The sequence below is a fragment of the Dolichospermum planctonicum genome, assembly GCF_005402965.1.
Lineage (GTDB): Bacteria > Cyanobacteriota > Cyanobacteriia > Cyanobacteriales > Nostocaceae > Dolichospermum > Dolichospermum planctonicum.
In genome coordinates this window covers 115,344-158,326 of sequence record NZ_BJCF01000005.1, presented here as the reverse complement: position 1 = coordinate 158,326, position 42,983 = coordinate 115,344, and the positions used below count along the sequence as shown (strand labels likewise).

Genomic DNA, 42,983 nt, shown 5'->3' with positions numbered 1-42,983 from the left:
TGTGTTAAGCATACCGCCAGCGTTCATCCTGAGCCAGGATCAAACTCTCCATTTTGTTTGAGTTTGTTTTCGCTCTAAAACTTATCTCAAGTTTCAGAATCCTCTATAATTATCTTAATGACGAGGACTGGTTTAATCTATTCTTTCAAAGTATTATTTTTTCTCGGTTCAGTTGCCGTGAGTTGTTTCTCTCCCCGGCACTTATTCAATATATCAATCCTGCCGGTTATTGTCAAGGGTTTTTCAAAACTTTTTTTTAATCGGGTGAATTTAATTTCTGAATGCTTGTGGGATAAGGGATTCAGGTTGTGTTGAGGTAGTCCAAGCAATGATGTTGTCTATGGAATATGAAAAACCCCAGCAGTGGTTTGTAATGAATACAGTTCAGCGAAGTAATTACTCATATGCAAAGGGATTAAACGCAGTGCTTATGATATTCGCTGATGCTCATTAATTTTCGCTACTCTGTCCTAGCAGTTGAGGTTAATTATTTATTTGGAGGGCTTGGAGGGAGAAGTTTTTTGTAAATTTAGTGAGGCTTTATAAAGTTGTTTTTGTAGGGTGGTGTTTTTTTGTTTTTCTAAAGTGATTTCATTGAATCTTTCAACGGGGATAAACTTTTTCACTATTTGTTGAGACTGGTTGCAGTAATTGACAGCAATATCTTTTGCTTTACCGGGTAGTGCATTGACGCTTGTAGGATCATTACAGATTACTTGGGGAATGTCTTTGCTACCAATGATTTTTTTGATTTCTTCAAAGGCTTGCTGACGGACTGGCTCCATTTCTAATACAGCTTTTACATAGTTAGTTAATTCTGTATCGTTGACATTGAAAGTTTGAGCGACTGCTTGGGAATTGAAGCCAAAAGTACCAGAAATCAGACTTACAGTGGTAATACTTGCCAAAATCAAAGGTTGAGAGAGAATTTGGTGTAACCGATTGGTTAAATGAAGACTGTAAATTTCGATCATAATATAGTAGATGACTAAGTGACACAGAAAGAAAATCAAGAATATGATAATGGGTTTGAATTATTTTCTGAACCAGAAGTTCCGGTCAAGATGGAATAAATACTGCAAATGACTCAAAATTTAACCCCCCTAGTAAACCTCTGTGGACAGGGAGAGATTTAAAATCTAGTTTTTCCTCCAGAAAAAGTAAAATTCTTAACCATTTTGAGTATATATGTTGATGGGAATATCAGTTACTGTGGCATATTTGACACATCTCGATAACTTTGGTTTGTAGTGTTGAAGTTTCGGATGCACCTTGTTTGAGGCTTACTTCCAATTCTAACAGCACAGGTAAGGCCAAGATGAGTTGCTTTAATGGGAGAGATTTTACTTCTTGTTGTATAAAATAGATACGTTTAGGGTTGGTAACTTCCGCAGCTAGAGCGATCGCTTGCGGGTTGCGTTCACCGGTTTCCATCATCATTTTCACCAATAACCAGGTGCGAAATTGACCAATGAGTGTGGCAACTATTCGTAGCCCAGGTTCAGCTGAATTACTGAGATCATTTAAGATTCCTAAAGCTTTTGGAGTATCTCCAGTTCTAATGGCTGTTGCCAATTGTAAGGTATTCTGAGTAGTATTTCTGACTAACTCAGATACTATATTTACATCTAAAGGTTTGCGACTACTTTGGGTATAAAGACGTAATTTTTCTAGTTCATTGTAGAGAAGACGGGTATCATTACCTACTGACTCTGCTAATAGTTCGACGACTAGAGGATTTAATTTTACTCCCACGGTTTGAGCCGCTTGTTGAACTGATTGAACTAATAATTCTGTTTTCCAAGCAGGAATGAGAGGAAATTCACAAAATGTGGCAAATTGTTTGAGGAGTTTTGTACTTTTAAGGCGTTCATCTGGTTTATTGCGACTGGTCAATAGTAAAGTGGAATCTGGGGGTATGACTTTAACAGTCCGTTGTAATTCTGCTAAGATATGATCTGGACAGTTTTGGCTTATACTTGTGTTAATCAGCCAGACAAAACGACCACCTGCACCAAATGGAGGTGTCATCACTTGATTTAAAGCTTGGACAATAGAATCTGCTTGTTCTGGGGGAAATGAAGTATAATTAAAACTTGTCCATAGAGGATCAAGAATGCGCTCGCGCAAAATTACTATGGCTTTTTCCATAGCAAAATCATCTTCACCCCAATAAACATAAATTGGCATAGCAATTCAAAATTTCAAATCAATTTAGTCAAATCGAGTAATTTTCCCTACAATCTATCAAAAGAGCGCAAGGTGATCAAGATTGGACGACAACTACCAAACCTATTTAAACCGGGTAGCACGCATGACGCTACCAGAAGCCTACAAAACCCAAGTTCAGCATATTCAGGAATCTTCTAAATTTAGGGTTCATGGTGGGGTCAGGGAAGCTGCTCCTTTTCCCGGTTATACCCTAATTACCCCACCTGCAGAGGAAGATGCAAATAACGCTGCTTTCTACAGCCAAATACAAGCTTATCAACAGCAACTACTAGACCTACCCATTAGTGGTGATTTGATTGTACCCGTTCCTGCTGCTAGTTTTCATCTGACAGTGGCGGATTTGATTTGGGACAGCGCTTTTGATCATGCTTGTCAAAAAAATCCCCAATTTGCTGAAGAGTTAAATTCTCAGTTATTTGAGAGGTTTCAACAATATCAACAGTTGATGACAAATGGATCTAATCCCATCTCTTGGCAAATGTTAGGATTAATTGTTATGCCTAGAGCTATAGGTGTGTGTTTAGTACCCAAGGATAAACGTTCTTATGAGGAAATTATTCAATTTCGGCGGATAATTTATCAAAATCGCAAATTAATGGGCTTAGGTATTGAGCAACATTATCATTTTACTGCCCATATCACCTTAGGGTATTTTGGTGAAATTTCACCGGAATTAGACCGGGTAAGACTCAGTGATACATTTTCTGATTTTAATCAGTCGTTGTCATTAAATATCCCAGATTTCCTCCTTAATAAGGTGGAATTGCGAAAATTTGACGATATGACCCACTATTATCGTCAACCAGACTGGCCGAGTTTATATTTTTAAAGCTAGGGGCGAATTATATTCGCTACTATAAAACCATAGTCCGCTGCTGCGGACTAGGATAAAATAAAAAGCCAACGTAATTTGCTCCTACACAAATAGATTACGCCGATACGGGGTCAGATAAAATTAAGTATAAAAACAAACACCAGCTAATTCGTTAAAGGTATGGATATTTGCAGCCTAGTTAACTGTCCTGTGGCTTTATTTTTGGTCGTTAAAGGTAAAATTTCTAACTTTCCTCCCATTAAATCTATTAAGGTTTGATTGAGTAAAAGTTTCATTCCTGGTGACAGAACTATATTTGTTTCAAATATCGGATTTTCCACTTCCATTAAATCCATAGATTCACTGATAATTACAGCATCACTTGGTATATCTAAGCAAATATTAACACAATTACCTGTGGACGACAAATGACTAGAAAGATTAATATTACCTGCTTCCTTATGCTCAATTGTACTCTCTATTAAATTGATTAATACTTGTTTAAGCCAGCGGGAATCTGCGAAAATGTAAATTTCTGGATCTGGTGGTGATAAAGTAAAAGGATAATTACAATTGGCTGCTAATAAATAAGTTAATTTATAAACTTCTTCTAAAAATTCAGCTAATTGAAAACTGTGAATATCTAATTTATTTCTCCCAGATTCTATTTTGGAAATATTCAGAATTTCATCAAGTAGTTTTAGTAACTTGAGAGATTTTTCATAAGCTTGGCCAATAAATTCCCGCTCTTCTTCGGGATTTTCACACAAATCTGCTAAAATTAATTGATGTAATCCCATTATACTACTCAATGGCGATCGCAATTCATGACTAATTCTGGCTAAAAACCCTGCTTTAAACTGACTCATTTCCTGGGCTTTATAGTATGCTAATTGGGTTTGCTTCAATTCTTGCAAAAGTTCCGTTTCTCGATGTTGTGAAGCATTTAAAGCACTAATGGGCGAAGATTCAGAAGATTCTAAAAGTAACTTATAAAAACATAAACCTATACCTATACCTATTCCTAAATATAACCAATTACTAAAATTCATCATCATCTAATTTAATACTACCTTGTCGTAAAATCTGCCAATTTTTCCCTGTCCATTTAGCAACGGTGGAAGGGATTCCTAAACCTTGGTATCCTATTGATTCTAAAGTCAGAATCTCTGGAAATTGAGATTCTATTTCCGCTTTTTTTTCCAAAGCAGGTTGACCTGATAAATTAGCACTAGTTGTAGCCATTGGACCTGTTTCCGTCAAAATAATTTGAGCAACTTTATTATTTGGGACTCTAATACCAATGGTAGTTAAATCAGCAGTATTCATCACTTGGGGAATTTTGTCACTAGCTGGTAAAACTAAAGTTAACGCACCTGGCCAATATTTATTGACAACTTTTTGCCAAATTTGGTATTCTATCTGACTACCTTGAACATAATCCCACAAATCTTCAGCAATGGCCGCCATCAAAATCAATGGTTTATCCAAACTGCGCTTTTTAGCAGTATAAATTAATTCTGCTTGTTGTGGTATGGTCGCTAATGCGGGGACTGTATCTGTGGGGAAACTGATTAATTTTCCAGCTTTAGCAGCTTTGATCAGGATTTCTAGGGAAACTTCTGTCATATTTATATTTGTAAGTGAAAGTATGAATTGTGTTTCGCGCAAAGTCGCAAAGTCGCAAAGTTTAAGATTTTAATTTTTCCTTTTTCTAGTCTAATTCAGTAAGACTGATTTTTAACACAGCTTTTTTGCAAGCAATGAAAATTCAATTTTTGCTCAGGTTTCTGATTTTATTGGGTTTAGTGGAGACAATAACTGCTTGTGGTTTCCTCTCTACTTATGCTAATTATCAGTCTGATTCTTTACCCGCACCAACAATGAATAGTAATAAGTCTTTAGTAAAAAAAGTAATTCTTATCGCTAGGGAAGAAAATTTACCACCTTTGGGTGTTCCTATTGACCCTCAACGGAATATTGGCTTTGCTTCGGTCTTTTTACGTTTAGAAAATCCCCAATTAACTCCTGTAACTGTTAGGGTTACTAAGGTAGAAATTCGTAATTTATCAAATGAAGAGTTACAAAGTTTTCAGCAGTCACCCCAGGAAATCCAGTTAAAACCCTTAGAAAATTCTGAGGTGGTTTTGCAGTTGACTAATAAAAGCGGTTATATAGGTAGTGATAAAGTTAAAGCGATTGTTACCTATAAAATAGCAGAAGAAACTAATATAATCGAGTCAGAACCAGTTGAAGTTAGCCGTTAAGCTGTTCTCACTCTCAATATACATACCAGCAATTTTAATCGTCGAATAACATCCTAAAACCCATTAAGCTTCTAATCCATGATTTAGAGATTTTTACGAGCTACAGCAAAACGCTCAATTCCAGCTAAATCAGCATGAATGGAAATATTGCTATAACTACCATGATTTTCTAACAATTCTGCCACGGTTTCTGCCTGTCCCGCCATCATTTCCACCAACCAAACGCCACCAGGACGCAAATAATCGGGGGAAACTGTGATTAAATGACGAATATGGTCTAAACCATCTGCACCACCGTCTAAAGCTAAATGTGGCTCGTGTTTAACTACTTCCGGTTGTAAAGTGAGGACAGTATCACTGGGAATATATGGCGGGTTTGATATCATACAACTAAATTGACCTTTGAGAAATTCCAAGGGTTGCCACCAAGAACCGTGATAAAATTGAATCCGTTCCCCAAAACCTAAATTTTTAGCATTGGTTTGGGCTACGGTTAAGGCTGCGGAACTAATATCTACGGCATGAATTGTGGCATTTGTCAATACCTCGGCTATGGAAAAAGCGATCGCTCCGCTACCAGTTCCCAAATCCGCCCAGTGTCCTGCTCTCATGTTATCATCACCAGCAGTGATCGCTAGATCAATTAACATTTCTGTTTCTGGTCTGGGAATTAAGACTCCTTGGTTAACCGTGAGTTGAAACTTGCGCCAAGATGTCATACCTGCTATATACTGGACTGGTAAACGATCATTTAATCGCTTTTGCCACAATTGCTCTAATTCTGTTAAAGACAATTGTATGGGGATTTGATCCCAATTCTTGAAATTTTCTAAACGCAGTGCCAATCTGTCTAAATTCGTAATTGTTTGTAATAGCCAGTCTACTTCCATTGGAGGTATATCCGATGCTGTAGCGGCTTGAATAGAGGCATTGCGCCACTGCCAAAGTTCTAAACCAGAAACTATTTGATTTAGCTCTAACATACTGATTATGGCGGGTAAAGGTAATTTGGCGTTTATGGTAGTATGAGTTATATTTCGCGCCAAGACGCTAAGGAGCAAAGACGCAAAGTTGGAGATCAGAGGTTTTCTGTGGGTATTCAGTGGAAAAAACCATATCTTATGATTTCTAATACACAATGGGGTAAATTAGTCAACCATTACAAATCTTTGGTTTTTTATACTCCAATTTATCAAAGACGGTTATAGTGATTCTGGGTTGGGGATTATTTTTTCTTTTGTTGGTTTGGAGGTAGAGAACGAATAAATTCTATGGACTCTCGTGAGGGAAACAAGAAAATTTTACTAGTGTTGGGATCTTTGCTTTCAGTCAGTATTTTAATCACTCCATCTAAATCTACTACTTGAATTTCTGTATTTGCTGCTTCCTGTGGTTTAGCTTTTTTGAAGGCTTCTAAAAGCGCCACTGCTTGTTCTTTATCGAAATAGAAGGGAATGTAACGTTCATTACTTTGGGAAACGGGAATTGTCAAATAGTTGTTTCCCTGCTTAAATTTCGGCACAAATAAAGGAATACCATTAAATTGCTGAACAGGTTTCCCACTGGAATTCAAAATACTTTTAGCTGAGTCAACTTGTTGTTTTGTGGGTACTAAGGTAAAAATTACCCCGGAATCTTTTTTCTTTTTATTTTCTAACACCAGGTTATAGTAACCTGCTAAAGAAACAGATCTAACCTGGATAGTGCTTGCTAACTGAGGATTTTCTTTTTTCAGCTTACCTTCGAGGAATTTTTGAGCATCTTGCTTACTAATAAAAAAGCCTATTTGGGAAATAGTTTTGGATTGATTTTTTCTGGAAATAACTACAAATTCACCTTGAGGATTAGCCAGTGTAAATACTGGTACTTCTTGTAAGGCTTTTACTACTTGCTCCTGTGGTAACGCTAATGCTTGCGAGTTATTTATTCCTGATATTCCCGCAAATATCACACTCCCCGCAATACCTAAAGTTACGCCCCAACGAACTAATGATTTCATGATTACTCCTCACTTTAATAATTTAATTAATGTCAACAAATATACAACTTATTGTCGTATTTATATACATTAATCAGTTTTAGTAATGTTTTATAAGACCCATTACCAATTACCCATTACCCATTACCCATTACCCATTACCAATTACCCATTACCAATTACCCATTACCCATTACCCATTACCTATCTTTTACACCTGACTGTACAAAAGATAACTATAAGGTTCTTCCAGGGATTGAACGGTACTGGATTTTATGTTATCTAAATAACGTACTAATAACTGGACTTGTTGAGAATTGGGACGATAGGAAAGATTACCCTGTTTTTCAAATAGAGGTGATATACCGGAAGACAGAGAAGCTATAGCGTTGTAGTCAGGATTTTGTTGGGAGTTATCAGTCAGCCAAAGGTTGTCTGTAGCAGTGGGAATTAAACCTGGGGGTAGTTCACCTTCCAGGAAAGCTAATAATCGTTGTTGACAGATACGGGTATTGATACCACGATTTTCAAATAACTGCAAGACTTCACCAAAAGATAAAGAACGTTCGGGTAATAGTTTCAGCAATTCAGAAAATAAGAAATAATCTGTGTATTGTTGCTTAGGTATGTCTAGAACTTGGGGATGTAAAGGTAACATGACTAAACCTAATGCCACCCGACTACAATTGGGAGTACCATTTTCACCAAGATATAAGTCTTGAATAATCTTAGCATTGGGCAGTTTTTGCCGCAACCAACGGTTAATAGTACCCACACCCGCTACACCACCGCCAATAATAACTTGATTAATAGCTTCGGTGGGAATACCACGGGCTACTAATAATTTATTCAATTCTCGGTTCAGACGACGGACAAAGGGGACAAAAACTTGACTTTCTAAATCTCGGCGTTGTAATGTCCAACTCTGATCAGCAAATTCTAGGGTAAAGGTTTCTTGATGCTGTAAAATCAACTTTAAGGCCAAAGCGGCGTCTAATAAAGCTTGTCCCAGAACGGAACTTTCTAGATACTGCTGGAGACGAATCCGCGTTTGTGTATCTGGTTCTCCCACTTTAGGTAATGTCAATGCTTCTAAACTTAAATTAGAAAATTGCATTTCGTCTAAACCAGGGATTGACGGTTGCCAATGCCAAGGATCAATATTAGCAGATTCATGATGGTCTTGTCCAGCTTGGCGAGGTTGACGGGATTTTGGTGGTAGTAGTAACTGACAGATAATATCTTGTTCGATGCCCTTCCCGGAATAGGCAAAACTGTGAAGCATGAAATCTTTGTGTGTTAATTCTCCCAAATTTGCAGGTATATCTACCAGCGCCATTTCTGTAGATATTGCGCCAATGTTGATGGCTAAAGTGTTACCCATCACGGGATAATCACTAATTTTTAAGGGTTGTAAACCCTGATTTTCGCTAATTTGGATAGATTGGCCATTGACACTATCTAATTCTGGTAGTAGAGTGGCGATCGCTTCCTCGACAAAAAAGATTTGTTGGGGATGGGAGACAAGTTGACTGGTAAGAATGGCTTCCCGAATATTAAAGCGATATTGTTCGCTCCAATTAGCAGGACAGGTACAAATTACACCGCTGATATTTTTAATCACTTTAGAGAAAGTTTGTGTATTCATACCCACAGCATTAGCAATTAAAGCGGGTGTGGTGCTAGTTTGACTAGACCTCAAAGTTAAGAGTAGTTTCGAGAGGGATCTAATGATCCAAATCAATGGACCTGCGGAAAATTCATTTAATTGTAACATTGGTTCCCATTTTTGGCCTGCTTGCTGGTAGGGAACTGCTATTTGTAAATAGGGCTTTAATTGTGCTGAATAAAGATGATAGGGAACTGATGATTGGGGAAAGGCTGTTTCTCCGCTTTTTTCCTGATTAGTAGCTGCATTTGTAGGTAAATAAACTTCAGCAGGTAACCGGAATGATTGCTGAAAATCAGTATTGCTATTTGGGTTTTCTGCTGACCAATAAATTGGATAAACTACTAATTTGGAGTGATTTAATAAAGCCGCAGAAATTCCGGTGGTTCCTACATCAATTCCTAAATACCAAGTAGAATTTAAAGTATCTTCTGGTAGAAGATCATTATTTCCACCATTGGTAATTGAAGGTTGAATAGCAGTGATTGGAGATTGCTGACTAGTAATTGGAGATTGGAAAAAATCTTCTTTTTTATCTTCTATGTTTGTTACAGTTATTGAACTTAAATCTACGAACTGACTAGGAATTTCATTATCTAAATTAGTTGCAGATTCCTGATCATAATCTACATAATCTAATGGTAGATCAAAATTATCTAACAAAGATAGTAAATCTCGCTCTGAAGCAGCGGAAAAATAGTTATCAAAACCCAAATCCTGATTTTCATATTCTGTACTTGGTGATAATATTACCACAGAAATATCTTTTGATGATTCCGAGAGGATTTCTTCATTACTAGTATCAATCAACAAATCAGTTAAAACTGTAATTGTATCGGCACTATTTTCTTCTAATTCAATTGTTGCTTTACCCTCTTTAGGAGTATGGGAAATTATTGTTTGGTAATTGTAGTTCTGAGCATCTTGTGATTCACCCCTAATGCTTGGAATTGAAAGCAAATCTTCTTGTGCTTCTGCTGATATAGAAGGTGTTAATAAATCATTACTAACAACTTCACTAACAACTTCAGAAGCAGTGGATAAATTGCCATCTTCTTCGAGAACAGGATCATGATAAAATGATAAATTTAGTGGTGAAGAAATTTCAGTATTAAAGAAACTTGCATAAAGATCATCTACTTGATCAGAACTTGTTAACTCTAACTCCTTTACAGATTTTGGTTGTTCCTGTAATAACTCTGTTTCCAAAGTAACTGGTGTTATTTTCCCATGGGAAGTTTCTCCAGACAAATCTTGCAATTTTTTTAATTCTTCCCAACCTGGATACTCAGCTATTTCCGGGTTCACACTAGAAACCAACGGCTCACTAATTAGGGATTGCTGTTGTAAATATTGAGTTAAATTATTCAGGAAATTTGCCATTAACTGTTCACCTTGCATCCCCTGACCGTGCATTTTTGCTAGTGCTTGGGACAGGGAATGATAATAGGTGTTAATATTGTGTTCTAAAGCCTCAAAAACAATATTTACAGTTCCATCTAAGGAAAGCAAACGTTGATCTAAATTACGTGCTAAATTCGCTAACTGTTCTACCCGTTCTGCTGATTCCAAAATAGGTTGTATAGCAGCAGTAATAGCTTCTAAATTCTGTTGATTAGGATTAATTATAGGACTAGCGTTTAATTTTAAATGCGCGTCCAAGCGACCCATGAGGACTTCTAGGAATTGAGAAATGATCTGCTCTTGGTTTGCGAACTGCTGACTGAAAGAAGGGTTTTGCAATTGCTTTTGTTCTAATTGTCTAATTTCCTGTATCAAACTGGCTCTTTCTGCTAAGAGCCTTGATAATTCCGCTTGTAAGGGCTGAAGTAAAACCGTCAGTTCTTGTTTAATTTCTACAGTTGAAATCTTACTTGCCTCTGATGCGCTTAAAGTAGACTCAAAGACGAAAGGGGGATGACTCTGTTGGTTAAATTGCGTCAACAGGGATGATAATGGTTGTGTGGGAGATGGTTGAGTTGTTTCGGCTGGGATTTCATCCTCTTGTACTTGATGCTCGCTGAGTTGAACTAAAAAGTCATGCACTCGTTGTAAAATCTCTTTTTCCCTTTGTCTTTGGTTAGATAGGAATTTAGAAAGACCTTTACCACTGTGGGACAGTAAGTGATCAATATCTGCAATTAGTTGCTGAATTTCATCAGTATGGGAAGTCACGTTAATTTACCTGAGTGAAAATTGGACGTTAATGTGTAAAGCTTGACAATTACGGAAGTTGGTTAGCTGAAAATTCCTTTATTATACATTCATTGTCAAAGCTAGTACGGGTCTGCTGATTCCTTGACAATTATGCCATAATTGCTGAATTTTTGTGATATTTAATCTAGTGAAACGCTAACAGTAAAATACCAATTCTATAGGAGGTTTGTGCGCTATATTAACATGAGGCAATTGATCAATTACCCCTAAAATCTGGATAAGTAAAAAGCCGTACATACAAGTATTCCCGACCAGCTTTGGCAAAACCATAGTTTAATTTAATTACCTCCCCATGAGTATTGTTGATTCCCTACCAGAAGAACCAGAGGCAGATCCATCTCTTGCATCTCCTACCCAAAGCCAATTACAGTATCAATCTCTCAATGTTGATAGTCCGTTAAAAATGGTAGAAACGGCTTTTTTAGCCAGTACGGCGAGTTTAATTTGGTTTATTAATTTTTACTTTCCTCTAGGTCCAGTATTGCGGGTACTTTTTCCTATACCCATCGCTTTAGTATATTTACGTTGGGGGAAACGTGCAGCTTGGATGGCCGCAGTGACTTCTGGTTTACTATTAGCTGTGTTAATGGGACCTGTTCGCAGTTTGTTATTTGTTATGCCTTTTGCCTTTATGGGTGTGCTATTAGGGGCTACTTGGCATCGTCGTGTACCGTGGATTGTTTCTATCATTTTAGGGACTTTGCTGGGGACTTTAGGCGTGTTTTTCCGACTGTGGTTTTTATCCCTGTTATCCGGTGAAGACCTGTGGGTTTATGTAATTAACCAAGTAACGGCAATTATTGATTGGATTTTTTTACACTTGGAATTATTGACAACGCCCAATTTATTGTTAATTCAATTAGGAGCGATCGCTTTAATTCTCATTAATAATTTTATTTACTTATTTATAGTTCACCTTGTCGCCTGGTTACTTTTGGACGCTATTGGTAATTCTATTCCCCGGCCACCACGTTGGATACAGGTCTTAATGGATTATGATTAATATATACACACAGGTATCTCTTGGGGAAGCATGGCTTCATCGCTATCGAGGTAAATTACCAATATTTGCTTGTATTTTAGGATTTACGGAAACTGGTTTAATTCCTGGTATTTCTGCGGCTGGTTTAACTCCAGAAGACCGCCAATATACGGCTTGCGCTGATGCAGAATTTCTCTATTACGGCCCTGAATATTACCCTAAGTATCCCCTCCCTCCCTTGACTTCGGGTGCCTCTCCTGTGCTGATTTCCCGGGCGGTGGTGGCTAATTTACACATCCCTGTTTACCTGTTTAATGCGGGATTGTTACATATTCCACCAGTACCATTAATAGATTTAGGTGGTATGGCCGCCAGGTGTTTAAGTCAGGGTGCGGCTATGGATATAGCTACGGTTAAACAATTGTTAACAGAGGGATTACGCTGGGGTTCTCAATTAAGTTATGATGCTGCTAATAGTTATTTAATTTTAAGTGAGTGCGTCGTCGGGGGAACAACAACAGCTTTAGCTATTTTAACGGGGTTGGGTATTGATGCGGTTGATAAGGTTAATAGTAGTCATGCTGTGTGTAATCATAAGCAAAAATGGGATTTAGTACAGACTGGATTAGCAAAAGTAAAAATATCTTCCTCAGTAGATCCTTTAGAACTTGTAGCAGCGGTAGGAGATCCAATGCAAGTGGTAGTAGCAGGAATGGCGATCGCTGCTAGTCGAAGTTGTGGGGTATTATTGGGTGGGGGTACGCAGATGTTGGCGGTCTATGCTTTAATTCAAGCGATCGCCCACACATACTCTTTATCCTGGAAACCCGCAGAAATTGTCATTGGTACAACCCGCTGGGTAGCGGAAGATCCTACCGGTGCAACAATTGATCTAGCCCAGAGTTTCAGTAAAAACAGCATTCCTCCCTTATTAGCAACAAAATTGAGTTTTGCTAATTCTCGATATCCCCAACTTCAAGCTTATGAAAGGGGTTTTGTGAAAGAAGGTGTTGGTGCTGGTGCGGCCTGTATTGCTGCTTCCTTAAGTCAAAATTGGCAGCAAAATCAACTGTTAGCGGCTATAGAAGCGGAAATGGAAAAACTTAGCAGCAACCAAGAAACTAAGTAAGAAACTAAGAAATCCTCTGTCTAAGTAACTGTTCTTCTAGGGCTGCAATGCGGTGATAGGCTGCGGTTAACTGGGTTGTTAACCGTTGAATTTGAATTTCTGGGGTTATTTGTCTATCTCTGGCTTGATAATTTATGTCTGGATAGATCATAGAATCTGTTAAAACATCTTTATGCTCCAATTTATGCTCCAATTCTTTGGACTTATACCCTTGAGGCTGTTTCTTTTCTAGATAATGTTCTATGGCTGGTAATTTCTCCAAAGACGAATCTGACAAGGCTTGGGATAGCCGCATATCCAGCCTGGCAATTATTTCATAGATGGCATTAACTTTCTGGGTTAAGGTGAGAATTTGTTTTTCTAGTGATTCCATTTAAGACCTACATCGAAAAATATTTGATCTATGTTATTCACTTTACTGACGATTTTAGCTATACTTATGGATCATTTAACTTTTCATGACTTTTTGGCTGATGGGAATGATTTTTAGTAACTATAGAGATAAATCAATAATATTGATAAGTTAATCTAGTGGTAATTAACAGCCTAGCATAAAATTGAGCAGTCAAAGAATCAATTAAGATAGGTAAATTTTGAAGATAAATATATTCAATCTCTCTTGTGAGAAATAAGCGATCGCATTAACAAACATTGAATGCAGCCTTAGCTATAAATTGTGTTGCTACAAGTTTAACTTGTTTAACTTGAAAATAGCGCGGTGTGGTATTAACCATACATAATGATGCAATAACAGAACTTACGCAACGAGAAGAGGTAGAAAAAAAGTCCACCTGTGTGGACTAATAAAAAATTCAATATTTTCAACCCACCTAAGTGGGTTTTGTTTGTGTAGATGCGATTTCTCACCGCCCTAATTGCTAATGATGATGGTGATGATGAGTAATAGCTGAATGTGAATTAACAGCCATTCCTTCTGTTGCCATTAACTCGGCAATATGTACATTTGCCCATTCAGCAGCCATAGCTAAAAATTGGGGATGATCATTCACACAAGCCATTTGTAAATAATCTACATCTGGATGTTGTTTTTCCAAATCATGAATAATGTGGTGAACATCTAACAAAGTTTCATGATTTTCCGTTGCAAAACCAATAGGCATAAATAGAATTACCTTTGCACCCAATTGAATCAAATTTTGAGCAGCTTGGGTAGCATTTGGTTGTGTCCATTCAATTAATGGAGTATCATGATTCAACCAGCCTACAGAAATTAACGGATAATTGTTAATTAACTTGTTTCTAACTAACTCGTACATGGCTTGACTTTCATCAATTCCCGACGTAAAGCCTTTGGCTTTGTGGGGACAACCATGATTCATCAGGATAATACCAATTTGCGAAGGTAAATAACCTGTAGCCAAATCAGTATGAATTTTTTCTTCTACCAAATGCGCCATTAAATCAATATATTTTGGCTCATTATAGAAGGAAGGAATATATCTTTGAGCTTTGATCCAATGTTCATCACCATCAGCTAATTCTACCAGGGCATTATTCACTTGTTCAATGGCAATACCGCTGGTAAAAATGGAATCAACCACCAATAATGGATAAATCAGCAGTTTGCTAAAACCTTGATTTTTAATTTCGGCTAAAACTTGATTTGGTAAAAAAGGAGCGCAAAAGTTAAAGGCTTTGAAAACTTGAACACCATTACCCCATTTATGTTGTAATTCGTGTTCAATACCTGCTCTTTGTCTTTCAAAGATGGCATTGTGTGGCGAGATAAAATCGTGGTGTGTGTGTCCCCATTCATGACGATCAAATAATGCCAAAAGCTTGGCTAAAGGGGGATAAATCCAAGTAGGAACAGGAGCGAATTTAGCAGTCAGTAAATTTAAAGCTTGTTCGTTATAATTAGCAAAATCTTCGTAGCTCTCAACTTCGCCATAGCCCATGAGTAACACGGCTACACGGTCTTTAGTGGGTAGATGCTCGTGGCTATGGGTAGCGTGCAGTTTTTCCGGGGTTGCAACCACAATGAGTTCCTCAAGATAACCAAAACAAGGAGAGAACCCTAGAAAGTCCCTAGATTATTTCTCTCACTTCGTAGCATGATATCCTATCCAGGGGGATAGGATAAATATCAACACAAAAATACACATCTGAACAATCAAACTGCTGATTTTGGTACAAACCAAGGCTAGATTTGTCCTCAATTCATATTCTACACCCTGGTACTTCAAACTCCTAAAATTAGTTGTATGATATTTTGATGTGTTCAAGGCCAGTTATATTAGTAATACGCCCCGACTATGCTGTAAGTTAGACTAGCAAGCACTAATGAGGTAATAATTACATAAATAAATTCTCCCTCTAACAGAAACGTTAATAAAGAGATAATTACACGCAAGATAGGGACAGCAATTAGTATTAACAGTCCTAGTTGAATGATTCCCTGAGAACTACCCGTAAAAGCGGCATTGACTACACCTGTTGGTGAGTGAAATTGAGATTCTGTACCTATAAATACTTGATATTCAGCAATATCCGAGCCATGATTAATTAAGTATAAAATACCCCCAGATAATACTACATAACTAGCAATTAAAACTCCGTACATGAGTAATTTGCTGAGTAAGTATTCTAACTTTTGTTCAGTTGTTGATTTTGTCAGTTTTTGATTGCTAACAATTTGATCATGATAATTTTGTACTGTGTGAGTGAGGTATTGTTCTTTTAAATGTTGAAGATCAGAATCTTCTTCCTCCGGTTTAAAAGCGAGGTTTCCAAATTCTGTTTCCATTTGTGCTGAGGAAGTCCACCGAAAACCAGAATTTAATTTATACATAATCACACACTCCCTATGAGACTGTTGTAGACCATTTTTAATGCCATTAATACCAACACAAAGCTGAAAATAATTCTCAAAATCTGGGTTTTAGCACCCATTAAGATTCTCGCACCCAAAAAAGCACCTGGTAATACTCCTAACATGACTGGCATGGATAAACCCGGATCTATATATCCATGGGTTAAATAAACACCAGAAGAAGCTGCAGCTGTGACACCAATCATAAAATTGCTTGTGGTGGTGGAAACTTTAAAAGGTAGACCCATGGCTTGGTCCATAGCCAATACTTTGAATGCTCCCGAACCAATTCCCAATAAACCGGAAAGCATTCCTGCTACTAACATAATACTGAACCCAGCAGGTAAAGCATAGACCTGATAGGGTATTACACGGTCATGACTGGGGTAAGTACCATTAAGTTGCAGATATTCTGCTAAAGGATCTGGTGCAATAATTTCTGTTTGTTCTGGTCTGGGTCGTTGAGACAGATATGCTGAATAAATTAGCACAATTGCTAAAATTAAGCATAGTATTTTTACTGGTACGTGGACTGTCAGTAAAGCACCAATAAGTGCGCCAATAGTGGTGGCTACTTCCAGGAACATTCCTAAGCGTAAATTGGCGTAGCCTTTTTTAATGTATGTAGAAGCTGAACCTAAGGATGTGGCAATTACTGATACTAATGATGCACCAACCGCATAGCGAATATCAACACCAAAGACGGAAGTTAATAATGGAACTATGACAACTCCACCACCTAAACCCGTTAATGCACCTACTAGGCCGGCGCTAAATGAACCCAGCCAAACTAGTAAAGAAAATGCTAGTATGCTCAATTTTAGGCCCTCTTTTTTCAATCTATTTTCTCAAGACTGGTATACCCATAAGACAGCTATAAATTTCGTCTTTTTATTAGGCTACAAAATTGAGAATATCATATTTTTTCAATTGACTATTTATTTAGTTTTATGAAGAATACAATCCCACATAACTGTAGTTTCTATGATCATCTCTACTATGCAATATCATCATAAAAATATGGATTAATTTATAGAGACTGACACTAGACTTTTGATAAGTTTAATGTTAAACTACGGTAAATCAATCTGGTTTTAGTATTTTATGCAAATTTGAAAAATCACACCATGGATGTTCACCAAATAGAAAAAGTGATCCTTGAATATTTTCACGTCACAACTAAAACACACTATTAAATAGGAATATGGACTACTTATTATTACCCATTTTTAGCTTTTTTATTGGCATGATTGTTGGTATAACAGGAATAGGTGGAGCGTCTTTGATCACTCCTATGTTGATTTTTTTCTTTCACGTACCGCCTTCTATTGCTATCAGTTCTGATGTTGTAGCTGCTACATTAATGAAAGTAGTAGGGAGTTGGAAACACTGGCAACAAAAAACCATTGATGTAGATTTAGTTAAATGGCTGGCAATGGGTAGCGTTTCTGGTTCATTGCTGGGTGTAGCAGTTTTATACCAACTGAGAAAGACTGGAGAACATCACATAGATAGGCTGTTGCTACGGTTATTAGGAGTAATGATTGTTATAGTCACATTGACAGCATTAATACAAATGTTTTTAGTGACTTTTTTTCCCAAAATCAATTTACCCGAACTGCCACAATTAAATGTAAACACCAATAAAGGACGTTTGATTACCGTAATTATTGGTGGAATTTTAGGTTTCTGTGTGGGTATGACCAGCGTTTCATCAGGTTCTATTTTTGCGCTGGTTTTGATGACATTTTTCCGGTTAGAAGCCCGTAAATTAGTGGGTACAGATATTACTCAAGCAGCAATTTTATTAATATTTACATCTTTGGGACATCTGACATTGGGAACTGTTGATTTAAATTTAGTAATCCCAATTTGGATAGGTTCTGTTCCCGGAGTGATTATCGGTGCGAAACTTTGTGAGATTATCCCTCTGAGTCCACTAAGATTTACTATTTATGGAATTTTAATGATGGTAAGTTGGAAATTAGTTGCACAAACATAATTACTCCTCGTCTCTCTACATTTTAATTTGTCTTTAAAGTACAAGTTGTAGGGTGCTTTGCTACTGCATAAATCCTGCAAATAAACAGATTCTTGATATCTGACGCACCTTACCAATGATAAAACTCTTGTGGTGCGGGCATCTTGCCCGCATAAAGTATACCTCACTCAATCTGAACTTGCTGTAACAGTAAGTTGGCATGAAAAAACCAACCTCTGTAAACAGATGTAAAATCGCTGAAAACCTCTTTACTCAAGCAACCGTGCTATAAAGACAATTTTTCACGCCAACTCACTTATTTGTTTGTTAGCTTTGCTAAAAAAATGATGGCAATCAAAATGCAGAAGATGACGGAGTAATTGTTAATATTAGTAATGATGAAAGTTTCAAAATTTAGTTAACCATTGATTTTTATCACCTCTTGCTAAATGTAATACATGGGACTATTTTGGCTGCGAGTCTCTGTTTCCTGGTACAAATCCTGGAGTGTATAGCCACGTAAAACCTCTATTGAGGCAGTATTAGCTTTTGCCCAGATTTCTAAAATCAAAGCTTTCTCTAGGGTGTATCTCTCAGTGCTTTCTTTTTCCTTTCGTTCCCCCTCCACCAAAGTGACAATTTCCAGTACAGTAATTTGCCACGGGTCATTCATTAACACAAAACCCCCTTTAGAGCCGCGTTGACTCTGTACGATACCCGCACGTCGCAATTGAGCGAGAATTTGTTCCAGATAGCGTTCTGGTATGGGTTGTTTGGCTGCTATCTCGTTTATGGTCAGAGGAACTTTTTTATCATGATGCTTGGCTAGTTCTAACAGTGCTAGGAGTGCGTATTCTACTTTTGCAGAAAGCTCCAGAAGAGCATAGTTTTGGCTATTCCAATCTGTATTCAGATGACTACTCAGATTACTACTGTACATTGATAGATTTATAGGGGTTTAACCGCAATTCATTGTTATTTAAGTGTCAGATGTGATGGTATCACACCTATAATAAGTAAAATATCACAACTCTATCGGAATTATGGTGATTATGGACAAAATTCTGAAAATTGGTTACAGCTATTCGATATTGCGGTTATTAACCAGTTAAATTCCTGATTTCTACACTCTGTAGGCGAATTACAGCCTCTAAATACCACTCTGAGTCGGAAACTGGGGACAAGATTAAGGTACTGAAAATAACCCTAATGAACAAATAATCCGCGCTTCCTGCTGTACATCTTCAGGATGAATAATACACAAAGAATTATTATCACGTAAAGAGACAATCATTGTCGCTAATTGTTCATCTGTAATTCCACTTTTCAACTGACGATTAATTTTAATCACTGTGGTTTCTTTTAAAGGATAAAGATAGATTTCCTCAACAGCTTTTTTCAAATTTTGCCAATCTTCTCCTGATGGAAATAACGGTGTTTCCGTTCTTTTAATATAAGCATCTAATTTATAATAGGTGCGATATCTTGCACTTTTAGGACTTCCCAATTGTCCTCCCGTTGAGTTTTGCTGTTCTAAGATTAAATCAGCCCCTTGAGAGACAATTTCATGGTGTTGGGGATGTCTTTTTAAGGGGGGTGTATCCCGGTTACATCTAGCAACTCTTAATATTCTCATTTGCGATTGAGTAACGCTTTTACCTTCCTTATTTATGCACGCTAAAGCATCTGTACCTTCAGCAGTTCGCAAATACATTAATACCCCAGGAAATAACAACCCACTTTCGCTATGAAATTTCGCTATGAAATAGGGAATTTATTCCCTGGTTTAATTCTTAGTCTTATTTTTTACAGTAGTTCCCGATATTCTGAAGTACAGTCATAAACATATTAAAATCTTGTGGTGCGGGCATCTTGCCCGCATAAATTGTACCTCACTCCAGTTAAATGTACTGTACCTTGTATCTGAGATTTTATGTGAGTTTAATTTCTGATTTCAAAACAGTTTGATCATCAGTATGTGAAATCTGAAAACTGAGTTTTTTACATACTTGCTGCATCACTGAATTATCAGCTAAGATGTCAGCATAGATACAGCAGATTTTCTCATTTTTACCAACTTCTAGTAATTTCCTGAGTAATTCCGTACCCAAACCTTGATATTGAAACTTATCACTCACCAGTATAGCAAATTCCGCGCTTTTATTTTCATGTGATTTACTTAATCTTCCTACTGCTAATATTTCCCTGTTTTTTGTTTCAGGATTTTGGTATTCTGCAACTAAGGCCATTTCTCGATCATAGTCAATAAAACACATCCTGGTTAGTCTTTCATGGGTAATGCGTTGACTCAATTTAATTAAGTGGAAATAGCGGAAATAGACACTTTCTGCTGATAGAGTTTTGTGAAATTCTACCATTAACGGTTCGTCTTCAGGACGAATAGGACGAATAATAACTGGTATACCATTTTTCAATTGCCAATTACTAATATATTGACTAGGATAGGGACGAATTGCTAATTTTGGTAATTGATTTTCTGTCAGATCAGGAGAATGTAAAACTATTCTCGCATCTAATGCAATTAATCCTCTAGGATTTTCTGGAGTTGGAGGAAAAGCTAATAATGGATTAATATCAATTTCTTTAATATCAGGTTGTTCTATAACTAATTGACTAAATTCTACCATTAATTGTTCAAGGGCAGAAATATTAATACTTTTGCGTCCTCTGACTCCTGACAATGCTTGATAAATTTTTGTTTGTTCCATCATCCGTCGTGCTAGGGTGGTATTAAGAGGAGGAAGTGCCAGGGAACTGTCCTGAAATATTTCTACTAATTGTCCTCCAGTACCAAATAATAATACTGGTCCAAATTGGGGATCTAAACTACTACCAATAATCAATTCATAACCGTCGGTTTTTACCATTGGTTGTACAGTAACACCAAGAAAATCTTCTGCTTTTCCTTTCTCTTTTACTGATGTTTCAATATGCTCATAAGCAAGTTTTACAGCTTCCCCATTTTGTAAATTTAACTGCACACCTCCCACATCAGTTTTATGGGTAATTGTTTGAGAATATAGCTTTAAAACCACCGGATAACCAATATTTTCTGCACATTTGATGGCTTGGTCTGCACTTTTAGCAATGCAACCAACAACTACAGGAATACCATAAGCGGCTAAAATTTCTTTAGATTCAAATTCTGTGAGAATTGTTCTTTTTGCTGTTCTTGCAGCTTGCATAATATTTGCAATATTAGCACAATTGCGAGTATTAACATCACAAATTAATGTTGGTAAAACCGGAGTTTCATAAATACCGCGCAGGTTATAACTCGACTTCCACATATAACTAAATACCCGCGCGGCTGCGTCAGGGTAAGCATAAGTGGGAATACCTTGACTATTCAGAATTTGTTCTCCCGCAGCCACATCATTACCACCCATCCAACTAGCTAAAATCGGCTTATTAGACAGTTGCGCGTAGGCTTTTAATTGTACTGCAATTTTGGTAGGATCTGTCATAGATTGGGGTGTTAAAATTACTAATAAACCGTCACTATTGGGATCTTTAGTGACAATTTCTAAAGCTTTTTGATAACGTTGAGGGTCAGCATCTCCTAAAATATCAATAGGATTATTATGACTCCATTGTGGTGGTAAAATTTCATTTAAAGAGGTCATTGTTTCGGGGGAAATAGTTGCTAATTCTCCACCATTTTCAATTAAAGTATCTGTTGCTAATACTCCTGGACCACCAGCATTAGTTAAAATCGTCAACCGTGAACCCTGGGGACGGGGTTGTTTTGCTAATACTTCCGACATATCAAATAAATCGGAAATACTATTGACTCGTAATACCCCACAACGACGAAAAGCTGCATCTAAAACAGCATCACTTCCTGTTAATGCACCCGTGTGAGAAGCTGCGGCTTTAGCTGCGGCTGCGGTACGACCGGCTTTAATCACAATTATCGGTTTTGTTAAAGCCACTTCTCGCGCTGCTGACAGAAAAGAACGCGCATTTCCAATAGATTCCATATAAATTACAATACTTTTTGTCTGAGGATCATCACCCAGATAATAAATTAAATCACCCCAACCAATATCTAACATTGAACCGATAGAAATAAAGGCACTAAAACCCACATTTTCTTTTAAACTCCAGTCCAGAATTGATGTACATAAAGCCCCGCTTTGGCTAATGAAACCGACATTTCCCGGACGCGCCATTTTACTGGCAAAAGTAGCATTTAACCCAGTGTTTGGATTCATTACTCCTAAACAATTAGGACCAATAATTCTAATTTTTCCTCCTTGTGCTTGTTGCAGTATTTCCTGTTCTAACACTAGACCTTTTTCCCCCGCTTCCTTAAAGCCAGCAGAAATAATAATTGCACCTTTAATTCCCGCCTCAACACAATCAGATATAATTTTGGGTACGGTTGGTGCAGGGGTAGCAATAACAGCTAAATCAATTTTTTCAGGAACATCAAATATAGTAGAATAAGCCTTAATTCCTAATACACTATGACGGTAAAGATTAATAGGGAAAACAGTCCCTCCAAAGGGATTAGTAATTAAGTTCCAAAGTAAATTTCGTCCCACACTTCCAGGTTTTTCGGTAGCACCAATTACAGCTACAGTTTGCGGTTGGAATATAGCATCTAAGGGGTTAATTCTGCTCACTTGCAAGATATCATGAGCTTTATCGCTAGTTTTTTTAGTAAATGTTTCCATTTATAACTCCGAGTGATTTGTAGTTAATTTTTATATTATATCGTTTCCCAGTCTCAAGTAAGATTTTATCCTCTACCAATAATATTAATTATTTTATTTAAAGCTATATTAATTCCTATTTCTGCTATGGGGGAAAGACAATCTCCTAATTCAAAATTAACCCCTGGTACTGTGACTAACCAAGCAGTTGGACAATAACCATAGAGGTATTTAGTCAGAGATAAAAGCGATCGCGGATCACCAATATGTCCTAACATCATATTAGATTCAGTGGGCAATATAGACTCCACTTCCACATTTTCCGATTCTGAACTCATCATAGCATCTACAAAAATTGCTAAATTGACATTTGCTAAATTTGCTGCTAATTCTGGGGTAAGTTGGTGAACTGCAAGAGATTCAACATCAGATAAATGCCAAGAATTGATAATATTGGCGACTTTTTGACCAATGGCATCATCACTGCGTAATTCATTGCCATAACCAATTATAATTGTAGTTACGCTCATTTCTCTTATTTCTTTTATAAATTTATGTAAATAGGGTATTTATTTTTCAGCTCATCAGTTATATAATACCCTCAGGTATGGTTATAAAACCTGTAAAAATTTTAAATAAATTGCGAGGCTGTTTTATGCCTGAAGTAAATTTTCAAAAGTCAATTAATAGCACTGCTGCTAAGATTGTAGAAGAATATACAGCGGGAAAAAGAGACTTTGAGAGAACAGAATTAAGCGACGCTAATTTCCAGGGTTTGGACTTAAAAGGCTCTAATTTCAGCTATGCTGATTTGAGCAAAGCTAACCTCAGCGACGCTAATTTGCGGGGATGTGATTTGAGTTTTAGCGATTTGAGTCAAGCTAATTTACAAAATACAGATTTGCGAGGAGCGATGTTGATTTCTGCCAACTTGCGTACAGCTAATTTACAGGGGACGCATTTAGAAAAAGCAGATTATAACCATAACACCCATTTTCCTCCAGATTTTGACCCTATTACAGCAGGTTTAACCATGAGTCAAACATCAGTATAAATATTGATGCGGCTATATTAGCCGCTGATTATTTATACTTGCATTAATATAACATTAATATAAATTGTCAAAAATAGGCCAGTATACTAATTCAAAACTAAAATAGCATATTTTCTCAATTTTTGCAAATTTTAATTTTATAACTCAATTTTTGACTGGAAATACTTTAGTTAAATCTAAAATTAATTCCGGGAAAGATGGCAATTTGACAGACTCATTAGGGAGGATAATTGATTTGTGACGATAGCCAAATTTACCTTGTAAATCTTGATATGGTTGACAATAGCATTCTAAATGATAGGCGATTAAGTTAAAGATCCAATAATCTGAAATACCGGCTTCTGCATATAAAGGTAACTTTACTTCTTGGTCATATTTTAAATATGAATCAGCTACTTCAATAACTAGGAAAATATCAGATGGTGTAGGATGATTTAAAAAATAATCATCAGGTGTATTTTTAACAATTACTAAATCTGGTTCTGGTTCGCTATCATTAATAATAATAGGTTCTTGTCCGCGGATAGTAGCCTTTTCTTCCAGTAACTTGAATAACTCTCTATATAAACGAGTATTACAAACAGAATGTGCTTTACCTTTTGCAGCCATTTTGATAATTTCACCTTTAATTAGTTCAACTCTGTCATCTTCTGTGAAGAAGTCAAGGTCTGCTAGACGGTGATATTCAGTTATAGTAAAGCGTTTAGCAGTAGCAAGAGTCATAAAATTTGGGTAATATGAGTTTAGCTTAAATTATATCATATAAATACAAGTTTCAAGAAGTCGGTGATCTAAATAATTAACTTAATCACGGCAAATTTGATTAACTACAGTACCATTTTTATTTACTACTTCTATTAATAAAGGCATTTGTCCCATAGCGTGAGTAGAACAACTCAAACAAGGATCAAAAGCCCTAATTCCGGCTTCGACACGGTTTAACATTCCTTCTTTTATGTTATCACCTTGGATAAAATGGCGGGCAATTTGGGCAACTGTGCGATTCATTGCTAAGTTATTTTGACCAGTAGCAATAATCAAATTTACTTTTAACATTAAACCGTTTTCATCAACTTGATAATGATGGAATAATGTCCCCCTTGGTGCTTCACTTACACCCACAGATTCCAAGCAATTAATCCCAGCTTCTGCCCGGAGACGAGTTGATAAAATATCAGGATCATCTAAGATAATTTCTATGTGTTCGATGGCTGCTAAAATTTCAATTAACCGGGCATAATGATAGAAAAATGATGATTTAACAGTGCCATTTTCATAACTACGAAATTCTTTTAATTCCGCGTCGGCTAAAGATGTACCAATATGACTACAAATATTCAATCTGGCCAGGGGTCCAACACGGTACATTCCACTATCTAAACGACAATGATCACTGCTATCGGGATAACCCAAAGGAAGATAATAAGGTGATTTTAAATAAGAGTCTGCTTGCACCGCTTCAGCAATAAATTCATGATAGTTATTGGGGTCAAGTTTATCAGCAACAATATTTCCGGCACTATCAACAAATCGGATATATCCATCATAAGTTTCCCATAAACCGTCAGCACTGACTAAACCCATAAATAAACTCGGAAAATTACCAAAAGTTTTAACTTCTTTTTGATAAATTTTCAACAACTGTTTAAACAACTCAATAGCATTAATGACCGTAGATTTTGCTTCAGGAATCCGTTGTTGAATATGGGCGCGATTTTCTTGGGTTAAAGGGTGACTTACCCCACCAGGAACAGCCCAAGAAGGATGGATTTTTTTCCCTCCTAATAATTCAATGATTTCCTGTCCAAATTGCCGTAAACGAATACCACCTCTAGCTAATTCTGGTTCAGCAGCAATTAAACCAAAAATATTCCGTTTTTCTGGTGCGCTATCCATGCCTAATAATAAGTCGGGAGCGCTGAGGTGAAAGAAGCTGAGGGCATGGGATTGGACAATTTGACCTAAATTTATCAAACGACGTAATTGAGAGGCTGTTTTAGGGATTTTTACCGCTAAGATGCCATCTCCTGTTTTAGCTGAAGCTAACAAGTGACTTACCGGACAAATACCGCAAATTCTCGCAGTAATTCCTGGCATTTCTGGGAAAGGACGACCAACACAAAACTTTTCAAAACCGCGAAATTCAGTGACATGAAATCGAGCATCATTTACCTGACCTTCATCATCTAGATAGATACTAATTTTGGCATGGCCTTCAATGCGAGTTACGGGGTCAATAATGATTTTTTTCATATTTTTTCATAATCATAATTTAGTTATTGGTGATCACAGGGAATAGGGAATTGGGTCCGCGCAGACAGACTTTGTTTAGCCGCAATTTAGAATCGCCAGGACTCTAATTCTGGATATTCATCACAATAATCTTCAAAGGCAGTTTTTAGGGGTTTTTCGGCCCGTTGGTGAGCAATTTCGGCTTGTATTTCTTCTACCACATCCCAAGCGGCTGCACATTCTGTGGAATTAACACCTTTTTCTGCACAAACAATGCGAGCTTTTTTAATTTCATCTTGTAATTCTTGTTCTAACAAAAATGAGCGTGGTTGTTCTAAACAACTACTCCGGGCTAAAATGTCAGTTAAGGAAATAATTCCTAATAGTTTACCACTAATTACAGGCGCACGTCGCAGATGATGGTTAGCAAATAATCTGGCTACATATTCTAAACCTAATTCTGGATTGACAACAATACAAGGTTTAGTCATAATTTCATAAACGCGGACTTTATTCGGGTCTTTGCTATAGGAAATCACCTTATAAACAATGTCACTTTCTGTGATAATGCCATAGGCATCTTGTTCATGACGACGATCTACAATTAATGCTCTCCAATCTCTAGAACGCATTAAATCAACTGCTTCTTTTGCTGTTGCTGAACTGCGAATCATTGCTACATCTTTAGTCATAACATCGGCTGCTGTTAACATAATTTACCTCCAAAATAATTCAAAAAAAATAATTCAAAATTAAAAATCCAAATCCAAAATTAAATTAACCAAATTTAATCATTTCTCGGCCGATAATTTCCGGCTTTTCTCCTTTTAATAAAGGTGTAATTGCGGCGCGAATACGATCTGCTGAAGGTGGACAACCGGGTAAATAAATATCAACTGTTACTACTTTATGTACGGGGACAACTTTATTTAATAAGGGGGGAACAATTCCGGGAGAATTAGGGATTTGTTGATGAATATTAGCCGCTTGAATATAAGCTAATTGTAATGCGGGTTCTGCACCACCGGCAAGATTGCGTAAAGCGGTAACATTGCCAGTAACAGCACAATCACCAAAGGAAACTATGGTTTTAGTCCGTTGTCTAATTTTGTAAATTAATTCTAAATGTTCTTCATTAGCTATAGCTCCTTCAACTAATACTAAATCTACATTTTCTGGATACTCTTTAATATCAGCAATGGGACTATAAACTATATCTACTTGTGCGGCTAAGTCTATTAACCATTCATCTAAATCTAGGAAGGACATATGACAACCGGAACACCCACCTAACCACACTGTTGCTAATTTTATTTTACTCATTTTTTTACCTTTTTAACTTTCATTGGCAATTAATGATTGTAATGATTGCCATTCTTTGACAACATGAATAGGAACTAGAATATTAATGAATTTATTACCGGGTACAGGTATGCCCAAAGTTAGAGATTCTGGAGGTAATTGGGGTAAAATTTCTGTGAAATCATATTGACCAATTGTGGGGGCTGGGGCTGTATCTAAAAACACATCATTAGCATTCCAAACTTTACCTGTATTCGTAGTAATTCTTAACGGTTGGGGGTGAATTAATTCCGCAGAATTTGGAAAGCCAACTAAGCGAAGATTGATATTAGATGGTTGCTCTGAATAGACTTGTTTAAATAATACAACTTGCCAAACTTTTCCTGATTGATCATCTAATTTCACTTGGGAACGATAAATAACTTCTCCTGGTGGTTTTCCTAATTGAGTAATGGCTGCATTTGCTGTCTGGTATCTGAGATTTCCTAAATTCATAAATATAAATGTTGTCAATATCCCTACTAATATAATTCGCGTCAATGTTTTTTGAGATTTAATATGCTGTAACATGAGATTTTATTGCTAATGACTGATAACCAATGAGTAATTCCTAAAAATTCCATTGTTTTTTAGTTCGTGCAGTAACTAGAAATTCGATTTTACCCCGATCATGTTTCATTTCACTAACACTTGAACCTTTATCAAATAAAGCTCCTGTGGGACAGGCATTAACACATTTACCACAAGAAGTACAAGTTTGAGAAGTTCCCCAGGGTTGGTTTAAATCAGTAATAACATGAGATTTTGATCCTCTTCCCGCCATATCCCAAGTATGAGCGCCTTCAATTTCATCACATACTCGCACACAGCGAGTACAAAGCACACAACGATTATGATCAATGCCAAAAAGATCATGGGAGGTATCAACAGTTCGCTGAGGAAATTGATATTCTAACCGCAGATGATCCATACCCATTTCTATAGCTAGATCTTGTAATTCACAATTGCCATTAGCAACACAAACTGAGCAGGTATGATTACCTTCCGCAAATAACATTTCTACAATTATACGCCGATATTTCTGCAAGCGATCGCTATTTGTAGTTACCTCCATTCCCTCTATTACTTTCGTCATACAAGCAGGTTGTAATTTATTACTTCCTACAATTTCCACTAAACATAAACGACAAGCACCCACATCTCCCACACCTGCTAAATGACATAATGTAGGAATATGAATACCTGCTTCCTGTGCTGCTGTCAATAAGGTTTCATCTTCACGAGCGCTAACTAATTCGCCATCTATTGTTAAAGTTTTTACAGCCATAATGATTTATTTATCAGTAATGGGTAATGGGTAATGGGTAATAATTAATTAATGACCAATAACTAATTGCAAATACTCATGACGAAAATAACGCAAAGTGCTAAAAACTGGATTTGGTGCAGACTGTCCTAAACCACATAAACTAGTATTTTTTACCATATCGCTAAGTTCTTCGAGTAAATCTAAATCAGCCAGTGAACCTTCTCCCTTGGTAATCTTCGTTAATAAACCGTATAATTGCACAGTACCAACGCGACAAGGAATACACTTACCACAGGATTCATCCATGCAAAATTCCATAAAAAAGCGAGCGACATCTACCATATTGGTGGTTTGATCCATAACAATCATCCCCCCAGAACCCATGATTGAACCCAAGGCCGTTAAGGATTCATAATCTACAGGTGTAGCAAAAGCAGAAGCCGGAATACATCCCCCTGAAGGACCACCAGTTTGTACAGCTTTAGCAATACCATGATCAGGAACACCTCCTCCCATGTCTTCAACAATTTCCTGTAAAGATGTCCCCATTGGTACTTCTATTAAACCCGTGTTACGGATTTTGCCGGCTAAGGCAAATACCTTAGTACCCTTGCTTTTATTAATACCAATACTAGCAAACCACTCTGCACCTTTGCGGATAATGGGCGCGATATTGGCAAAGGTTTCCACATTATTAATTAAAGTGGGATAGCCCCATAAACCGGACTCAGCAGGGTAAGGAGGACGGGGATGAGGGACACCACGTTTACCCTCAATAGAAGCCATTAAAGCCGTTTCCTCACCGCAGACATAAGCCCCAGCCCCAATGCGGATTTCCACTTTAAAATCGAAGGGAGAGTCAAATATTTGCGAACCTAAAAATCCCAAGTGTTGGGCTTGACGAATGGCAATTTCTAGCCGTTTAATAGCCAGAGGATATTCGGCTCTAACATAAATATAGCCTTGATTTGCCCCAATGGCGTAGGCAGCGATCGCCATTCCTTCCAAAACTCGATGGGGATCACTTTCCAATACACTCCTATCCATAAATGCACCGGGATCACCCTCATCAGCATTACAAATAACAAACTTTTTCTCAGTATGGGATTTGGCCACGGTCCCCCATTTTAAACCAGTGGGATAACCAGCGCCCCCTCGCCCCCGTAAACCGCTTTTGGTGATAGTTTCTACCACCTCCGTGGGCTTCATTTCCCGCAGCACTTGGTAAAGGGCTTGATAACCCTTAGCCCCAATGTAAGCTTGAATCCGTTCGGGGTCAATTTTACCACTATTTTCTAGGACTATGGGCAATTGGCGACTAAAAAACGGCTGGTTTAAATCACCTGTTTGTAAATTTGTCACTTCTCCATTCAACCCGCGAATAATTTCTAGAGCATTTACCGGGGTGACTTTTTCATACAACTTTGATTCTACAGGATTTGCCCAATTTTCCACCTGTACCAAGGGTCCTTGACAACAAAGACGCATACAACCCACACCCGTAACTTGCACAGTATCCTGTAAATTCTCGGCTTTGATAACTGCTTCTAAATTGTCTTTAACAGCTTGGGAATCAGAAGACAGACAAGCCGCAGCAGTACAACAGCGAATTTCTAGAGATTTTCGCTCAGAAAGTTCTTTTTCGGCAATTTCTAATAATTCATTTAGTTCCATTGTGCCACCATGCTCCCACTTTTTCGCACACTGACTCTGGGGTTTGATTACCTAAAACCACACCATCCAGGACTACCGCTGGTGCAACTCCACAAGCCCCTAAACACCTAGCTGTCATTAAGGAAATTTGACCATCTATGGTAGTTTCTCCCGGGTGAATTTGCGTCAGTTGTTCCACTTGTGTTAAAATCTTTTGAGAGTTTTTAACATAACAAGCTGTACCCGTGCAAACCACACAGTTATGAACTCCTTTTGGTGCCAGGGAAAACAAATGATAGAAAGTAGCTACTCCATAAACCTGACTGGGTGGTAATTTCAGGCTATGGGAAATATAAAGCAATAGATCCGTTTCCAAATAACCAAATAGTTCAGAAGCACGATGCAGAATTTCAATGAGTGCATCTTGTTGATATTGATGACGCTTAATAGTAGCATCTAATATCTTTAAACGCTTATCCCCGACAGGAGATGAAACAGCAGTTCTCATATCTAATTAACAGCTTGATCAGACAAAATTCATCCTTTCATTCACCAACACCAAAATTATACCAAAACAATGCGATAGCGAGCTTTATTTGCTACCACCCTATCCATGGCTGCATTAATTTGGGAAATTGGTATAGTTTCAATCATTGGTTTTATTTGGTGAATGGCGGCAAATTCCAGCATTTCTTTCATAAAACGCCTTCCACCTACTACACTCCCAGCGATCGCTTTTTGACCAAATACTAAGGGTAAAAGCGGAATATTTAGGGTAGAAACCGGCAGCCCCACCAAACATAAAACACCGTTATTTGCTAGTAAACCAAAGGCTTTGTTCCAGTCAATTTCCGAGGAAACCGTACATAAAAGTAAGTCTAAAGTCCCACTCGCTGCTTTAATTTCAGTATTTTTCCAATTATAGAAATAATGCGCCCCAAATTCTTTGGCTTCAGCTTCTTTATCAGATGATGTAGAAAAAGCTGTCACTTCTGCCCCCATAGCCTCCGCAAATTTAATGGCTAGATGTCCTAACCCACCAATTCCCAGCACTCCCACCTTAGCCCCCGGATATTTGATGTAGGTGCGTAATGGTGTATAAACCGTAATTCCAGCACATAATAAAGGAGCAGCACTGGCGGAATCTAGATTATCTGGGATTTTATAGGCAAAATCGGCGCAAGCTCGTAATTTATTGGCAAAACCGCCATTATTTCCGACAATTAATCCTTTATAACCCTGACGACAAATGTTTTCTTCTCCCCGCAAACAAGCGTCACAGACTCGACAAGAATTACTAATCCAACCAAAACCCAGGCGATCGCCAATTTTTATACCACTTACCTCCGCACCAATTTGAGTAACATTTCCTACTACTTCATGACCTGCTACCAGGGGAAATTTACTCACATTCCAGTCATTATCTCTCATGTGAATATCAGTATGACACAGACCATTATGGGTAACTGCGATTTCCACATCATTGTTACCTAAAGGCGCTGGTTCGTATTCCCAGGGTTGTAGCTTTTCCCCTGGTTTTAAAGATGCGTAGGCTTGGAACTTTAATTCTACCATTTTCATCATCCTTTTGAAAAGCAAATAAGAGTAATTACTGATTACTTACTACTTCTTCCTCTTCTATTTTAGCACTTACAGGCAAATGTACAATCTGCACTGAACAGGGGGCATGATGTAAAACATAGTTACTTTGACTACCGAGAAAAAACTCCGCCAGTCCAGAACGTCCCCGTCTTCCCATAATAATTAGATCAGCATTCCAAGTTTTAGCCAATTCACAAATCATTCTTCCCGGATTACCACTATTTTGAGTAAATTCCGTATTAACACCTGCTGTATTGGCTTGGTTACTAAATGACTGTAACATCTGCAAACCTTCATTTTTAAATTTTTCCCAGTGTTCTTGGTATAATTTAAAAGTTTCCTCATTCCACCCAGGATAATAGTCAATATTTGGGAAAATCAGGGCTTCAGGACTACCATCTTCTTCATGTGATAACACGTGCAAAAGCATCAAATCAGCGGATGTTAACTTTGCTAAACATAGTGCTTGATTAAATACTTCTATACCTATTTCCGAACGATCTAACGCTGCCAAAATTCGTTTAAACATATTCACCTCAATATTAAATTGCTCATCAATGATAATGACTATAATCAGCTTTTTAGGTTAATTTTTAGTAAAAATCACCTTAATTTTTACCATTAATTTTATCCCCAAAGAATTTAAAAAACTTCTGAGGATAGATTTTTAGGTGTTGTAAATTGTTACTGAATTATTAAAGACGTTATGAAATTATGAACTGTAAAGACTTTCTATATAAACTTCTTAAAGAAATCATTTTAGTAAAGTCTCTACAGGATTTTTTTCAGGTCTAATATTCACTCTATACACAAAATAGCAAAATTCCATCCTATTTTAGATAGATTCACAAAAATTAAAATTTATTTCTCAGTAGCAATAATGTGTAAATCTATATGTTTGTCCCCGATTAACTCCAATAATCGTTCTGTAAAAGAGCGTTTAAAAAATCTTTTCCATCGTGGCTGCCGACTTTCACCAATAACTATCTGGGTGATATGATTAATTGTAGCAACTTCAGCGATCGCTTTAGGAACATTGTAGCTCTTAACATGAAAAAATTCACCAGCAAATTCTCGGCACATTTTCTCACAGGTATCAATATGTAAACTTTCTTCTTTACTGAGGAAACGGTCAGGATCTGCAATAAATAAGGTATAAAATCTGGCGTTCATATAATTTGCCAATCGCGCTCCACGCCGTAATAATTGAATCGAATTTGGATAAGTAGATACACATACTAAAACTCGTTCATGGACATTGCGAACTTGTGGGGAAGAAATAGAGGTATTTGCTTCTTCTTCAACAGTATCAGCAACTTCTCTTAATGCTAATTCCCGTAAAGCAATGAGGTTACGACGCTGAAAAAAGTTTTCTAAAGATTGCTGAATTTTATCAGCAGCATAAATTTTACCTTCCCGCAGCCGCTCTTCTAGAGTTTCTGGAGTAACATCAATCACAACGACAGCATCAGCTTCATCTAAGAGAATATCGGGAATACGTTCTCGCACTACAACCCCCGTAATTCTAGCTACCAAATCATTCAAACTTTCCAAATGTTGAATATTGACAGTAGAATAAACATCTATACCCGCAGCTAAAATCAATTCTACATCTTGATAGCGTTTTTCTCTAGGTGAACCTGGTATATTTGTATGCGCTAATTCATCAACTAAAACCAATTGGGGAGAACGGGTTAAAATTGCTTCTGTGTCCATTTCCAGAAGGTTGATATTTTTGTGAATATTCGCTTTTTTAGGAATTACCTCCAGACCTTCTGCTTTTATAGCCGTTTCTTTGCGTCCGTGAGTTTCTAAAACGCCAATAACAACATCAATACCCTCTTGTTTAAGTTGATGTCCTTCCTCTAGCATTCTGTATGTTTTCCCCACACCAGGGGCCATACCAATAAATATTTTATGTTTTCCCCGTCGAGAAGGTAAAATATTGTAACTGTTAGGAGGTAGACTAGAAGGTGGATACATAAATTAAATTCAATAGTGATAATCAATAGTGATAATTTTCCCTTTTTGTACATTTTTACATATCCATAAAAATAATAATTTTCGTAAAGATTCTCAAGTGTGTATATTAAAATATGAGAGACTATAAAAAATTTTGATTTAAGATTTGGGTTATCAACCCCGTCTTCCCTAAGACGGCTTTTAGTATCATCATATTTTGTGGGAGATTAATCAACCACACCGGGATAAGTCCCCAAAAATTCAAGTGTAGTATCGAGGTTGGCTTTCAGAATATGGAAACATTAGAATTCATCATTTATCCAGACGGTCGAGTCCAAGAAAAAGTCACCGGTATTATCGGTGTCTCTTGTGCTGAAGTCACAGCAGCTATAGAAGCCCAGCTAGGAAGAGTGTTGAGTCATGAGCCAACTTCTGAGTTTTTTGCCACCAACAACACAGAAAATACTGTGACGAATACGCAAACTGTCCACAGCCAATGGTAAATTATCCAACCAATTAATTTTTTTTGATTACAAACCACTATGTCACACTTTAGCCAAATCAAGACACAAATCCGCAATCTCGAATCCTTGCAAGATGCCCTTTCCGCCTTGGGAATAGACTGGAAACCAGGACCTAGTGAAGTGCGCGGTTATCGTGGTCAAACTCAGTCCGCAGAAGTAACAATTGAGCAGGAAAATGGTTATGATATCGGTTTTAGATGGAATGGTCAAGAATACGAATTAGTTGCAGATTTACAATATTGGCAGCAAAATCTATCTGTAGATGGGTTTTTGCGTCAAGTTACCCAAGGTTATGCTTATCAAACGGTAGTTAAAGAAACTACTAAAGTAGGCTTCCAAGTAGCTGAACAACAACAAAATGAAGATGGTTCTATCCGTCTAGTAGTACAACGCTGGAGTACGTAATGCTTGAGTTCCTGCCGTCACGAGAAGAACAAGAAGATCACCGTTCTGGCTTAGAACCAGAACTGGGGAGTTTTTGGCAAGATATTCCTGAACGTTCCGGTTTAGAACCGGAATTAGGCGGTGTGGTTCGGCAGAAAGGCGTTTATGTAGATGAAATTACTTGTATTGGCTGTAAACATTGCGCTCATGTTGCCCGTAATACTTTCTTCATTGAAGAAGATTATGGGCGATCACGTGTAATTCGTCAAGATGCGGACACAGAAGAGATAATTCAAGAAGCAATAGATACCTGCCCTGTTGATTGTATCCACTGGGTTGACTATACTGAACTGAAAAATCTAGAAGCCGACAGAAAATATCAAGTAATTCCTATCGCTGGTTATCCAGTACAACATGGTGTAGCCACGACAGAAAAACGCCGGAGGAAACAAAAGTTACAAAAATCCAGTCCTTAAATTACCCACAATTTCCGTAATTACGCCAAACAGCACAAAAGTAGGTGTAATTCATCAATTACTCCTACTCAAAAATAGGTTTTATCGCTAGTATACGTCGGTTATTAGTCAAATCTTCCCTAAGTAAGTTCTATTTTTCAAATATAATAAACATAAGAAAAAATATATTAAATAATAAATAAAACTTATGAATTGAAAAAATCTTTTTTTTCGGTTGAAGCCCATTGACTTTTTTCTCTGGAAGTGATATTTTTATAATGGGACTGTATCCCTAAATTAAAATTTTGCTCACACTCGATTATTATTAATATCAATATACTACCACAATTAACCCCGTCTTAACACCTCTCAATTTGTAAGCGACTTTTAAAAAAATTATTAAATTCTAAAAATAAATAATTTAAACTTATCAAGTATTGGAAAATATGCAGAAGAGAGATTTAACAAAGTAATGATACATTCTCGTTGCAGTTATAATGGTTATTATGGTTATAATCTCACTTAGTTGCAGGGATAAGAAATTAAACACGAATAAACTCGGAAACTGCTGTATTTTGGCTGAGAATGACAACAAAGCGGTTGTATAAGTCTGAAAATAAAAGAGTATTCTCTAAAGTTGCACACTTCTACAAGCAAGAGAACTGTTTCCCTAGAAACAGTAAATTATTAGTTAGGTTAGTTAGAATTTATGGAAATCGTGGAAATTATCAAAATCTCCCTCACTACATCTTAACCAGTGCTTAATTACCTTATGGATTGATATTTACCATTGAATTTGGCTAGTTTTTGTATCCTATTAGACTGTTATAATTTCTTAGTTCTTACTTAACTAAAGGTTATCAATTGAGTAATTGTATTATTAGAAGTTATCTTGGGTATGCAATGGCGTGCCACTATCATGCAGATGAATTGGATTAGTTTACTAAAAGCGCAACAAACTGACTTCTTAAACCGTGTGAAAAAACCAAAAACGGCGGATCTTTCTCTTTTAGAAAGTCGAGTTAAAGGTTATCACAGTGAAGTAATGGCATTTGCGGGGGATTCATTAACAAAGATTCTCGAATGTTCCCGTCAGCAAGCCGAAATTCTCGCCAAAAATCCGCCACCGATACCACCTGAATACCCTGAATACCCTGATTGGATAATTCCCTTTCCTACCTATTTTCAACGTCAAGCTGAGGATTATCTGGTTCGTGAACAAATTGTAGATCGGATGATAACAGCACGGTTAGGAAAATTGGTGAAAAAAGTGCCACAAGACACTTTAGAAAATATGGTTTTAGATGATGAGGGAAATTTACATAATCAAAGTAAATTTACTTATTTATTGGCTCATAACCCAAAGGTGAGTATTCAAATTCATGTAGCAGATGGAGAAAGTTTTAACAGTATCAAAAAAGATAAAATCCGTTGGTCTGTTAGTCAAGAAGATATTAATAACCACCAGGTATTAATTTTTTTGTGCTTGTTTTATCCAGGAAATACACAATTAGGATACAAAAAACAAACTGTGATTACTGGGTTTTTACCGGCAAATCAACTAGAATTTCCAGAATCAAAGACTTATTTAAATCCTAGTAGTTTGTTGTATGCAGGGGGATTAAATTGGTATTTACAATCTCTTGGTGAAAAACAAGATGATGTACCAATAACTGACGAGAAAACCGTAGTGGAGACAATTCAAACCTTACCATCAGATCATCCAAAAAAGAAAATTATTGGTGATTGGGAATACTGGCAAACATTGAAAGGACATACTAGAGGTATTAACTGTTTAGCTTATGCTATCAAAACTTTGGTAGTTAAAGAAGTCAGGTGTAAAAACGTCAAAACCATCCCGATTTTAGCTAGTGGTAGCAGGGGAGAAACAAAATTATGGGATTTAGCCAAAGGTGAATTAATTGAGACATTATCAGAATATCCTTGGGTGGTTTCTGACTTAGTAGATGAAGTTAATGCTTTGGCTTTTAGTACCGACGGACAAACATTAGCGACTGTAGGTGCAGATTCCACCGTGAAAATTTGGCATACTGGGGCGTTAGACCTCATTGATATCCTGCATAAACATCGTGGAGATGTGCGTTGCGTGGCGTTTACACCCGATGGTAAAATGTTAGCAACAAGTGGCCATGATCGCAAGATCTTATTTTGGAATTTGCGCGATCGCCAAGTCGAAAATACGCTATATTTAGATGATACAGCAGCCCATTCCATGGTGTTAAGTCAAGATGGCAGAATTTTAATTACGGGTAGCTATCGCAAAATCAAAGTGTGGGAAACATCCTCAGCACAAAATCAGAAAAATTCCCAAGATACACAACCAATATACACCCTGATGGGTCATTCTCACATTGTTAGTTCCTTAGCTATTAGTGCTGATGCTAAATTTTTAGTCAGTGGTAGTCAAGATCAAACTATTCGAGTTTGGAATTTAGCTACTGGAGAATTAGTTCACACTCTCAAAGGACATCGAGATAGTGTTAATGCAGTTGCTTTAAGTCCAGACGCACAAATTATTGCTAGTGGTAGTGCTGATAAAACCATCAAATTGTGGCATTTACAATCTGGAGAATTATTAGGGACATTTACAGGTCATACTCACACAGTGACAGCTTTATCATTTACTGATTCCGGTGAAATGTTAGTCAGTGGAAGTTTGGATAAAACAATTAAAATTTGGCAGCGGAGTTAAGTTAAAACTATGATTGTGTCTACAAGTTTGTACCATTTTAACAATTGGTACAAATTTTGTACCAATAACTACTGTATTTGCTGCCTTTTTCGTAATTTTAATTGAGTACAGTTACCGAACTGGTAAGTTACTCTCACCCGATTTTTTATCAATACATATATTTGAACATTATCGTTGATAATATAACTATGCTTTCTAGTTACCAATTATGACTATAGCCACTGAACGCCAGATTACACTAGAAGATTTTGTCAAGTTACCAGAAACTAAACCAGCATCAGAATTTATTAACGGGGAAATCCTGCAAAAACCTATGCCACAAGGTGAACACAGCTTAATTCAGACTACTTTTATTGAAGTTGTCAATGGACTCACTAGAACTCAAAAAATTGCCATAGCCTTCCCAGAACTACGTTGTACTTTTGGTGGTAGTACCATTGTGCCTGATATTGCCGTGTTCCGGTGGGAGAGAATTCCCAAAACTGAATCTGGGAGAATTGCTAACCGTTTTGAAATTCATCCTGACTGGGTAATAGAGATTCTTTCTCCTGAACAACCACAGAAAAAAGTCTTAACTAAATTATTGCATTGTTCCCGCCATGGAACTGAATTAGGTTGGTTATTAAACCCAGAAGAAGAAAGTGTATTGGCTGTCTTTCCTGGACAAAAAATAGAAATATATGAAAGTGACGATAAATTACCAGTTCTAGAAAATATAAATTTAGAATTAACGGTTCAAGAGATTTTTGGTTGGTTGAGTTTTAATTCATAATTATCAAAGGCGGGAAAATCCCGCCTGAATATTAAAACTGTTGTAAAAAGCGTAAATCGCTATTATACAAACGACGAATATCATCAATTTGATGTAACACCATTGCAAAACGTTCTACACCAAAACCCGCTGCAAATCCACTATAAACTTCAGGATCATAACCTACAGATTTCAAAACATTGGGGTCAACCATACCGCAACCCATAACTTCTAACCAACGTCCTTTCCATTGTAAATCTACTTCGGCTGAAGGTTCAGTAAAAGGGAAATAACTGGCGCGAAAACGAATTGGTAAATCGCCAAATATTGATTGTAAAAATATCTTGACAGTTCCTTTCAGGTCTGTAAAAGTCAGTCCTTCATCTATGGCTAAAAGTTCAATTTGATGGAAAACTGCTGAGTGGGTCGCATCTACATCATCTCTACGATATACTCGACCTGGGGCAACAACTCGAATGGGTGGTTCTTCCTTTTCCATGTAGCGAATTTGCACCGATGAAGTATGAGTTCGCAGTAAATTACCATCTGGTAAATAAAAGGTATCCTGCATATCGCGGGCTGGATGATCTGGGGGGGTGTTCAGAGCTTCAAAATTGTAGTAATCTGTTTCCATTTCTGATCCTTGGGCAACGGTGTAACCCATGCCGACAAAGATATCTAGGGTTTGGTCAATAATGCCATTGAGGGGATGAATCCGACCTTGGGGACGGTAAATACCAGGCATGGTGACATCTATGGTTTCAGCCTCTAGCTGTGCCTGAATTTGCGCCGCTTCTAAAAATGTGCGTTGTTGGTCAAGGCTGTTTTGAATAGCTTCTTTAACAATATTAGCGATCGCCCCAATTTTAGGACGTTCCTCCGCGCTCATTTGCCCCATACTTCGTAATAACGCCCCCAATTGCCCCTTTTTACCCAAATAGTTAACTCTGAGTTCTTCTAGGCGTTCTAGGGTATCAGCAGAGGCGATCGCTGTTTCCCCTTCCTGCCGTAATGCTAAAAGTTGATCCTCTAAATTGTTAGTCATTAGTTATTAGTCATTGGTGATTAGTCATTAGTCTATAGTAGGGAACAGGTGACAGGGAAGAGGTGACAGGTAACAGGAAACAGGGAAGAGGTAATATTTTTTACTATCCGCTATCCGCTATCACCTGCCACCTATCTGCTATCACCTATCTGCTATCACCTGTCACCTGTCACCTATCACCTGTCACCTATCAACTGACATAATGAAATTACTAATTAGCAACGATGATGGAATTTCTGCTTTGGGTATTCGTACCTTAGCCAACACCTTAGCAGCAGCGGGTCATGAAGTGACAGTAGTTTGTCCAGATCGAGAGAGGTCGGCAACAGGTCATGGATTAACCTTACTGCAACCAATCCGCGCCGAAATAGTAGAATCTGTTTTTGATCCTGATATTAAAGCTTGGGCTTGTGATGGCACGCCTTCAGATTGTGTAAAATTGGCATTATGGGCTTTATTAGATTCTCCACCCGACTTAGTGCTATCTGGAATTAACCAAGGCGCAAATTTAGGGACAGAAATTCTCTACTCTGGGACTGTTTCGGCCGCAATGGAAGGAGTAATTGAAGGTATTCCTAGTGTTGCGTTTAGTTTAACCAGTCATACTCATAAAGACTTTCAACCAGCGGCTAAATTTGCGGAAGTCCTAGTCGCCAAAATTGCCGCCCAACCACTACCAGAATCAATGTTACTTAATGTTAATGTTCCTCCTATATCCTGGGAAGAAATTGCTGGTGTTACCCTGACCAGACAATGTGTCAGACGCTACGTGGATGTTTTTAATAAGCGAACTGATCCCAGAGGTAAAACTTACTACTGGTTAACCGGAGAGGTGATAGAAAATGTAGAACCACCCCTAGAGTTAAATTTACCAAACCACATCCCTCTTGATATTCATGCCATTGAAAAGAATTATATCAGCATTACGCCTTTACAGTATAATCTGACCTATGGCTATGGACTGACTCAGCTATCTACATGGGAATTTAACCCCTAACTTTACACATATTTGATATTTGTTAGAAACACATTTTCAAAAATTAAATGTGTATTTCCTAGAACCTTTGTAGAGACGTGACCCTAAAATGTCATTTTTACCGATTTCAGGTTTATTTTAGTGCAAAGATTGGCATGGGGATAAAGTATTGGGTATTTTATGGGTATTTTAATAAAAATCTAAACTCAAACTAAATCCCGGTAAGATATCTTCTCCTAATAATTTTGTAGGTAGATTTCGTAGTTCTACATCTTTTCCTGAACGATAAATTTCTACTTCTTGTTGTTGAGGATTTATTAACCATGCCAGTTTTACTCCTGCATCCATATATTCTTGCATTTTCTGATGCAGAGTTTTTAAATCGTCTGTTGCTGACCTTAATTCAATCACAAAATCTGGTGCAATGGGGGGAAATTTGCGTTTTTCTTCGGGAGTGAGTGCTTCCCAACGTTCTTTTTTAATCCAAGCTACATCGGGAGAGCGATCGCCACCATTTGGTAATTTAAATATAGTAGAAGAACTAAAGGTGTAACCTAGTCCTGTTTGCCGATTCCAAACACCTAAATCAATAATCAAATCAGCCTCTCGATTACCGCTTTCTCCCCCCACTGGTGGCATAATAATTAATTCTCCCCTAGCTGTCCGTTCAAGTTTTAAATCGCCGTTTTTTTGACATAGTTGATAAAACTGTTCATCGGTAAAATTAACTGTGTTTAAATTTAGTTTTAAAGCACTCATAACCATACAAATAACCTGGTTAGTGACTGTAATCCTCATATTTGCCAGATCCCCAACTTTATGAGGAAGTCGGGGATCTCAACACTTGATTTCAGGATAACAGAAACTAACCGAAATGTTTGATAATTGCGTCAGCAAATTCAGAACATTTTAAAGGTTGTACAGGTGGTTCAATTAACCGCGCTAAATCATAAGTAACTTGACCATTTGCTATGGCTGCACCTAATCCTTTTTTAATCAAATCTGCGGCGGCTTGCCAACCCATATATTCTAACATCATCACACCGGAAAGAATCACAGAACCGGGGTTAATTTTATCTAACCCAGCGTGTTTTGGTGCTGTACCATGAGTGGCTTCAAAAATCGCGCAGGAATCGCCAATATTTGCCCCTGGACCCATGCCTAAACCGCCAACAATAGCAGCAGCAGCATCAGATAAATAATCACCGTTCAGGTTCATTGTAGCCAGAATAGAATACTCATCTGGACGAGTTTGAATTTGTTGAAAGATACTATCAGCAATGCGGTCATTGACCATGATTTTCTCTTTCCATTGGCCATTGCCGTGGCTTTCCCAAATTGTATTCAGAACTGTTTCTACTTCTTTGACAATTTGGGCTTTTTTCTCTGGTGTTAAAGCATCAAAACCAGGATCAATTTGACGGGCGTTTTCTTCTGCGGAAATATTGGGATTTTTCTCTTTATTTCCTAATATCCAAGATTCCCGTTCTGTAACAGTTTCTTGACGAAATTCCGTAGTAGCCAGTTCATAACCCCAGTCACGAAAAGCTCCTTCGGTATATTTCATAATATTGCCTTTATGCACCAAAGTGACTTGTTGCTTATTTTTAGGCAATAACAAAGCGTGTTTAATCGCACGTCTAACTAAACGCTGAGAACCAGTTTTACTGATAGGTTTGATACCGATACCAGCATCAAGGGGAATTTGCTTTTTACCGTGTTCTGTTGTAGCAGGTATTAACTCTTCGTTGAGTATTTTAATGAGGCGATTCCCTATTTCACTACCTTGTTTCCACTCAATTCCCAAATAAATATCTTCCGTATTTTCCCGATAAACAATAACATCCAATTTTTCAGGAGTTTTGTGAGGAGAAGGTGTACCAGCGTAATAACGACAAGGACGCACGCAAGTATACAGATCAAAGATTTGGCGTAATGCGACATTTAAAGAACGAATCCCTCCACCAACGGGAGTAGTCAAAGGTCCCTTAATCGCTACGCCATATTCTTTAATAGCCGTCAATGTATCCTGGGGTAAATATTGATATGTTCCATATAAATCACAGGCTTCATCACCAGCATAAACCTTAAACCAGCTAATTTTTCTTGTGCCATTATATGCTTTTGCTACTGCGGCATCAAGCACTTTTTCCGTTGCAGGCCAAATATCTATACCCGTACCATCACCGCGAATAAATGGGATAATGGGATTTTCAGGAACAACCGGTTCACCATTT

At 37.4% G+C, this 42,983-nt stretch carries 42 protein-coding genes (1 of these 42 only partly in view); 13 read left to right on the top strand and 29 right to left on the bottom strand.

Annotation, left to right across the window (positions count from 1 at the left end):
* Positions 1–491: 491 nt before the first annotated feature.
* Together FFO06_RS04265 and holA are read right to left on the bottom strand one after the other, a co-directional pair.
* Complete coding sequence (locus FFO06_RS04265) at positions 492–974, bottom strand: DUF4168 domain-containing protein (protein ID WP_137906909.1); 483 nt, start codon at positions 972–974, stop codon at positions 492–494.
* A gap of 229 nt (positions 975–1,203) precedes the next feature.
* Entirely contained in the window at positions 1,204–2,190 is a 987-nt protein-coding gene (holA, locus tag FFO06_RS04260; RefSeq protein WP_137906908.1) for a DNA polymerase III subunit delta, read from the bottom strand.
* A gap of 82 nt (positions 2,191–2,272) precedes the next feature.
* Between holA and FFO06_RS04255 the strand changes: the two genes are divergently transcribed.
* Complete coding sequence (locus FFO06_RS04255) at positions 2,273–3,061, top strand: DUF1868 domain-containing protein (protein WP_190396662.1); 789 nt, start codon at positions 2,273–2,275, stop codon at positions 3,059–3,061.
* 149 nt (positions 3,062–3,210) lie between these two features.
* Here the strand turns inward: FFO06_RS04255 and FFO06_RS04250 are convergent, their stop codons facing one another.
* Together FFO06_RS04250 and FFO06_RS04245 are read right to left on the bottom strand one after the other, a co-directional pair.
* Positions 3,211–4,104: a sensor histidine kinase gene (locus tag FFO06_RS04250; RefSeq protein WP_306420173.1), complete on the bottom strand. Its 894-nt coding sequence runs from the start codon at positions 4,102–4,104 to the stop codon at positions 3,211–3,213.
* Complete coding sequence (locus FFO06_RS04245) at positions 4,088–4,675, bottom strand: L-threonylcarbamoyladenylate synthase (protein ID WP_137906907.1); 588 nt, start codon at positions 4,673–4,675, stop codon at positions 4,088–4,090. The genes FFO06_RS04250 and FFO06_RS04245 overlap by 17 nt, the downstream gene beginning before the upstream one ends.
* Before the next feature lie 134 nt (positions 4,676–4,809).
* On the opposite strand from FFO06_RS04245, the gene FFO06_RS04240 reads away from it, so the two are divergent.
* Positions 4,810–5,313, top strand: a complete 504-nt coding sequence (locus tag FFO06_RS04240) for a hypothetical protein (RefSeq protein WP_137906906.1) — start codon at positions 4,810–4,812, stop codon at positions 5,311–5,313.
* Positions 5,314–5,396: 83 nt separating this feature from the next.
* Here the strand turns inward: FFO06_RS04240 and prmC are convergent, their stop codons facing one another.
* Positions 5,397–6,296 carry a peptide chain release factor N(5)-glutamine methyltransferase gene (prmC, locus tag FFO06_RS04235; RefSeq protein ID WP_137906905.1) on the bottom strand — a complete coding sequence of 300 codons (900 nt, stop codon included), beginning with the start codon at positions 6,294–6,296 and terminating at the stop codon, positions 5,397–5,399.
* Positions 6,297–6,338: 42 nt separating this feature from the next.
* Here prmC and FFO06_RS04230 point away from each other — a divergent pair, with 42 nt between their 5' ends.
* Positions 6,339–6,521, top strand: a complete 183-nt coding sequence (locus FFO06_RS04230; RefSeq protein WP_137906904.1) for a hypothetical protein — start codon at positions 6,339–6,341, stop codon at positions 6,519–6,521.
* A gap of 17 nt (positions 6,522–6,538) precedes the next feature.
* Here FFO06_RS04230 and FFO06_RS04225 read toward each other — a convergent pair whose 3' ends face one another.
* Both FFO06_RS04225 and FFO06_RS04215 read right to left on the bottom strand, forming a co-directional pair.
* The gene (locus tag FFO06_RS04225) at positions 6,539–7,312 is read right to left on the bottom strand and encodes a Tic22 family protein (RefSeq protein ID WP_137906903.1); all 774 of its coding nucleotides are present in this window, start codon (positions 7,310–7,312) and stop codon (positions 6,539–6,541) included.
* Positions 7,313–7,502: 190 nt separating this feature from the next.
* Positions 7,503–11,135, bottom strand: coding sequence for a hypothetical protein (locus tag FFO06_RS04215; RefSeq protein WP_137906901.1), 3,633 nt, complete (start codon positions 11,133–11,135; stop codon positions 7,503–7,505).
* Positions 11,136–11,469: 334 nt separating this feature from the next.
* On the opposite strand from FFO06_RS04215, the gene FFO06_RS04210 reads away from it, so the two are divergent.
* A complete protein-coding gene (locus FFO06_RS04210) occupies positions 11,470–12,180 on the top strand; it encodes a DUF2232 domain-containing protein (protein WP_137906900.1) in 711 nt (236 codons plus the stop codon).
* Positions 12,173–13,288 (top strand): nicotinate mononucleotide-dependent phosphoribosyltransferase CobT, encoded by a 1,116-nt coding sequence (cobT, locus tag FFO06_RS04205; RefSeq protein ID WP_137906899.1) that lies wholly within the window; start codon positions 12,173–12,175, stop codon positions 13,286–13,288. The genes FFO06_RS04210 and cobT overlap by 8 nt, the downstream gene beginning before the upstream one ends.
* A 4-nt stretch (positions 13,289–13,292) precedes the next feature.
* Here the strand turns inward: cobT and FFO06_RS04200 are convergent, their stop codons facing one another.
* The 4 genes from FFO06_RS04200 to FFO06_RS04185 all read right to left on the bottom strand — a co-directional run bounded on the left by FFO06_RS04200 (position 13,293) and on the right by FFO06_RS04185 (position 16,939).
* A complete protein-coding gene (locus tag FFO06_RS04200; protein ID WP_137906898.1) occupies positions 13,293–13,661 on the bottom strand; it encodes a hypothetical protein in 369 nt (122 codons plus the stop codon).
* 505 nt (positions 13,662–14,166) lie between these two features.
* Complete coding sequence (locus tag FFO06_RS04195) at positions 14,167–15,288, bottom strand: ferrochelatase (RefSeq protein WP_137906897.1); 1,122 nt, start codon at positions 15,286–15,288, stop codon at positions 14,167–14,169.
* A gap of 257 nt (positions 15,289–15,545) precedes the next feature.
* The gene (locus FFO06_RS04190) at positions 15,546–16,100 is read right to left on the bottom strand and encodes a DUF1634 domain-containing protein (protein WP_137906896.1); all 555 of its coding nucleotides are present in this window, start codon (positions 16,098–16,100) and stop codon (positions 15,546–15,548) included.
* A gap of 2 nt (positions 16,101–16,102) precedes the next feature.
* Complete coding sequence (locus tag FFO06_RS04185) at positions 16,103–16,939, bottom strand: sulfite exporter TauE/SafE family protein (protein WP_137906895.1); 837 nt, start codon at positions 16,937–16,939, stop codon at positions 16,103–16,105.
* A 386-nt stretch (positions 16,940–17,325) separates the two neighbouring features.
* Here FFO06_RS04185 and FFO06_RS04180 point away from each other — a divergent pair, with 386 nt between their 5' ends.
* On the top strand, positions 17,326–18,123 hold the full coding sequence (locus tag FFO06_RS04180) for a sulfite exporter TauE/SafE family protein (RefSeq protein WP_137906894.1): 798 nt from the start codon (positions 17,326–17,328) through the stop codon (positions 18,121–18,123).
* A gap of 424 nt (positions 18,124–18,547) precedes the next feature.
* Here FFO06_RS04180 and FFO06_RS04175 read toward each other — a convergent pair whose 3' ends face one another.
* The 4 genes from FFO06_RS04175 to FFO06_RS04160 form a co-directional block, all read right to left on the bottom strand.
* Positions 18,548–19,042 (bottom strand): RrF2 family transcriptional regulator, encoded by a 495-nt coding sequence (locus FFO06_RS04175; protein WP_137906893.1) that lies wholly within the window; start codon positions 19,040–19,042, stop codon positions 18,548–18,550.
* A 246-nt stretch (positions 19,043–19,288) separates the two neighbouring features.
* Positions 19,289–19,816, bottom strand: a complete 528-nt coding sequence (locus FFO06_RS04170) for a hypothetical protein (RefSeq protein WP_137906892.1) — start codon at positions 19,814–19,816, stop codon at positions 19,289–19,291.
* 217 nt (positions 19,817–20,033) lie between these two features.
* Positions 20,034–22,805 (bottom strand): bifunctional acetate--CoA ligase family protein/GNAT family N-acetyltransferase, encoded by a 2,772-nt coding sequence (locus FFO06_RS04165; protein WP_137906891.1) that lies wholly within the window; start codon positions 22,803–22,805, stop codon positions 20,034–20,036.
* Between the two features lie 65 nt (positions 22,806–22,870).
* A complete protein-coding gene (locus tag FFO06_RS04160) occupies positions 22,871–23,314 on the bottom strand; it encodes a hydrogenase maturation protease (protein ID WP_137906890.1) in 444 nt (147 codons plus the stop codon).
* A gap of 125 nt (positions 23,315–23,439) precedes the next feature.
* Here FFO06_RS04160 and FFO06_RS04155 point away from each other — a divergent pair, with 125 nt between their 5' ends.
* Positions 23,440–23,838, top strand: coding sequence for an Alr5209 family pentapeptide repeat protein (locus FFO06_RS04155; RefSeq protein WP_137906889.1), 399 nt, complete (start codon positions 23,440–23,442; stop codon positions 23,836–23,838).
* Positions 23,839–23,982: 144 nt separating this feature from the next.
* Here the strand turns inward: FFO06_RS04155 and FFO06_RS04150 are convergent, their stop codons facing one another.
* The 11 genes from FFO06_RS04150 to FFO06_RS04100 all read right to left on the bottom strand — a co-directional run bounded on the left by FFO06_RS04150 (position 23,983) and on the right by FFO06_RS04100 (position 33,919).
* On the bottom strand, positions 23,983–24,561 hold the full coding sequence (locus FFO06_RS04150; RefSeq protein WP_137906888.1) for a Uma2 family endonuclease: 579 nt from the start codon (positions 24,559–24,561) through the stop codon (positions 23,983–23,985).
* A gap of 81 nt (positions 24,562–24,642) precedes the next feature.
* Positions 24,643–26,091, bottom strand: a complete 1,449-nt coding sequence (locus FFO06_RS04145; RefSeq protein WP_137906887.1) for a Ni/Fe hydrogenase subunit alpha — start codon at positions 26,089–26,091, stop codon at positions 24,643–24,645.
* Between the two features lie 86 nt (positions 26,092–26,177).
* Positions 26,178–26,783, bottom strand: a complete 606-nt coding sequence (locus FFO06_RS04140; RefSeq protein WP_137906886.1) for a CBS domain-containing protein — start codon at positions 26,781–26,783, stop codon at positions 26,178–26,180.
* A gap of 64 nt (positions 26,784–26,847) precedes the next feature.
* Positions 26,848–27,393 (bottom strand): NADH-quinone oxidoreductase subunit B family protein, encoded by a 546-nt coding sequence (locus FFO06_RS04135; RefSeq protein WP_137906885.1) that lies wholly within the window; start codon positions 27,391–27,393, stop codon positions 26,848–26,850.
* Positions 27,394–27,405: 12 nt separating this feature from the next.
* Complete coding sequence (locus FFO06_RS04130) at positions 27,406–27,942, bottom strand: DUF3122 domain-containing protein (RefSeq protein ID WP_137906884.1); 537 nt, start codon at positions 27,940–27,942, stop codon at positions 27,406–27,408.
* A gap of 40 nt (positions 27,943–27,982) precedes the next feature.
* Positions 27,983–28,699, bottom strand: coding sequence for a bidirectional hydrogenase complex protein HoxU (gene hoxU, locus FFO06_RS04125; RefSeq protein WP_137906883.1), 717 nt, complete (start codon positions 28,697–28,699; stop codon positions 27,983–27,985).
* Positions 28,700–28,747: 48 nt separating this feature from the next.
* Entirely contained in the window at positions 28,748–30,355 is a 1,608-nt protein-coding gene (locus FFO06_RS04120) for a NuoF family protein (protein ID WP_137906882.1), read from the bottom strand.
* On the bottom strand, positions 30,342–30,842 hold the full coding sequence (hoxE, locus tag FFO06_RS04115) for a bidirectional hydrogenase complex protein HoxE (RefSeq protein WP_137906881.1): 501 nt from the start codon (positions 30,840–30,842) through the stop codon (positions 30,342–30,344). The genes FFO06_RS04120 and hoxE overlap by 14 nt, the downstream gene beginning before the upstream one ends.
* A 56-nt stretch (positions 30,843–30,898) precedes the next feature.
* Complete coding sequence (locus FFO06_RS04110) at positions 30,899–31,909, bottom strand: NAD(P)-dependent alcohol dehydrogenase (RefSeq protein WP_137906914.1); 1,011 nt, start codon at positions 31,907–31,909, stop codon at positions 30,899–30,901.
* A gap of 34 nt (positions 31,910–31,943) precedes the next feature.
* Positions 31,944–32,465, bottom strand: coding sequence for a universal stress protein (locus tag FFO06_RS04105; RefSeq protein ID WP_137906880.1), 522 nt, complete (start codon positions 32,463–32,465; stop codon positions 31,944–31,946).
* A gap of 332 nt (positions 32,466–32,797) precedes the next feature.
* Positions 32,798–33,919 carry a sensor protein KdpD gene (locus FFO06_RS04100; protein ID WP_137906879.1) on the bottom strand — a complete coding sequence of 374 codons (1,122 nt, stop codon included), beginning with the start codon at positions 33,917–33,919 and terminating at the stop codon, positions 32,798–32,800.
* A gap of 272 nt (positions 33,920–34,191) precedes the next feature.
* Here FFO06_RS04100 and FFO06_RS04095 point away from each other — a divergent pair, with 272 nt between their 5' ends.
* The 5 genes from FFO06_RS04095 to FFO06_RS04075 all read left to right on the top strand — a co-directional run bounded on the left by FFO06_RS04095 (position 34,192) and on the right by FFO06_RS04075 (position 38,746).
* Positions 34,192–34,401: a DUF2997 domain-containing protein gene (locus FFO06_RS04095; protein WP_028085004.1), complete on the top strand. Its 210-nt coding sequence runs from the start codon at positions 34,192–34,194 to the stop codon at positions 34,399–34,401.
* A 39-nt stretch (positions 34,402–34,440) separates the two neighbouring features.
* A complete protein-coding gene (locus tag FFO06_RS04090; protein ID WP_137906878.1) occupies positions 34,441–34,827 on the top strand; it encodes a DUF1257 domain-containing protein in 387 nt (128 codons plus the stop codon).
* Positions 34,827–35,282: a ferredoxin gene (locus tag FFO06_RS04085; RefSeq protein ID WP_137906877.1), complete on the top strand. Its 456-nt coding sequence runs from the start codon at positions 34,827–34,829 to the stop codon at positions 35,280–35,282. The genes FFO06_RS04090 and FFO06_RS04085 overlap by 1 nt, the downstream gene beginning before the upstream one ends.
* A gap of 898 nt (positions 35,283–36,180) precedes the next feature.
* A complete protein-coding gene (locus tag FFO06_RS04080) occupies positions 36,181–37,974 on the top strand; it encodes a WD40 repeat domain-containing protein (RefSeq protein ID WP_137906913.1) in 1,794 nt (597 codons plus the stop codon).
* Positions 37,975–38,182: 208 nt separating this feature from the next.
* The gene (locus FFO06_RS04075; protein ID WP_137906876.1) at positions 38,183–38,746 is read left to right on the top strand and encodes a Uma2 family endonuclease; all 564 of its coding nucleotides are present in this window, start codon (positions 38,183–38,185) and stop codon (positions 38,744–38,746) included.
* 31 nt (positions 38,747–38,777) lie between these two features.
* Here FFO06_RS04075 and pheS read toward each other — a convergent pair whose 3' ends face one another.
* Positions 38,778–39,770: a phenylalanine--tRNA ligase subunit alpha gene (gene pheS, locus FFO06_RS04070; protein WP_137906875.1), complete on the bottom strand. Its 993-nt coding sequence runs from the start codon at positions 39,768–39,770 to the stop codon at positions 38,778–38,780.
* Positions 39,771–39,972: 202 nt separating this feature from the next.
* Here pheS and surE point away from each other — a divergent pair, with 202 nt between their 5' ends.
* Positions 39,973–40,767, top strand: coding sequence for a 5'/3'-nucleotidase SurE (surE, locus tag FFO06_RS04065; RefSeq protein ID WP_137906874.1), 795 nt, complete (start codon positions 39,973–39,975; stop codon positions 40,765–40,767).
* A 168-nt stretch (positions 40,768–40,935) separates the two neighbouring features.
* Here surE and FFO06_RS04060 read toward each other — a convergent pair whose 3' ends face one another.
* Together FFO06_RS04060 and FFO06_RS04055 are read right to left on the bottom strand one after the other, a co-directional pair.
* The gene (locus FFO06_RS04060) at positions 40,936–41,511 is read right to left on the bottom strand and encodes a Uma2 family endonuclease (RefSeq protein ID WP_137906873.1); all 576 of its coding nucleotides are present in this window, start codon (positions 41,509–41,511) and stop codon (positions 40,936–40,938) included.
* 100 nt (positions 41,512–41,611) lie between these two features.
* Positions 41,612–42,983 carry the 3' portion of an NADP-dependent isocitrate dehydrogenase gene (locus tag FFO06_RS04055; RefSeq protein WP_137906872.1) on the bottom strand. It continues 50 nt past the right edge of the window, so only the last 1,372 of its 1,422 coding nucleotides appear in the window; the start codon falls outside the window, past its right edge; it ends in the stop codon at positions 41,612–41,614.

Bases quoted from the DNA above. Each gene is read 5' to 3' on its own strand.
- FFO06_RS04265 (WP_137906909.1), bottom strand. From the start codon at position 974: ATGATCGAAATTTACAGTCTTCATTTAACCAATCGGTTACACCAAATT.
- holA (WP_137906908.1), bottom strand. From the start codon at position 2,190: ATGCCAATTTATGTTTATTGGGGTGAAGATGATTTTGCTATGGAAAAA.
- FFO06_RS04250 (WP_306420173.1), bottom strand. From the start codon at position 4,104: ATGATGATGAATTTTAGTAATTGGTTATATTTAGGAATAGGTATAGGT.
- FFO06_RS04245 (WP_137906907.1), bottom strand. From the start codon at position 4,675: ATGACAGAAGTTTCCCTAGAAATCCTGATCAAAGCTGCTAAAGCTGGA.
- FFO06_RS04240 (WP_137906906.1), top strand. From the start codon at position 4,810: ATGAAAATTCAATTTTTGCTCAGGTTTCTGATTTTATTGGGTTTAGTG.
- prmC (WP_137906905.1), bottom strand. From the start codon at position 6,296: ATGTTAGAGCTAAATCAAATAGTTTCTGGTTTAGAACTTTGGCAGTGG.
- FFO06_RS04230 (WP_137906904.1), top strand. From the start codon at position 6,339: ATGAGTTATATTTCGCGCCAAGACGCTAAGGAGCAAAGACGCAAAGTT.
- FFO06_RS04225 (WP_137906903.1), bottom strand. From the start codon at position 7,312: ATGAAATCATTAGTTCGTTGGGGCGTAACTTTAGGTATTGCGGGGAGT.
- FFO06_RS04210 (WP_137906900.1), top strand. From the start codon at position 11,470: ATGAGTATTGTTGATTCCCTACCAGAAGAACCAGAGGCAGATCCATCT.
- cobT (WP_137906899.1), top strand. From the start codon at position 12,173: ATGATTAATATATACACACAGGTATCTCTTGGGGAAGCATGGCTTCAT.
- FFO06_RS04200 (WP_137906898.1), bottom strand. From the start codon at position 13,661: ATGGAATCACTAGAAAAACAAATTCTCACCTTAACCCAGAAAGTTAAT.
- FFO06_RS04190 (WP_137906896.1), bottom strand. From the start codon at position 16,100: ATGTATAAATTAAATTCTGGTTTTCGGTGGACTTCCTCAGCACAAATG.
- FFO06_RS04180 (WP_137906894.1), top strand. From the start codon at position 17,326: ATGGACTACTTATTATTACCCATTTTTAGCTTTTTTATTGGCATGATT.
- FFO06_RS04175 (WP_137906893.1), bottom strand. From the start codon at position 19,042: ATGTACAGTAGTAATCTGAGTAGTCATCTGAATACAGATTGGAATAGC.
- FFO06_RS04170 (WP_137906892.1), bottom strand. From the start codon at position 19,816: ATGTATTTGCGAACTGCTGAAGGTACAGATGCTTTAGCGTGCATAAAT.
- FFO06_RS04165 (WP_137906891.1), bottom strand. From the start codon at position 22,805: ATGGAAACATTTACTAAAAAAACTAGCGATAAAGCTCATGATATCTTG.
- FFO06_RS04160 (WP_137906890.1), bottom strand. From the start codon at position 23,314: ATGAGCGTAACTACAATTATAATTGGTTATGGCAATGAATTACGCAGT.
- FFO06_RS04155 (WP_137906889.1), top strand. From the start codon at position 23,440: ATGCCTGAAGTAAATTTTCAAAAGTCAATTAATAGCACTGCTGCTAAG.
- FFO06_RS04150 (WP_137906888.1), bottom strand. From the start codon at position 24,561: ATGACTCTTGCTACTGCTAAACGCTTTACTATAACTGAATATCACCGT.
- FFO06_RS04145 (WP_137906887.1), bottom strand. From the start codon at position 26,091: ATGAAAAAAATCATTATTGACCCCGTAACTCGCATTGAAGGCCATGCC.
- FFO06_RS04140 (WP_137906886.1), bottom strand. From the start codon at position 26,783: ATGTTAACAGCAGCCGATGTTATGACTAAAGATGTAGCAATGATTCGC.
- FFO06_RS04135 (WP_137906885.1), bottom strand. From the start codon at position 27,393: ATGAGTAAAATAAAATTAGCAACAGTGTGGTTAGGTGGGTGTTCCGGT.
- FFO06_RS04130 (WP_137906884.1), bottom strand. From the start codon at position 27,942: ATGTTACAGCATATTAAATCTCAAAAAACATTGACGCGAATTATATTA.
- hoxU (WP_137906883.1), bottom strand. From the start codon at position 28,699: ATGGCTGTAAAAACTTTAACAATAGATGGCGAATTAGTTAGCGCTCGT.
- FFO06_RS04120 (WP_137906882.1), bottom strand. From the start codon at position 30,355: ATGGAACTAAATGAATTATTAGAAATTGCCGAAAAAGAACTTTCTGAG.
- hoxE (WP_137906881.1), bottom strand. From the start codon at position 30,842: ATGAGAACTGCTGTTTCATCTCCTGTCGGGGATAAGCGTTTAAAGATA.
- FFO06_RS04110 (WP_137906914.1), bottom strand. From the start codon at position 31,909: ATGGTAGAATTAAAGTTCCAAGCCTACGCATCTTTAAAACCAGGGGAA.
- FFO06_RS04105 (WP_137906880.1), bottom strand. From the start codon at position 32,465: ATGTTTAAACGAATTTTGGCAGCGTTAGATCGTTCGGAAATAGGTATA.
- FFO06_RS04100 (WP_137906879.1), bottom strand. From the start codon at position 33,919: ATGTATCCACCTTCTAGTCTACCTCCTAACAGTTACAATATTTTACCT.
- FFO06_RS04095 (WP_028085004.1), top strand. From the start codon at position 34,192: ATGGAAACATTAGAATTCATCATTTATCCAGACGGTCGAGTCCAAGAA.
- FFO06_RS04090 (WP_137906878.1), top strand. From the start codon at position 34,441: ATGTCACACTTTAGCCAAATCAAGACACAAATCCGCAATCTCGAATCC.
- FFO06_RS04085 (WP_137906877.1), top strand. From the start codon at position 34,827: ATGCTTGAGTTCCTGCCGTCACGAGAAGAACAAGAAGATCACCGTTCT.
- FFO06_RS04080 (WP_137906913.1), top strand. From the start codon at position 36,181: ATGCAGATGAATTGGATTAGTTTACTAAAAGCGCAACAAACTGACTTC.
- FFO06_RS04075 (WP_137906876.1), top strand. From the start codon at position 38,183: ATGACTATAGCCACTGAACGCCAGATTACACTAGAAGATTTTGTCAAG.
- pheS (WP_137906875.1), bottom strand. From the start codon at position 39,770: ATGACTAACAATTTAGAGGATCAACTTTTAGCATTACGGCAGGAAGGG.
- surE (WP_137906874.1), top strand. From the start codon at position 39,973: ATGAAATTACTAATTAGCAACGATGATGGAATTTCTGCTTTGGGTATT.
- FFO06_RS04060 (WP_137906873.1), bottom strand. From the start codon at position 41,511: ATGGTTATGAGTGCTTTAAAACTAAATTTAAACACAGTTAATTTTACC.